Below are 53148 nucleotides of genomic sequence, written 5' to 3'. Positions count from 1 at the left end.
CGACCGGGTCTTCGGCGGCGGACTCGTCAAGGGCTCGGTGATCCTGATCGGCGGCGATCCCGGCATCGGCAAGTCGACACTGCTGATCCAGGCCTCGGCCCGGCTCGCCCGCATGGGCCACCGGGTCGTCTACATCTCGGGCGAGGAGGCCGTCGGCCAGGTGCGGCTGAGGGCGGAGCGGCTCGGACTCACCGCCTCCCCCGTGGAGCTCGCGGCGGAGACCAATGTCGAGGACATCGTCGCCACCCTGTCGGAAGGCGTGACGCCGCGGCTGGTGGTGATCGATTCGATCCAGACCATGTGGACGGATTCGGTGGAGAGCGCGCCGGGAACGGTGAGCCAGGTGCGCTCGGCCGCCCAGGTGCTGATCCGCTTCGCGAAGAAGTCCGGGGCCGCGGTGATCCTCGTCGGTCACGTCACCAAGGACGGCCAGATCGCCGGCCCGCGGGTGGTCGAGCACATGGTCGACGCGGTCATGAGCTTCGAGGGCGAAGGCGGCCACCATTTCCGCATCCTGCGGGCGGTGAAGAACCGCTTCGGCCCGACCGACGAGATCGGCGTCTTCGAGATGACCGGCAAGGGTCTGCGCGAGGTGCCGAACCCCTCCGAACTGTTCCTCGCGGGGCGCGACCTCGGCGCACCGGGCACCGCCGTCTTCGCCGGCATGGAGGGCACGCGGCCGGTTCTCGTGGAGATCCAGGCCCTCGTCGCCCCCTCCACCCTCGGCACGCCGCGGCGGGCGGTGGTGGGCTGGGACCCGGCGCGGCTCTCCATGGTGCTCGCCGTGCTCGACGCCCATTGCGGCGTGCGGCTCGGCGGCCACGACGTCTATCTCAACGTCGCGGGGGGCCTGAGGATCGCCGAGCCGGCGGCGGACCTGGCGGTGGCGGCGGCCCTCGTCTCCTCGCTCTCCGGCGCCGTGCTGCCGGCGGATGCGGTCTATTTCGGCGAGGTGAGCCTCTCCGGGGCGGTCCGGCCCGTGGCCCAGGCGGCGGCCCGCCTCAAGGAAGCCAAGAAGCTCGGCTTCACCAGGGCCGTGGTGCCGGAGATCGCACGCGGCGAGACCGGCGAGACCGGGCTTGCGGTGCAGGCCGTCACCGGCCTGTCGACCCTGGTCGCGGATATCGCGGCCTCGGGCGTGGCGCGGGAGCGGCCGAAGGCGGCAGCGGGGGAGTGATCCCCGTGCGGGGGCAGCCGGGGCGCAAGCCCCGTGAGGGGGAGCAAGGATGGGCAATCTGAGGCGCGTCTTCCTGGCGGGCGTCCTGCTGCTGCTGCCGCTGGCGGTCACCGCCTTCGTCGTCGGCTGGTCGGTGAGCTTCATCTACGGCTTCGTCGGCCCCGGCACGGTGGTGGGGCGGTTCCTGACGTCCCTCGGCCTCGGCTTCTCGTCGTCGTCGCTCGCCGCCTATCTCATCGGCATCCTGATCGTCGTCGGCGTCATCTACCTCCTCGGCCTCGTCGCCATCGTGCTGCAGGAGCGTCTGCAGGATGCGCTCGACCGCATCATGCGGCGCATTCCGCTGATCGGAACGGTCTACGACCTGTCGCGGCGCTTCGTCTCCATGGTGGACCGCAAGGACGCCGACGGGCTGAAGAGCATGAGCCCGGTCTGGTGTTTCTTCGGCGGCGAGCCGGGCGGCGCGGCGGTGCTCGCCCTGCTGCCGTCGCACGAGGCGGTGATGGTTGGAGAGCAGCGCTATCTCGGCATTCTCGTGCCCACCGCGCCGGTGCCCATCGGCGGCGGCCTGATCTACGTGCCGGAGACCTGGGTGAGCCCGGCCGACATCGGCATCGACCAGTTGATGAGCATCTATGTCTCCATGGGCGTGACGCCGCCGAAGGCGGTCTCCGCCCTCCCCGCGACGCCCCAGCCGTGAGCGGCCGAGCGCGTCCCGCCGCCACAATTCGGACCGGTCCGCGTGGTGAGGATCGCTCGCGCCCGTGACGGGGTGACGCGGGCCACCCGCCTCGCTATAAGCGCGGGGTCGCGCGCGGGTTTTCCGACTCGCAGCGCCCGAACCTCGCATTCCGGAGCCGAAATCGATGCCGGTGACCTATCTCGATATCGGCCTCGCCGCGATCATGCTGATCTCCGCGCTGCTGGCGATGGTTCGCGGCTTCGTCCGCGAGGTCCTGTCCATCGCATCCTGGGCGCTGGCGGCGATCGCGACGTGGTACGCCTATCCGCGGCTGCTGCCGATCGCGCAGACGCAGATCACCAACGAGCTCCTCGCCAAGGCGATCGTCATCGCCGGCGTCTTCCTGACAGTGCTCGTCATCGTCTCGCTCATCACCATCAAGATTTCCGACGCCATCCTCGATTCCAAGATCGGCGTGCTCGACCGCACCCTCGGCTTCGTCTTCGGCCTCGGCCGCGGCCTCGTCATCGTGGTCGTCGCCTTCGCCTTCTTCACCTGGCTCGTCCCCGGCCCGAACCGCCCCGACTGGGTGACGCGGGCCAAGTCCTACGCCCTGCTCGAGCAGACCAAGGACTGGCTGATCGCGCAGTTGCCGCAGGACATCGAAGGGTCCGACATCCTGCGCCGCCTGAACCGGTCGACCCCGGGCGGGACGCCGCCCGCGACGACGCCTCCGGCGACCACGGCCCCCGCCGCTCCCGGCACGCCGCCGGCGACGCCGGCGCCGGGCGCGACGCCGCCGCGCCAGCCCTGATCTGGCGCCCGCTGTTCTTCCGGCGCATGGTCGCCGTGCATGGGGTGGACCTATCGTTCCGGCGCATCAGCCCGCATATGACGCGACGGGCCGACGACCGATGTCATTCAACGACGAGGATGCGATGACGCAATCCCTTGAAGTCCGCCATCACGAGGCTGACGCGCCGTGCCGTGACGACCTCGTCCTCGACGTCGACTCCGACCGGCTGCACGAGGAGTGCGGCGTCTTCGGCGTCTACGACCATCCGGACGCCGCGGCGCTCACCGCGCTCGGACTGCACGCGCTCCAGCACCGCGGCCAGGAAGCGGCCGGCATCGTCTCCTTCGACGGCGCGCGCTTCCATTCCGAGCGGCGCATGGGCCTCGTCGGCGACAATTTTTCCCGCCTCGACGTGATCGAGCGGCTGCCCGGCCCCTCCGCCATCGGCCACACGCGCTATTCCACCACCGGCGGCAACATCCTGCGCAACGTCCAGCCGCTCTTCGCCGAGCTGGAGACCGGCGGCTTCGCCGCCTGCCACAACGGCAACCTCACCAACGGCCTGACGCTTCGCCGCCGCCTGATCGCCGACGGCGCCATCTACCAGGCGACCTCGGACACCGAGGTGATCCTGCACCTCGTGGCGCGCTCGCGCCGCAACCGCTTCGTCGACCGCTTCATCGACGCGCTCGGCCAGATCGAAGGCGGCTATGCCTTCGTCGGCATGACCAACAAGAAACTGATCGGCGCGCGCGATCCCCTCGGCATTCGGCCGCTGGTGATCGGCGAACTCGACGGCAAGTTCATCCTGACCTCCGAGACGGTGGCGCTCGACATCATCGGCGCGCGCTTCGTGCGCGAGGTGGAGAACGGCGAGGTGGTGGTGATCGACGAGCGCGGCCTCGAGTCGATCAAGCCCTTCCCGGCGCGCCGCAAGCGCCCCTGCATCTTCGAATACGTCTACTTCGCCCGGCCGGATTCCATCGTCGACGGCAAGAACGTATACGGCATGCGCAAGCGAATCGGCGCGATCCTCGCCGAGGAGTCGAACGTGCCGGCGGACGTCATCGTCCCCGTGCCGGATTCGGGCGTGCCGGCGGCCATCGGCTACGCCCAGGCCTCGGGCCTTCCCTACGAACTCGGCATCATCCGCAACCACTATGTCGGCCGCACCTTCATCCAGCCGACCCAGTCGGTGCGCGACCAGGGCGTCAGGATGAAGCATTCGGCCAATCGCGCGGTGATCGAGGGCCAGCGGCTGGTGCTCGTCGACGATTCCATCGTGCGCGGCACCACCTCGCGCAAGATCGTGCGGATGATGCGCGACGCCGGCGCGAAGGAGGTGCATTTCCGCATTGCCTCGCCGCCGATCAAGTACCCGGACTATTACGGCATCGACATGCCGGACCAGGAGAAGCTGCTGGCCGCCCACATGTCGATCGACGAGATGCGCGACTATCTCGGCGTCGATTCCCTCGCCTTCATCTCCATCGACGGGCTCTACCGGGCGCTCGGCGAGCCGTCGCGCAACGCGGCGCAGCCGCAGTTCACCGACCATTACTTCACCGGCGACTATCCCACGACCATCACCGACCTCGTCGGCGAGGGCGCCAAGCAGCTCTCGCTGCTGGCCGAGGCGAGCTGAGGACGGCTACGACAATCCCATGACCGACAAGCCCTTTTCCGGACGCATCGCCTGCGTCACCGGCGCCTCGCGCGGCATCGGCCGCGCCACCGCCCTGGCGCTGGCCGCCGGCGGCGCGCAGGTGGTCGCCGTGGCCCGCACGCAGGGGGGCCTGGAATCCCTCGACGACGCCATCCGCCAGGCGGGCGGCCTCGCGCCCACCCTGGTGCCGCTCGACATCCGCGACGGCGACGGTCTCGACAGGCTCGGCCTCGCCATCCACGAGCGTTGGGGAAAGCTCGATGTGCTCGTCGCCAACGGCGCCATCCTCGGCCCGATCTCGCCGCTCGGCCATGTGGTGCCGAAGGACTGGGACCAGATCGTCGCGGTGAACCTGACGGCGCAGTGGCGGCTGATCCGCTCCTTCGACCCGCTGCTGCAGGCATCCGTTGCGGGCCGCGCCGTCTTCGTGACCTCCGGCGCCGCCACCAAGTGCCGGCCTTTCTGGGGTCCCTATTCCTCGACCAAGGCCGCCGTCGACGCCCTCGCCCGCACCTATGCGGCCGAGACCGAGAGGACGGCGATCCGGGTGAACCTGTTCAATCCCGGGCCGATCCGCACCACCATGCGGGCGCAGGCCATGCCGGGTGAGGATCCGCAGACGCTGGAGCCGCCCGAGGCCGCCGCCGAGGCCATCGTCGCCATGTGCCTCACCTCGGTGACCGAGAGCGGTCGCCTCTACGACTACCCCACCCGGAGCTGGAAGAGCTTCCGCGACCCGGCCTGAGGCGGCTCCGGACGTCTCACGAGAGTGCCGTCGCTCAGGCGCTGGCCTGCCCGCCCCCGTCGTAGCGCTTCTGCGCCGCCTCCACGGCGGCGATATGGGTCTCGGCCCAGATGCGCAGCGGATCGACCGCATCGTGCAGCGTCCGCCCCAGCGGCGTGATCGCATATTCCACCGCCACCGGCACGGTGGGGATGACGCGGCGGGAGACGAGGCCGTCGCGCTCCAGGCTCTTCAGAGTCTGCGACAGCATCTTCTGCGAGATGCCGTCGATGAGACGCCGCAGCTCGTTGAAGCGCGTGGTGCCGCGGGCCAGCAGGATCAGGATCAGCACCGCCCATTTGTCGCCGATCCGGTCGAGGACGCGGCGGGTGGGGCAATCGGCCGCGAAGACGTCGGGCGAAAGATGGGCGCTCGCGCCCATCGCCTTTGCGGGTTCCTCGATCCTGATCGTCGCGGCCATGGCGGTTCCTTCCCGGTGACCTCGTGAGCGGAAAGTGCCTTCTTACGCAGGCGCTCTCCAGCAGCTATCTGGTCTCCATTGGTAACTACCATAGGGACATCCTCGATGAAAGTCGCTCTCCTCGGCGCCTCCGGCATGGTCGGATCGCGCATCCTCGCCGAACTCTCGGCCCGCGGCCACCAGGTGACGGCGCTTGCCCGCGACACCGCGAAGATCGCCGCCCTGCCCGGCGTAACCGCCAGGGCCGTAGACGCCTTCGACGGAAAGGCGCTCGCCGCCGCCTATGCCGGCCACGACGCGGTCATCTCGTCGGTGCATTATCTCGCCTCCGACGCCGACACGTTGATCGGTGCCGCCAAGGCTTCGGGCGTGGCGCGCTATCTGGTCGTGGGCGGCGCCGGCAGCCTCGAGGTCGCTCCCGGCGTGAAGCTCTTCGACACGCCGCAGTTCCCGGCGCTCTACCTCGGCGAGGCCAAGGCCGGCGGCGCCTTCCTGGACAAGCTGAAGGCCGAGCCGGCGCTCAACTGGACCTTCCTCTCGCCCGCCGCGGTGATCCAGCCGGGCGAGCGCACCGGGCGCTTCCGGCTCGGGACCGACCAGTTGATCGTGGACGCCGCCGGCAACAGCGCCATCTCGGCCGAGGACTTCGCGGTGGCGATGGTGGACGAACTGGAGACGGGCAAGCACGCGCGCATGCGGTTCACCCTGGGGTATTGAAATCGGACGGCAGCGCGCCGGCGACGCCCTCTACCGGATCTTCCGGCCCTTTTCCTCGTAGGGATTGTCCGTCTTCTTCAGGTGGAAGCGGATCGGGGTGCCCTGGAGGTCGAAGCTCTCCCGCAGGCCGTTGACCAGATAGCGCAGATAGCTCTCGGGCAGCGCCTCGGGGCGCGAGCAGAAGGCGACGAAGGTCGGCGGCCGCGTCTTGGCCTGCGTCATGTAGCGCAGCTTGATGCGGCGGCCGGTGACCGCCGGCGGCGGATGGTGGTCGATAGTCTCCTGCAGCCAGCGCACCAGCGTGCTGGTGGAGATGCGCTTCTGCCACGGCACCCGGGCATCGAGGATCGCCTGCATCAGCCGGTCGAGGCCCTGTCCGGTCTCGGCCGAGTTGGCGACGACGGGGCAGCCCTTGATCTGCGGCAGCCAGTGATCGGTCTCCTCGCGCAGCTTCGCCGCCTTGCCGCCCTTGTGCGGCACAAGGTCCCATTTGGTGAAGGCGAGGACCACCGCCCTGCCCTCCTTGGAGGCGAGGTCGGCGATCCTGAGGTCCTGGTCCTCGAAGGGCTTGGTGGCGTCCATGCAGACGACCACCACTTCGGCGAAGCGGATGGAGCGCAGCGCGTCGGCGACGGAGAGCTTCTCCAGCTTGTCCTCGATGCGCGCCCGCTTCCTCAGGCCCGCCGTGTCGACGAGGCGGAACTTGCGGCCGCCCCACTCCCAGTCGACGGAGATGGAATCGCGGGTGATGCCGGCCTCCGGGCCGGTGAGCAGGCGGTCCTCGCCGATGAGGGCGTTGACGAGGGTGGACTTGCCGGCATTCGGTCGGCCGACGATGGCCACCGGAATCGGCTTCGACAGGTCCTCGGGCGGCGCCTCCTGGTCGCCGGCGGGCAGGTCGTCCTCCGCCTGCTCGTCCTCGTCCTCGTCGGCGAAGACCGGCGGCGGCATGAGGGCGGCGAGGGCCTCGTAGAGCTCGTTGATGCCTTCGCCGTGCTCGGCCGAAAGCGGCACGGGATCGCCGAGGCCGAGGCCGAAGGCCTCGTAGGCGCCGGCCATGCCGACCTTCCCCTCGCTCTTGTTGGCGGCGAGGATCACCGGCTTGCCCGACTTGCGCACGAGCTCGGCGAAGGAGCGGTCGTCGGGGGTGAGGCCGATGCGGGCGTCGATCATGAAGAGCACGGCGTCGGCGAGGCGGATGGCTTCCTCGGTCTGCGCCCGCATGCGGCTCTCGAGGCTGCCCTCGCGGGTGTCCTCGAGGCCGGCCGTGTCGATGATGGTGAACTCGAGGTCGCCCAGGCTCGCCTCGCCCTCGCGGCGGTCGCGGGTCACGCCCGGCCGGTCGTCGACCAGCGCGATGCGCTTGCCGACGAGACGGTTGAACAGCGTCGACTTGCCGACATTGGGCCGGCCGACGATGGCGAGCGTGAAGGTCATGAGGGGTGCGATGCGGGTCAGCGGCCGCGCGCCGGCGCCGACGGCGCAGGCTCGGGCGGCGGTGCGGCGCCGACGGGCGAGTTGGCGGGCTGCTGGATCGACCGATCGATGCCGGGGACGCCTTCGGGGAAGACGGCGCGGCGGTCGCCGGCGAGCGGCGGCTGGCGGCGCTCGAACATGGAGGGAAGGTCCTGCAGCGTCTCGCACCCGGCGAGGCCGAGGCCGAGGGCGGCGAGCATGCCGGTGCGCAGGATCAGTCGGCGGTCGGGTCGATCGATGGTCATAGCGTTGTTCCCGAAAGCGCTCAGCTGCCGCTGGCGGAGAAGACGGTGGACATGAGGTCGGCGCGGCCGCGCACCCCCTGGGGCGTCTCGCGGTCGTCCTGGATGGCCTTGATCCAGCGCTCGGCCGCCGGGCGATCACCCGCCTTGAGCGCGGCGAGGGCGAGAATCTCCCGCGCCGAGTGGCGGAAGGGGCCGTCGGCGGAGGCGAGCGGCTCGGCGCGGCGGACGAGTTCGGCCGGCGGCGCACTGTCGACCAGGGCATAGGCGGCGCGCAGGCGGGCGAGGTCCTGCAGAACAGGGCCGATGCCGCCGTCGGCGGCGAGGGCGTCGAAGGCGGCGGCCCCGGCCGCCTTGTCGCGCGCGGCGAGCTCGGTCGCCTGACGGAAGCGGGCGAGGATCCGGTAACCCGACGGCGCGTCGGAGGCGAGGGCGGCGAACTGCTGCTCCGCCTCGCTGCCGCTGGTGCGGGACAGGCGCAGCGCCGCCTCGAACTTCGCGCCGGCGGCGGCGGATCGCTGAGCCTGGAGATAGTCGTAGAAGCGCCAGCCGCCGACGACCACCACGACCACCACGGCGAAGCCGAGCATGACGGGCCAGTATTTCGACCACAGCCTTTCGAACCGCGCCCGGCGCAGGTCTTCTTCTACTTCGTCGAAAATATCGGCCATGGTCTCATCCAGCTGCGGTGCCCCGATGCGGGTCGCGCAAGCCCCTGTCGGAAGCGGCGGAACCTATCAACTCCCCCTGTCCGACGCAAACGCGGCACGAGCGCGGCGGCGGGAGGCGCGAGGCCTGCTGATCGGGGGCTCCGGCGGCGGATTCGTGGCGGCCGCCGACAAATTCCGCCGGCTCCCCATCCCCGCCACATTTGGAGATCATTCAGGGGGAGCTTTCATCGCCATCGTCCTGAAGCTTTCTCGCCGCGGCGGGACGTGGTAGCGGTCCATTGCATCACCTGCCCTTGGTCGAATGAAACACGTTCCAGTGACATTGCCCGACGCAGCGCAGACCCTCCCGAACGACGCGGATGATTTCGCGACGGCCTATGACCCGGCGCGCGAACGCGCGATGGCCCGCCGCCTGCGCGGTGCGCGCTGGCGACGTCTCGCCTTCACGGTCTTCGCCATCGCCCTCGCCGGCGGATCGGCCGCGGTGTTCACCCTCGCCAACCGCGAGATGATCCAGGCCGAACTCGCGCCGGTCCTGCTTCCGGCTGCACCGCCGCCGGCGCCCGAGGCTCCGGCGCTCGCCTCCAGCCAGTCGAGGCCGGTCACGCTGCCGGGCACGGAGGCCGACCCGAACAAGGTCCAGGCGCGGGTCATCGTGCCGGCCGATCCGGCCCCGCCGCCGGTCGCCGCTGCCCCGGCGGGCCCGCCGCCGATCCAGATGCAGGCGCCTCCCGCCACCGCGCCGCGCACGATCTCGCTGTCGGCGGCGCCCCCGGCCACAGTTCCGGCGGCGACCGAGGAGGCCCCCCTGCCCTCTGCCGCCATCGGCTTTGCGCCGCTGCCGGCACCGCGGCCCGCCCGCGCGCCCTGAGCGCCCGCCCTTTCCTTCCATTCCGAAACACGGGGCCGGGCGCGAGCCACGGCCCGGCAACGCACGCGTCCTAATCAGGCCTGCGCCGGAGACGACGGCGGAGGACTGTCGATGCGCATATTCGGTTGGGCCCTGCTCTGGGCGGTGATCGGCCTCGTCGGCGGATTCCTCGCGGCGGTGGCGATCGGGCTCGTCCTGTTCGAGGTCTTCGATGTGTCGCAGCGCGAGGGCGCCGCGGCCATGGGGCTGGTCTTCGTCATCGGCCCCTTCGTCGCCTGCCTCACCGCGCTCGCCACCGGCGCGACGGCGGCCGTGGTGACGCGGCGGCGGGAACTCCGCCGCGAGGGCGGCGACGTCGCGCCGCGCCAACCTGCCCCGCGGGGCGTCCGCGCGGCCATCGGCGGCGGGCTCGGCCTCGTCGGCGGCTATGGAGCGGCGGTGCTCGGGCTCTTCGCCTTCTACCAGCTCAGAGGCACGCCGTACTTTACAAGCTATGGATGGGCGCTCGCAGCGTCCTGGGCGCCCTTTGTCACGGCTGCGGCCGGCTGCGGGCTCGGCCTGTGGGTGGCGCTGCGGGACCGGGGGCCAGCGGCCGGCGTCAGCGGCTGAAGAGAGCCGCGTAGGTGTCCGGCTTGAAGCCGACGGTGACCCTGCCGTCCGCATCCAGAACCGGGCGCTTCACCAGCGTGGGGTTGGCGAGGATCAGCGCCGCCGCCTTGTCGCGGTCGAGGCCCGTGCGCTCCGCCTCGGGAAGCGCGCGGAAGGAGGTGCCGGCGCGGTTCAGCACCGTCTCCCAGCCGAGCCCGTCGAGCCAGCCGCCCAGACGTGCGGCATCCAGCCCGTCCTTGCGGAAGTCGTGGAAGTGGTAGGTGATGCCCTTCTGGTCGAGCCAGGTCCTCGCCTTGCGGACGGTGTCGCAGGTGGTGATCCCGTAGATCGTCACAGTCATCGGGCTCGCCTCATTCCAGGGCGTCGAGATAGGCCTCGACGTCGTCGAGGTCGGCGGAGAAGAGATAGCCCTTGTCGCCCAGCACGATGGCCATGGTCTCGGCATCGCGCAGCATATAGCCGCCATGGGCCAGGACCTGCTTGTCGGGCTTCTGCGCCGTCATCAGATGCAGGCCCTGGCGCACGCAGATGCGCTTGATGCGGCGCTCGCGGGACGGGGTCGACGACTTCTGGCTCATCGCAGCGCGGGCGCCTTCAGGATGGACCGCCTCACTCCCACTCGATGGTCCCCGGCGGCTTCGAGGTCACGTCATAGACGACCCGGTTGATGCCGCGCACCTCGTTGATGATGCGGGTGGCGGCGCGGCCGAGGAAGTTCATGTCGAAGGGGTAGAAGTCGGCGGTCATGCCGTCGACGGAGGTCACGGCGCGAAGCGCACAGACGTGGTCGTAGGTGCGTCCGTCGCCCATGACGCCGACGGTGCGCACGGGGAGCAGCACGGCGAAGGCCTGCCAGATGATGTCGTAGAGGCCGGCCTTGCGGATCTCGTCGAGATAGATGGCGTCCGCCTGGCGCAGGATGTCGAGCTTCTCGCGCGTGATGTCGCCGGGGATGCGGATGGCGAGGCCCGGTCCCGGGAAGGGATGACGGCCGACGAAGCTGTCGGGAAGGCCGAGCTCGCGGCCGAGCGCCCGCACTTCGTCCTTGAAGAGCTCGCGCAGCGGCTCCACGAGCTTCATGTTCATGCGCTCGGGCAGGCCGCCGACATTGTGGTGGCTCTTGATGGTGACCGAGGGGCCGCCGGTGAAGGAGACGCTCTCGATCACGTCGGGATAGAGCGTGCCCTGGGCGAGGAACTCCGCGCCGCCGATGGCCTTGGCCTCCTTCTCGAAGACCTCGATGAAGAGGCGGCCGATGGTTTTGCGCTTGGTCTCCGGATCGGTGACCCCGGCGAGTTCGCCGAGGAAGAGGTCGGCCGCGTCCACGTGGACTAGCGGGATATTGTAGTGGCCGCGGAAGAGGTCGACGACCTCCCTTGCCTCGTTCTGGCGCATCAGGCCGTGGTCGACGAAGACGCAGGTGAGCTGGTCGCCGATGGCCTCGTGGATGAGCACGGCCGCGACGGAGGAATCGACGCCGCCGGACAGGCCGCAGATCACCTTGCCCTTGCCGACCTGGGCGCGGATCTTGGCGATCATCTCCTGACGATAGGCCGACATGGTCCAGTCGGATTTCGCGCCGGCAATGTTGTGGACGAAATTGCCGATGAGCTTGGCGCCGTCCGGCGTGTGGACGACCTCCGGGTGGAACTGGACGGCGTAGTAGTTGCGCTTCTCGTCGGCGATGGCGGCATAGGGGGCGTTGTCGGAGGTCGCCACCACCTCAAAGCCCTCGGGCAGGCGGGTCACGCGGTCGCCGTGGCTCATCCATACCTGGTGACGGCTGCCCGGCTCCCAGACGCCCTCGAACAGCTTGCTCGGCTTCTGCACCTCGAGGAAGGCGCGGCCGAACTCCCGGTGATGGCCGGCCTCGACCTTGCCGCCGAGCTGCTCGGCCATGGTCTGCTCGCCGTAGCAGATGCCGAAGACGGGGAGCTTCTCGTCGAAGATCAACTGCGGGGCGCGGGGCGAGAAGTCCTCCGTGACCGAGGCGGGGCCACCGGACAGGATGACCCCCTTCGGCTTCAGCCTGCGATAGGCGGCTTCCGCCGACTGGAAGGGATGGATCTCGCAATAGACGCCCGCCTCGCGGACGCGCCGTGCGATGAGCTGGGTCACCTGCGAGCCGAAGTCGATGATGAGAATGGAGTCGTGCTGGGTCATGGCCCTGCGTTACGACCATGCCGGGAATGGCGCAAGTCCGGGCTTCGCGCCGTCAACACGGGAATGGCAGCAGGACGTCAGGGGGCGAGGACCAGCACCCAGTAGGGGCGCATGCCCGGCGCCACGGCGCGGGCGAGACCCATGCGGACGTGCGCCTTCACCAGGTTGGCGTGGTGCGGCGGCGAGGCGCGCCAGGCAGTGACCGCCTCGGCGACCGTCTCGTAGCCCCAGCCGAGATTTTCCGAAGCCGTGGGAAGTCCGTGCCGGCGCATCCGGACCGCATAGGCCTCGCCGATGTCGTGGGACAGGAGATCGACCCCCGCCATGGCGCGGGCATGTTCGGCGGCGACCGCGTTGAGGCGGGCATCGACCCGCAACGCGCCGAGCCGCCGGCTGGCCCGATAGGCATTGATGAGGCGGGCCGCCGCCGCGGCCTCGCGCGTGGAGACGCGGGCGACCGGCTGGGCCTGCGCGACGACCGGCGCGACGCCGAGCGCAGCAGCCAGGACGAGGCGGCGGGAGAGATGTCGGCCGCTCATCGGGATCGTTCCAGGACCGCGCAATAGAAGCCGTCCGTCCTCGTCCTGAGCGGCGACAGCTGCAGGCCGAGGCCGGCGGGCGTGACGAGGTCGTCGCGCTCGGAGAGCGTGTCGGGTGCAAGCGCCAGAACCTCGCGGGGGTCGACGGCCGTGAAGTCGCGATTCCCCTTCAGGAAGGCGGCAACGCGCTGGTCGTTCTCGCGCGGGATGACCGAGCAGGTGATGTAGGCGATGCGGCCGCCCTTCTTCACCAGCTTCGCCGCGCGGTCGAGGACGAGGTCCTGGTCCTTCATCCGTTCGTCGAGGGCGCCGGGGCGCACCCGCCACTTGGTGTCGGGGTTGCGCCGCCAGGTGCCGATGCCGGTGCAGGGGGCATCCACCACAACGAGATCGATCTTGCCGGCGAGGTCGGCCAGCGGCTCGTCTCCCCTGCCCTTGGGGGTGCGTACCTGCACGTTGCGGACGCCGGCGCGGGCGAGACGATCGTGGATGGGAGCGAGGCGGCGCGCATCGGCGTCGGTCGCGTAGATCTGGCCGGAATTGTCCATGAGCGCCGCCAGCTCCAGCGTCTTGCCGCCGCCACCGGCGCAGAGGTCGACGACCTGCATGTCGGGGCCGGCGCCGGTCAGGGCGGCGACGAGCTGCGAGCCCTCGTCCTGGATCTCGAACAGGCCCTTGAGGAATTCCGGCGTCACCTGAAGAGTCGGGCCGCGGCCGTCCTCGCCATGGCCGAAGCGCAGGCCGGTGGGCGCATGGGGCGTCAGTTCGGGGCCGAGATGGGCGAGCTCCGGCAGGAGCCGCATGCGCTCGGTCTTCAGCGTGTTGACACGGATGTCGATGGGGGCGCGCTCCGCCAGGGCGGCCATCTCCGGCACGAGCCGGTCGCCGAAGGCGGCAGCGAGGTCATCCGCCAGCCAGTCCGGGAAGTCGCCCGCCACGGCCGGCGGGGCGCCGGAGAGGTCGAGGGCGGCGAGGCGCCGCCGCTCCTCCGCCGTCAGCGGCTCCGGCGCGAAGCGCTCGCCCGTGCACAGGCCTGCGATGGCCTCGACGTCCATGCCGCGGCCGAGGGCGAGGGCGCCGAGAAGCACCGCCCGCGGGCCCGCCTCCCCCATGACGTGCGCCGCCGAGGCGCGGCGGCGCAGCGCGTCATAGACCAGACTGGCGATGGCGGCGCGGTCCTTCGACCCGGCGAAACGGTGGGCGAGGCCCCAGTCCTTCAGGGCGTCCGGGGCGGGACGCCGGCGCGCCTCGATATCGGCGAGGACCTCGATGGCAGCGGACAGGCGGGCTGAAGGGGTCACGGCGGCTCCGGGGCGGTCTCGGCCGCCAGAGACGGGGTGTTAGCCGCTGACGGGCACCGCCGGCAAGGACCCTTCGGGGTTCAGGCGGCGTCCGGCACGATGCCGCCGGGCGGCCGGCGCCGGGACACGGCGCCGGGAATCCAGGCGCGGACCCGGTTGCGGCCGGCCTGTTTGGCCTCGTAGAGGGCCGCATCCGCCTCGCCGACGGTCGGGCAGAGGTCTCCAGCGCCGGGCTCGGCCATGGCGAGGCCGACGCTGACCGTCACCCGCCCCGCCTCCGAGGCCTCGTGTGGAATGGCGAGTGACTCCACGGTCGAGCGGATCCGCTCGGCGGTTCGCAGGGCCTCTTCCAGGCCGGCGGCGTGCAGCAGGACCAGGAACTCCTCGCCGCCGTAGCGGCCGGCGATGTCCAATCCGCCCCGCACCGACTCGCGGATGGCGCCCGCCACCGCCACGAGGCAGCGGTCACCCGCGGGGTGGCCGTAGCGGTCGTTGAAGGGTTTGAACCGATCGACGTCGATCATCAACACGGCACAACCCGCATCGGGACTCGCGGCAAGACCGGCCGAGCGGACATCGATGCCCCGGCGGTTGGCGAGGCCCGTGAGCGGATCGACCAACGACATGCGGTGCAGGTCGGCGGCCGTGCGGCCAAGATCGCTGGCGACGAGGCTCTCCGACAGGCTCATGAGATAGAGCCGGCGCAGGTCGCGCTCCATGGCGGCATTGGTCGAGAGCGACACATAGGCCGCCACGACCAGACAGGAGACCGCGGAGAGAGCGACGACGGGCTCCATGCCCGGGTGGGTGGCCAGCGCCAGCGCATGGGCGGCGACGGTGACGGCCGAAATGGCGAGGGTCAGGGTCAGGCGCGGCCTCAGCACGGCATTGCCGTAGAGCAGCGCGATGACGACGAAATACTGGTAGTGGGCCGCGAGCGGCGAGCGGGAGACGGAATAGACCGCGAGAATGCCGGCGATGATCGACAGCGGCAGGCTCGCCACCAGGAGATCGCGACAGGGCCGCGACCGGATTTTCGGCATCAGGACGATGGCGACGATGATCCAGGGGGTCACCAAGGCCACATGGACGATCCAGGACAGCCAGACGGCATCCGGTGTCAGCAGGTGATCGCCGAGCAGGAAGGCGTTGTAGATGACGAGGGTGCGCGGCAGCACGCGCCGGATGGCCTGGCCGCGCCGGAGGTCCATCTCGGCGGCGAATCGCCGTTCGATCGGTTCGGGAAACGTCAGGTCCCAACGCCGTGCAGCCTTCGCCTCGGCAATGTCCTGCGCCGTGATGCCGGTGACCTCGGTCATGTCCTCTGCCAGACGGGAGACGACTGGAGCATGCGCCCGCGACGCTGAACACCGGCTTAATTTCACCGGGACGGATTGCGTAAAATATGCCGTGCCCTCGCCGGCATTTTTCGGGTGAACCTTTTCCGGCCCCGCGAGCACTCAAGGAGGAAGGGTGGCTTCCTCCCTCGAACCCAAGCTCAAGGAACGACGACCATGTTCAATCTCAAGACGATGGCCCTCGCGGGCGCCGCCGTTGCCGGCCTCAGCCTCTACGCCACGACCGACGCCGAGGCGCGCGGCTTCCGTGGCGGTGGTGGCGGCGGCTTCCACCGCGGCGGCGGCATGCATTTCGGCGGCGGTCGCCACTTCGGCGGGCGTCACCTCGGCTTCCACCGCCACGGCCACGGCCACCGGCACCGCGTCTGGCGCCACGGCGTCTGGGTGGGCGGGCTCGGCGTCGCCACCGTCGGGGCGAGCTGCTACCGCTACCGCCTGGTGGACACCCCCTACGGGCTGCAGCGCCGCCTCGTGAACGTCTGCGCCTGGTGAGCCGAGCCCGACCCGGCTTCCCTGCCCGACTTCGACCCCGGTCGCGAGACCGGGGTCCTTGTCGTCAAAGCGCGGCGATGAGGACGCCGACGAGCATGGCGACCAGCGCGAGGCAGCCGATCAGGAAGACGAGCGGGCGCAGGCGCAGGTCGTTCGAGCCGATATGGACATAGGCGTGCACGATGCGGGTCGCGACGAAGAGCCAGGCGAAGGTGGCCATGACCCAGCCCGTGGCGCCGACATGGATCGCCATGATGGCCAGCACGTAGAAGAGCACCGGCGTCTCGAACTGGTTGGAGAAGTTGTTGGCCGCCTGCCGGGCCTTCGGCGGCCAGGTTTCCGACGACAGGGCGATGTCCTTCAGGCGCACCTCTCGGGCATAGAGGGCCTGGCGCCGGTAGAAGCCCATGATGAAGAGGACCACGAAGGTCAGGGCCACCTGGGCGAGCACGGGCCAGACGAGCGAAGCGCCGCCGGGATTCATCAAACCCATCGAATTTTCTCCATCACGACCCCGCAAAAGCGGGAGCCGATCTTGTCAACGCGGCGGAACCGAGCATGCTGCCGGCGGGTTGGTCAAGGAAATACCGGAATTGGCCGGTCCTATGGCCGAGACGGCGCGCCCACTGCGTCGCGGCCCGGCGGGCAGGACGCCCGTCGTGTACTCGGGGAGACTTCGTCATGCGTCAGAATTCCTTCAGGAGCCTCGCGCTCTCCGCCGCCTTCGGTGCGCTCGCCCTCGGCGGTGCCACCCTCGCGCCGTCGTCCGCCCTCGCCGCGGAGCGTGCGGCGACCGGCGCCGCCGTCGACCACAGCCAGCCGGTCGAGATGCAGCGCCGCGGCGGCGGCTTCCGTGGCGGACCCGGCTTCGGCGGCCGTTCGGGCTTCCGTCCGGGTCCCGGTTTTGCCGGCCGTCCCGGCTTCCGCCCCGGTCCCGGCTACTATCGTGGTCGCGGCTGGCGCGGTCCCGGCCCGTGGGTCGGCGCCGGTGCCGCGGCCCTGATCATCGGCGGCGCGGCCGCCGCGGCCGCCTCGCCCTACCGCGAGTGCTGGATCGAGCGCCGCTGGGTCGACACCCCCTGGGGCCCGGAAGTGCGGCGCGTGCGCGTCTGCGACTGATCCTCCTCTCCACGACGACGAAAGGCGGCCCGCGGGCCGCCTTTTTTATGGGAGAACGGCTGAGGGCCGGCTCAGACCCGGCCGCCGTTCGGATAGTTCGGGCTCTCGCGCGTGATCGTCACGTCGTGCACGTGGCTCTCACGCAGACCGGCGCCGGAGATGCGTACGAACTCGGTCTTGGTGCGGAAATCCGCGAGATCGCGGGCGCCGGTATAGCCCATGGCCGCCCGCAGGCCGCCGACGAGCTGGTGGACGACGGTGGAGACCGGCCCCTTGTAGGCGACCTGCCCCTCGATGCCCTCGGGAACGAGCTTCAGCGTATCCTTCACCTCGGCCTGGAAGTAGCGATCGGCGGAACCGCGGGCCATGGCGCCCACCGAGCCCATGCCCCGGTAGCTCTTGTAGGAGCGTCCCTGCCACAGATAGACCTCGCCGGGCGCCTCGTCGGTGCCCGCCAGCAGGCCGCCGATCATGGCGACCTCGGCGCCGGCCGCCAGCGCCTTGGCGAGATCGCCGGAGAACTTGATGCCGCCGTCGGCGATGACCGGCGTGCCGCTCGCCTGCGCCGCCTCGACGCTCTCCATGATGGCGGTGAGCTGCGGTACCCCGACGCCGGCGACGATGCGGGTGGTGCAGATGGAGCCCGGGCCGATGCCGACCTTGATGGCGTCGGCGCCGGCGTCGATGAGGGCGCGCGTCGCCGCGCCGGTGGCGACGTTGCCGGCGACGACCTGGACCTTGTTGGACAGGCGCTTGATGCGCGTCACCTGGTCCAGCACCTTCTGGGAATGGCCGTGGGCGGTGTCGACGACGACGAGGTCGACGCCCGCGTCGATCAGCATCTCCGTGCGCTCATAGCCCTGCTCGCCCACCGTGGTGGCCGCGGCGACCCTGAGGCGCCCCTGCTCGTCCTTGCAGGCGTTGGGGTTGGCGACCTGCTTCTCGATGTCCTTGACCGTGACGAGGCCGGTGCAGCGGTAGTGCTCGTCGACCACCAGCAGCTTCTCGATGCGGAACTGATGCAGGAGGCGCTTGGCCTCCTCCTGAGTCACGCCCTCACCCACGGTGATGAGCCGGTCCTTGGTCATCAGTTCGGAAACCGGCTGGCCGGGATGGGTGGCGAAGCGCACGTCGCGGTTCGTGAGAATGCCGACGAGCTTCCCGCCCTTGCCGTTCGGGCCGCGCTCGACCACGGGAAAGCCCGAGAAGCCGTGCTTCTTCATCAGCGCGAGAGCGTCGGCCAGGGTTTCGTCGGGGTGGATGGTGATGGGGTTGAGGACCATGCCGCTCTCGAAGCGCTTCACCTGGCGGACGTGGTCGGCCTGCACCTCCGGTTCGAGGTTGCGGTGGATGACGCCGATGCCGCCGGCCTGGGCCATGGCGATGGCCATGCGATATTCCGTGACCGTGTCCATGGCGGAGGACATGAGCGGAATGTTGAGAGAGATGGTGCGGGTGATGCGCGACCTGACGTCGACGTCGCCCGGCATGACGTCCGACAGCCCCGGCCGCAGCAGGACGTCGTCGAAGGTGAGGGCTTCCTCGATGGACTTGATGACGGCCATGGCCAACTCCGCTGCGGGTAAAGCCCTGTCCGCCCTCTCGACTCGGCGGGAGGAGGGATGTCGGCTCGGTTATGGGTTGGCGCAGCCTGCTACCACGACTCGATGACAGGTCCAACATGGATTTGCAGGTCGGCGCTCCTATTGCCGCCGGACCTGCCATGCCCGTGGCGCGGCTCGCGGAGTCGTGACCGCCGAACGACGTGGCGGCTCGGCAACCGCCTCGCCACATGGGCATTGAACCATTCACGGCGTCATCGCGACACACGGGTGCAATATCCGGAGCCGCATATGACGCTGAACAGCCCGACGATCGCGAACGTGACCATGATCGCTGCCCCCACGCTGATGTTCCTCGCCGCCAGCACCGTGCTCCTGCTCGTCACCGGGCCGAGCAAGGCCCAGGCGCCGCAGCCGCAGCGCGTGGAAATCCGCGGCGGCGAAACCGTCGAGGTCACGGGGCCGAACGGCCGCGCCATGAAGCTGCGGTTCAGCAAGGTGGTCGCCGACGGACAGTGCGCCTCGCCCCGCGGTTGCACCCGCACCGGCGCGCCGGTCGTCGAGATCGAGGCCGTCGGGTCCCAGGCGCCGACCTTCCGGCTCTCGCCGGCCGCCCATCTCGGCGCGCCCTTCGTGCCGGTACAGGGCCGCTTCGTCGCCTTCGGCGAGCTCGTCTCGCCGCCGCGCGAGCTGACGACCGCGAACCGGGCCATGCCGCTCGATTCCTACGTGCTGCGCCTCACCGTCACGCCCTGACGGCCCCCGCCCTTCCGCAACCCGTGTCGATGCCCTATGTGACCCCTCGTCTCACGGGGTCATCATGGTCACACGCGAAGAAGTTGCGCGGGCGCTCGAACAGGTGAAGCTGCCGGCCAGCGGCCAGTCGCTGACGGCCTCCGGTCGGCTCTCGGACATTCTCGTCAGCGGCGACAAGGTCATGGTCGCCATCGCCATCGACCCGACGGAGGCCGCCGCCATGGAGCCGGTGCGGGCCGCCGCCCAGTCGGCCATCGGCGGCGTGCCGGGGGTCGGACAGGCCCTCGTGTCGCTGACGGCCGACCGGCCCGCCGGCCCCGTTGCGGGGGCGACGCGCCCCCCGCCCTCCACCCAGCCGCATGTGGCGCCGGGTCGCCCCTCCCAGCCGCCGTCCCCGAAGGCGGCGACCATTCCCGGCGTCCGGCACGTCATTGCCGTCGCCTCCGGCAAGGGCGGCGTCGGAAAGTCGACCACGGCCTGCAACCTCGCCCTGGCGCTGGCGGCGAACGGCCAGCGCGTCGGCATCCTCGACGCCGACATCTACGGCCCCTCGCTCCCCAAGCTCTTCGGCCTGCACGGCAAGCCCCGCGTCGTGAGCGGGCGCACCCTCGCCCCGCTGGAGGGCTTCGGCGTCAAGGTCATGTCCATCGGCTTCCTGGTCGAGGAAGAGACGCCGATGATCTGGCGCGGCCCCATGGTGATGAGCGCCATCACCCAGATGCTGCGCGAGGTCGCCTGGGGCGAGCTCGACGTGCTCGTGGTCGACATGCCGCCCGGCACCGGCGATGCACAGCTCACCATGGCGCAGGCGACGCCGCTGGCGGGCGCCGTCATCGTCTCGACGCCGCAGGACCTCGCCCTGATCGACGCCCGGCGCGGCGTCGCCATGTTCCGCAAGACCGAGGTGCCGATCCTCGGGATCGTCGAGAACATGAGCTATTTCATCGCCCCCGACACCGGCAACCGCTACGACATCTTCGGCCATGGCGGCGCCCGCAAGGAGGCCGCGCGGCTGGGCGTGCCGTTCCTCGGCGAGGTGCCGCTCGACATGGCGCTGCGCGAGCGGTCCGATACCGGCCGGCCGATCGTCGCCACGGACCCGTCGAGCCCGCATTCCCTGGTCTATCGCGACGTGGCGCGGCAGGTCTGGGCGAGCCTGTCGGGCACCGGCGACGTGACGATCAAGCCGCCGCCGGCGATCGTCATCGAATAGGCGGGGCTGCGACGCCGCGGCCCTTGAACGGTTCCAGACGCATGATAAATTGCGCGCGGAAACAAGAACTTCCGAGAGGGGACCACCATGAAGGCCATCGTGCTCGCATTCGCTGCCGCCATCGTCATCGCGGTGGGCGCCGGCTACCTTCTCAACACGACCTACCAGACGACGGCAGACGCGCGCTTCAGCACGACCGGCGCGCAGCTGCGCGGCTCCGAGGCCGGCTACAACCTCGTCGGCAAGTCCTGGGACGGCATGAACGCCCCGACGGCGACGCGCTGAACCTGATGACCACGACCTCGCCCGGCGCGGGCGCGCCCCCGCCGGCGGATGTCGCTATCCTCGACCTCAAGGGGCTGAAATGCCCCCTGCCCGCCCTCAAGACCCGCAAGGCGCTGAGCCGGATGGCTGCGGGACAGCGGGTCTCCGTGGTCTGCACAGACCCCATGGCCGGCATCGACATCCCCCACCTCCTCAGGGAGACGGGGGACGTGCTGGAGGATCAGCAGAAGGGCGAGGGAACCCTGACCTTCCTGGTCCGCAAAGCGTGAACGGTTCAGACGGCGCCCTGCAGGACGCCGTGGGCGTTGAACTGGCAGGTGAAGGCGCGGGAGCCGTAGCGGCCGTGGGAGGCGAGGCCGCGGATTTCGTAGCGGCCGCCGCCGGTGCGCACGACGTGACGGTCGAGCAGGACGGCGCGGCGGCTGACGCCCATCATCCGGGCCGCATCCGCCCTGCACCAGCCGTGCATCCCGAGTCGCCGGTGGCTCGCCTCGGCGCTGCCGGGAGCGGCCGCGGCGAAACCCGCCGCAACCACCAGGGTGACCATCGAAAGCTTGAGCATGTCCATTCATCCCTGCCGTGGCGGCCGACCTGCGGGCTCGCCGTGATCGGCGGCATCAAACCATGAGTCCCGCCTTCTGCCGAGCCCCACGGCAGCCGAGGCGCTTTACGCGGGAGCGATCCCGACCCATCCTATCGCCCAAAACGGGATCGCCCGCATGAGCCTGATTGCCGCCGTCACCTACGGCCCCGACGACGACTGCGACGCCCTGCTCGCAGCTTTCGCCCACGACCTGCTGGGCGCGGGCGTCGCGGTGGCCGGGCTCATCCAGATCAATGCCGGCGCGGGCTGCGCCGAGCTCGACATGGAGCTGGAAGCCCTCGGCTCCGGCCGGCGGATCAACATCTGCCAGGACCTCGGACCCGGCAGCGCCAATGCCTGCCGGCTCGACCCGGCCGGGCTGGCGGAGGCCGCCGCTGCGCTCAGGCAGGCCCTGGACCAGCCTGCCGAGCTCGTCGTCATCAACAAGTTCGGGCGGATGGAGGCGGAGGGCGGCGGGCTCGTGAGCGAGATCGGGGCCGCGGTGGCGGCGGACATGCCGCTGCTGATCGGGGTGCCGCAGCGCTTCGCCGCCGCCTGGGACGCCTTTGCCGGCGGCATGGACGTGAAGCTCGCCTGCACGCGCTCCGCACTCGAGGACTGGTGGAGCCGCCGGGCCCTGTCCGAAGCGGCGGAATAGGCCGCGCCGCAGCCCTTCAGCCGGCGACGACCCCCGGGGTCAGGGTCTCGAACAGGCGCACGTAGAGCCTGGTGCGGGGAACGAGGCACGAGATCAGCAGGTGCTCGTGGTGGGTGTGGGGGCCGTCGCCGATCACCCCCAGTCCGTCGAGCGTCGGGATGCCGAGTGCGCCGGTGAAATTGCCGTCCGAACCGCCGCCCGCGACGCGCTCGCCGGCCACCTCGAAGCCGAGTTCGCGCGCGAGCCCCGCGGCGTGGTCGTAGAGCGCCTGGATGGCCGGCGTCTTCCCGTAGGACGGCCGGTAGAGGCCGAGCGTCACCTCCAGCTCGACGTCGGGATCGTGCGGCGTCAGCGCGAGGAGCTTCGCCCGCACCTCGGCCTCCGCCTCGGCCGAGGGCACCAGCACGTAGACGCAGGCCTCGGCGTGGATCGGCACCATGTTCTCGTGGGTGCCGCCGGACATGGTTCCGACGTTCAGGGTGATGGTGCGATCGTAGTCGGTCATCGCCTCGACGGCGAGAATCTGGCGGGCCATCTCGCGGATCGCGCTGCGGCCCTTGGCGTGATAGGCGCCGGCATGGGCCGGGATGCCCGTGGTCTTCAGGTAATAGCGGGCGATGCCGTGGCGGGCGACGGTGAGCCTGCCGCCATCCCCCGAGGGCTCGGCCACCAGCACGATGGTGTGGCGGCGGGCTTCCGCCTCGATGCGCGCGCGCGAGGACGGACTGCCGGCCTCCTCGTCGGGAATGAACATCACGGTGACGGGCATGTGCGGGCGCCGGCCGGTGGCACGGAGATGGGCGAGTGCCGCCACGGCGATGGCGTTGCCGCCCTTCATGTCGTAGATGCCGGGGCCGTAGGCGCGATCGCCCTCGATCCGCCAGGGCAGGGCCGATGTCAGCGTACCGACGGGATGGACCGTGTCGATATGGCCCAGCAGCAGGATGCCTGGGCCCTCGGTCTCACCGGGGATGCGGCCGATCAGGATGTCGCCGTAGCCCATCGTGCCGGGGATGCGCTCGATGCCGGCGCCGGCGCCGCGCAGCAGCGCCTCCGCATGGTCCGCCATGCGGTTGACCGCCGCGACGTCCTGGGTCGGGCTCTCGATGGCGACCCAGCGGCGGACGGCATCGAGAAGTCCTTCGGATGTCAGGGTCTGCATGGCCGGCTCGTTCGCTCACGTGACGTCAAGGGGGCGACAGTGAGCGGCGGAAGGGGCGGGCCGGCAAGGCCGGCGCGCCATGGGAGCCATGCAGCGGCCGATCAGGCCGCCTTGATCTCGTATTCGCGCACCGCGCGCTCGTAGGATTCCGAGCGGCTCTTGATGCGGTAGGCGGGATCGGCGGAATCCGACGGCAGAAGACGGATCACCTCGAAGGGGCCTTCCGGCATCTTGAGGAAGGAGCGGCCGAGGGTGACGACGTCGCCGACCTTGAACCTGTGCTGAGCCATGATGTCACCTGTCGTTTCGATGGATGCGCCGACCCCGCGGGCGGCGCCGGGAGAGGCCGGACGGAGCGGTCAGCGGTCGCGATCGGCGGCGGCGATGCGCTCGGCGATGACCTTCGTCGTCTCGGAGGAATGGACGGTCGTGCCCCCCTCCATGACGATCAGGGACGTGCCGGTGGGCGACGTCTGGATGGCGATGACCCGGTCGGGGCGGACGAAATTGACGCCGCCCAGACTGCGCACCTCGACGAGAGCCGCGACGCCCGTGGGGGCGGCGGCGATGAGGGGATGGGTCATGATGCCTGCCGAAGCGCCTTTCGCTCGAGGGGGTAATCGGCGTCGTCGTAGAGCGTGCGGATGGCCGCTCCGGAGACGTCGTCGTTCTCGGTGCGGATGTTGATGCCGTTGAGGTCGTCGCCGAGTTCCTCGACGGCGAAGCGAACGGCCTCGGCCAGGCTGTCGAAGCGCTTGTACTTGAGGGGCACGCGGGAGCGGAACGACTTTCGCTTGTTGGCGAAGAGCTCCGCTGCGGCGGTGAAATCCGTCTGAGACATGCGCCATGGTAGCACTTTGCCACGGCGGAGTCCGATTTATTCCGGCCTGCTCCCGATGATCAGGCCGGCAGCACCTTGCCGGGATTGAAGATGCCCTTGGGATCGAGGGCATTCTTGATCAGATGCATCACGTCGAGCGCCTCGCCGTGCTCCTCGCGCATGAACTTCATCTTGCCGATGCCGACGCCGTGCTCGCCGGTGCAGGTGCCGCCGAGGCGGATGGCGTGTTTGACCATGCGGTCGTTGATTTCGTTGGCCTTGGCCCATTCGGCCGGATCGTCCGGGTCGATCTGCATGCCAAGGTGGAAATTGCCGTCGCCGACATGGCCGACGAGGGTGGTGCCGAAGCTCTGCTGCGAGGTTTCCTTGCGCACCTCGCGGATGACCTCGGCCAGCGCCGAGATCGGCACACAGACGTCGGTGCCCCAGCCCTTGGCGCCGGGACGCAGGGCGCGGATGGCCCAGTGGATGTCGTGGCGGGCCTGCCAGAGCTTCGAGCGCTCGTCGGCATCGGTGGACCAGCGCCAGTTGCTGGCGCCCTCCCCCTTGGCGAGTTCCTCGACGATGGCGGCCTGTTCCTCGACGCCGGACTGGCTGCCGGCGAATTCGAAGAAGAGGGTCGGCGTCACCGGCAGGGTAAGCTTGGAATAGGCGTTGACCGCCTCAATGGCGCGGTCGTCGAGGAGTTCGACGCGCGAGATGGGAATGCCCATCTGGATCGTCTGGATGACGGTGTCGACCGCCGCCTCCACCGTGGGGAAGGAGCAGGTCGCCGCGGCCATGACCTCGGGAATGCCGTAGAGCCTGACCGTCACCTCGGTGATGATGCCGAGGGTGCCCTCCTGGCCGACGAAGAGGCCGGTGAGGTCGTAGCCGGCGGAGGACTTCTTGGCGCGCGAGCGGGTGCGGATGACGCGGCCGTCGGAGAGCACGACGGTGAGGTTGACGACGTTCTCCCGCATGGTGCCGTAGCGCACCGCGTTGGTGCCGGAGGCGCGGGTCGCGGCCATGCCGCCGATGGTGGCGTCGGCACCGGGATCGACGGGGAAGAACAGGCCGGTGTCGCGCAGATGGGCGTTGAGCTGCTTGCGCGTCACGCCGGCTTGCACCGTCGCATCAAGGTCTTCGGCCCGGACGCTGAGGATCTGATTCATGCTGGTGAGGTCGAGGGAGACGCCGCCCTTCAACGGGATCAGGGCCCCCTCCAGCGACGACCCCGCGCCATAGGCGACGATGGGCGTGTCGTGGGCGGCGCAGAGCTTGACGATGGCCGCGACCTCTTCGGTCGACATGGCGCGGCAGACCGCATCCGGCAGGCGGGCGGCGTGGCGCGACTCGTCGCGGCCGTGCTGGGCGCGATCCGATTCGGAGGTCGAGACGCGGGCGCCGAGGAGGGCGCGCAGGCCCTCCAGCAGGGCGGGATCGATCTGCGAGGCCGCGAGGGGAGCGTTCATGGGTCTCAACCGTGTTGGGCGGGCGGCGGGGGGCCGACATCAAGAGCACCAAGCGGGGCGGATTCCAACCGGCTTGTTGCAGGGGGCCGTTGCGAAATCAGGGGAGTGTCCGGCGCTCCAGCCGGAAGCCGAGATCGGCGTCGACATGGACGAGGGTGAAGCCGGCGGGGTCGTCGCCGTGACGTCCGGCCGCGGAGGCGGAGGGCGCGCCAGCGAGGCTGATGGTCCGGGCGCCGCCCGTCCAGACGGTGTCGCAGGCGCGATGAAGGTGACCATGGAGGACGAGCGGGCAGCCGTGGCGGGCGAGAAGCGCCATCAGCGCCTCGCCGTCGCGCAGCCGCTTCAGCCGCGACAGTCCCGGCGCGTGGGGCGGGTGGTGGACGGCGATGACGGGAAGATGGGCGGTGCGGTCGAGGCCGTCGAGCAGCGCGTCGAGGCGGGCGAGCTGGTCGCGCCCGAGTTCGCCTTCCGCCGAGAAGAGCCAGGTCGGGGTGCCCGAGCAGAGGGTGACGACGGCAGCCCGGCCGGCGAGGGCGACACTGGGAAAACGGGCACGCAGGTCCCCTGCCCCGACGGGTAGCGACAGCCAGTCCCCGAGGACCGCCTGCAGCCGCTGTTCCGCCCGCCGGGTATAGACGTCGTGGTTGCCGGGGGCCCAGGAGACCCGGTCGGGATCCCCGAGCTCCGCGAGGGCGGCACCGGCGGCGGCATATTCCGAGGCCAGGCCGAGCTCGATCAGGTCGCCGGTCAGGGCGACGTGATCGGGCCGCGCGGCGGCGATTGCCGCCAGCGTTCGTTCGCCGATGGCATTGTCATGGGCACCGGGCTTGCGCGCCCAGTTGATCCAGCCGAGCGCCGGCTTCAGCCCCTCGCCGATGGGAAAGGGCACGGGCGTCAGGTGCAGGTCGGAGACATGGGCGATGACGGTCACGCCCGCTGGCCTCGCATGGATAGGCCGCGATTCCAAGGGCGGGAGGTGGCGGTCGGTTGCTGCGCCGCCCCTTACGTCAGCATCTGCATGTCGCCGCAGATGGACAGCGCCTGCCCGGAGATGGTCTGGCCCTTCGGCGAGGCGAGGAACAGCATCTGGTCGGCGAGCTGGCGTGCGGTGACGAAGGTCTTCAGCGAGGTATAGGCGACGGCCTGCTCCTCCATCTCGCGGAACGAGACGCCGCGCGACTGCGCCTTGGCCTCCAGCACGCGGCGGATTCGGTCTCCCTCGACCAGACCGGGCAGGATGGCGTTGACGCGGATGCCGAACTCGCCGAGCTCGATGGCGAGCGATTTGGTGAAGCCGACGACGCCCCACTTGGCCGCCGCATAGGGCGTGCGCAGGGCAAAGCCGAAGCGCCCGGCGACGGAGGCGAGGTTGATGATCGAGGCGTTGGTGCTCGCCTTCAGATGCGGCACGGCGAGGCGGGCACAGTTGAACTGGCTGGTGAGGCAAACCTCGATGCAACGGTCCCAGTCCTCCGGATTGATCTCCTCGACGCGTCCCGTGGGGCCGGCGATTCCGGCATTGTTGACGAGGACGTCGAGGCCGCCGAGACGGTCGATGGTGGTGGCGAAGAGGTCGGCCACCTGCTTGCGGTCGGCGACGTCGCAGAATGACGAGGTGATGGCGGGGTCGGTGCGGGCGAGGTCGGCGATGGCCTCGCGGTCGACGTCGCAGATATGGACGCGGGCGCCCTCCTCCACGAAGGCGCGCGCCACCTCGCGGCCGATGCCGTTCGCCCCCGCCGTGACGAGGACGCGCAGGCCCTTGATGCCGAGATCCATGGTTCGCTCTCCCTGCTGCTGTGGCTCTAGGCTGCGGCGAGACCGCCCCGAGCGATGATGAAGTCGGCGGCGCTGCGGATGTCGGCGGCGATGGCGGCGCGGGCCCCCTGCCCGTCCCCGGCGCGGATGGCGGCGAGCGCATCGGCATGGAAGCGGACGGCCCCGCCGGTGGCGAGGCGGTCGGGATTGGCGCCGAGGTCGAGGTTGAGCACCGGACCCGCCTTCAGCCAGAGGGCGCCGATGATTTCGGCGAGGGTCGGCAGGCCGGTCGCCTCGTAGATGGAGAAATGCAGGTCCTTGTTCAGCCTGACGGCCTCGGCGAGATCGGGCCGGGCGAGGAGGCTGAGGGCGCGGAAGGCCGCTTCCAGCGACGCGATACGGGCGATGTCCTCCGGGCCGGCCGCCGAGGCGGCGCGCTCTGCCGCGAAGCCCTCGATCTCGATCCGCACCGTGGTGAGTTCGCGGAACTGCTCCACCGTCATGATCGGCACCCGCACCGCCCGGTTCGGGGCGACCTCGAGCGCGCGGTCGGCGACGAGCCGGCTCACGGCCTCGCGCACCGGCATCATGCTGACACCCATGGCCTCCGCCGTGCCGCGCAGCGACAGCTTGTCGCCGGGCGCCAGGCGGCCGGACATCAGGAGCTCGCGCAGGTGACCATAGACACGGTCGCCGAGCGTCTCGCGCTCCAGCGGACCGATGGTGGTCAGGGCCTCTGCGACGGTCATGCGGCGTCACTCATCCCGGTGATCCATGGGGCGCGGCCCGCAGCCTGACAAGAGGGCTGGACAAACTCCGCCGTTTGAGAAACCATAACTGTGATCACAGATCACGGCAAGCCACCGCCTGCCGTCCGCGAGGGGCGATCAACGCCTCCGCTGGGGTGATTTGGGCCTGGAAACACTGCCAAGGAGACGTCCGATGCCGCTCGACACGAGCCTGTCACGCCGCACCCTCATCAAGGCCACGGCCGGCGCCACGGCGCTGGGCACGCTGGGCGCACCCGCCATCAGCTACGCCCAGGCGGAAGCCATCAAGATCGGCCACATCACGCCGCGCACCGGCTTTCTCGGCCCCTTGGGCGAATATGCCGCCCAGGCCGCCCAGCTCGCTGCTGAGGAGATCAATGCGAGCGGCGGCATCATGGGTCGCAAGCTCGAACTCATCCTCGACGACAGCCCCAACCCGCAGCAGGCCTCGGCCAAGGCGGAGCGCCTCGTCCAGCGCGACAAGATCGTCGCGCTGCTGGGCGAGATCTCCTCGGCCTCGGCGCTGGCCATCGCCCAGGTCGTGCAGCGCGAGAAGGTGCTGTTCATCAACACCGGCGCCAATTCGGACGCGCTGCGCGGCTCGGACTGCCAGAAGTTCATGTTCCACATCGAGGCGCAGAACTCGATGTACGTGAAGGCGGTGGGCCGCTCGCTGATCCGCGACGGCCTGGTCACCGGCAAGAAATGGTACTCGCTGACGGCGGACTATGCCTTCGGCCACGACCTCCTCAACGTCGCCAAGCGCTACATGGCAGCGAACGGCGGCAATCATGCCGGCGACGACCTGATCCCGACCGATCTCGCCGACTTCTCGCCCTTCCTCCTGAAGATCCGGCAGGCGCGGCCGGACGTGGTCTGCCTCAACCTGGCGGGTACGCAGATCACCAACTTCCTCAAGCAGTATGTCGAGTTCGGCCTGACCTTCCCGGTCGCCGGCTTCGGCTTCGACACGGCGCTCGCCTGGGGCGCCGGCAAGGGCAATTTCGGCGGCACCTGGCCTGTCGTCTGGCATCACCTCATCGACACTCCCGGTTCCAAGGCTTTCGTCACCGGCTTCCAGAAGAAGTGGAACCGCATGCCGGAGAACCAGGCCTGGGGCGACTATTGCTCGATGAAGGTCGTGGCGCAGGCGATCACCGAAACGAAGTCGACCGATCCGATGAAGATCGTCGAGCATTTCGAGAAGGGCGCCAAGTTCGACCTCCTGAAGACCCGCGAGGGCTATTTCCGCGCCAAGGACCATCAGATGATGATGGAGATGTACGCGATCACCGCGCTGCCGGCGGCGCAGATCAAGAACCAGTACGACATCTTCTCGTCCTCGCCGCCCGTTCCGGCCGCCAACGAGAGCCTCGAGGTGATCGCGGCGACCGACGACGAGAACAAGTGCACGTTCCGCTCGGCCTGAGCCGAGCCGGGTACCGGGGCGCCGCGGCGCCCCGGTCGCCCTCCATGGCTGCAGTGCGTCCTTTCAGGCCCGCCATGCCGATCGCCGATGCCATCCCGCAATCTGGACGGATTCCGTGCCTGACCTGATCCCGCTCCTGTCGCAGATCCTCAACGGCCTGCTCGCCGGGTCCTACTACCTGATGATCGCCCTCGGGCTGTCGATGATCTTCTCGCTCGGCGGCATCGTGAACCTCGCCCATGGCGCCTTCTATGCCATCGGCGCCTATCTCGCGGTGACGCTCGCCGACCGCATCGGCTTCGGCGGGGCCCTCGTCGTCTCGCCGCTGATCGTGGCGGTGATCGGCATGATCGTGGAGCGGTTCCTGCTCCGGCGCTTCTACACCGCCGATCCGATCCTCGGGCTGCTGCTCACCTTCGGCCTCGCCATGGTGGCGGAGCAGACCCTTCGCATCCTCTACGGGGCGGCGCCGATCCCCTTTTCCATCCCGCAGGCGCTGCGCGGCCAGGTCTTCCTCGGCGACTTCGTCTATTCGCGCTACCGGCTGGTCACCCTCGGCATCACGGCGCTGGCCGTGCTCGGCCTGTGGATCCTCCTGACGAAAACGGCCTTCGGCAAGGTGGTGCGGGCCGGCGTGCAGAACCCGGACATGGTCGGCGCGCTCGGCATCTCGCTGAAGCCCTACATGACCGCGGTGGTGATGATCGGCGTCGGCCTCGCGGCGCTCGCCGGCGTGCTCATCGCCCCCATCGCCGGCGTGCATCCGGCCATGGGCCAGGAGATCATCACCTTCGCCTTCGTCGTGGTGGTGATCGGCGGCCTCGGCTCCTTCTGGGGCGTCGTGGCGGCCGCCGCCATCGTCGGCATGACCCGCGGCGTCGCCGCCCATTTCTACCCCGCGGCGACGGAAGCCTCGGTCTACCTGCTGATGGTGCTGGTGCTGCTGACGCGGCCGCGCGGCCTCTTCGGCGAGCGCATCCAGAAGTTCGAGTGAGGCGATGACCCCGACCCTCCGCAACCTCCTCGCGGCCATCGCGGCGCTCGTCGTCCTGCCGGTCTTCATGCTGTCGATCGGCCTGACGCTGACCTCGGCCACCGACGTCGTGATCTTCGCCATCGCCGCCATGGCGCTGAACATCCTGGTCGGCCATACCGGCCTCGTCTCCTTCGGCCACGGCGCCTTCTTCGGCATCGGCGCCTATGCGGCGGTGCTGGCGCAACGCCATTTCTTCCCCGGCCAGATGCTGCTGCCGGCGGGGTTCTCGATCCTCTTCGTCGGTGTGGTCTCCACCCTGCTCGGCCTGCTGATCCTCAGGCGGCGCGGCGTCTATTTCTCGCTCCTCACCCTCGCCATGACGGCCGTCGCCTACACGGTTTCCTTCCGCTGGACCGAGCTCACCGGCGGTGAGAACGGTCTCGGCGGCGTCGTCAGGCCGCACTGGGGCATCGCCGATCTCAACAACCCCTGGGCCTTCTACGTCCTCGTCGCCGCCATCGGCTTCGCCGTGGTCTTCCTCCTCCAGCGCTTCCACCGTTCACCCGTCGGCAGCGTGCTGGTGGCGGTGCGCGAGAACGAGGTGCGTGCCCGCTTCGTCGGCTACGACACCGACCGCTACAAGCTGATCGCCTTCACCATCTCGGCCACCCTGACGGGCTTTGCCGGCGTGCTCTCCGCCTTCCACCACCGCTTCACCTCGGCCGACCCGATCGCCATCCAGTTCTCCGGCGAGCTCCTTGCCATGGTGGTGATCGGCGGCATGCGCTCCTTCATGGGCCCGGCGCTCGGCGCGCTGTTCTTCATGCTGTTCCGCGAGTACCTCTCGCTCTTCACCTCGAGCTGGCTGCTGGTCTTCGGCCTGCTCTTCGTCGGCTTCATCGTCTTTTCGCCCACCGGCCTCATCGGCGTCGCCGAGCGCGTCCTCGCGCCCTTCCGCAAGCGCATCGAGACCGATGCCGCCATGGCGGCGCGACGCGTCGAGGCGGTGGGTCCCGTGCCGCCGCAGTTCGTCCGCGAGACGCGGACGCCGACCGAGACCGGCAACGACGCGGTCCTGGTGGTCGACGACATCGCCAAGAGCTTCGGCGGCATCAGAGCGGTGCGCGGCATCGGCTTCACCGTCCGGGACCGCACCCTGCATGCCCTGATCGGCCCCAACGGCGCCGGCAAGACCACGGCCTTCAACCTCCTGTCCGGCATGTTCCCGCCCGACCGCGGCACGGTAACGCTCGACGGCGGCGAGGTCGGCGGCCTCAGCCCCCAGGCGATCACGCAGGCCGGCGTCGGCCGCTCCTTCCAGATCACCAATCTCTTCCCCGGCCTCACCATCGAGGAGAACGTGCGTCTCGCCGTGCAGGCGCGCCATCCCGGCCGGTTCGGGGTCTGGGCCGAGGCGAGCACCCTGCCCAGCATCGGCGAGGATACCGCCACGCTCATCCGCTATCTCGGCCTCGGTGGCATCGAGCAGGCGGAGGCGGGATCGCTCTCCTATGGCGGCCAGCGCCTCGTCGACATGGCGCTGGCGCTGGCGACACGGCCGCGCATCCTGCTCCTCGACGAGCCGCTGGCGGGTCTCGCGGCGGCCGAGAGGAAGCGCGTCGGCGACATCGTCAAGACGATCTCCGGCGACATCCCCGTGCTGCTGGTCGAGCACGACATCGACCGGGTGTTCCAGCTCGCCGACCACGTCACCGTCATGAACGACGGCGAGGTTCTGGTGGACGGCACGGTCGAGGAGGCCCGGTCCTCGGAGCGGGTCCAGGCCGTCTATCTCGGCTCGGGCGCTCATGCTGTGGCGGCGAAGGAGCGGGCCTCGGCGGCGACGGCCGAGACGCTGCTGACCCTCGACGGGGTCAACACCTTCTACGGCAAGAGCCACATCCTCAACGACGTGACCTTCGACGTGAAGGGCGGCGAGATCGTCGCCCTGCTTGGCCGGAACGGCGCGGGCAAGTCGACGGTTCTGAAGACCATCACGGGCATCGCACCGCCCGCCTCGGGCACGGTGACGCTGGCCGGCGACCGGCTCTCGGGCCTGCCTGCCGACCAGGTGGCGCGGCGTGGCGTCGGCTACGTACCGCAGGGCCGCGGTCTCTTCGCCGGGCTCTCCGTCAAGGACAACCTGATGCTCGGCCGCCTGAAGCGCCTGACCGGCGCCGGCCGCCACTGGGACGAGGACCGGGTGCTGGCGTTCTTCCCGCGGCTGAAGGAGCGCTGGACGACGTCCGCCGACTTCCTGTCGGGCGGCGAGCAGCAGATGGTGGCGGTGGCCCGCGCCCTCGTCGGCGACACCCGCCTGCTGCTGCTGGACGAGCCCTTCGAGGGCCTGTCGCCGGCCATCACCGAGGAGCTCTTCGAGGCCTTCGACAAGCTGCGCCACGAGGTGTCGATCATCATCGTCGACCACCATCTCGACCTCGCCCTGGCGCTGTCGGACCGCACCGTGGCGCTGGAGCGCGGCGCGGTGACCTGGCACGGCGCGTCGAAGGACCTGCGCGAGGACCAGGAGCTGCGGCGCAAGGTGTTGTGGCTGTGAGGGGGCGCATAAATCGGTCGGGGACAGTAGAACATCTTCCCCCCACCCCTGCCCCCTCCCCGCTCGCCAAGCGGGCGGGAGGGGAAAAGCGCTCGAACGTCTCGGTCGCCGCGACCTTGCGCTCGCGCTCCGGGAATGGCTCCATTCCCCTCCCCCCGCTTGCGGCGGGGAGGGGTCAGGGGTGGGGGCCCGCGATGGACAGACGCCGCGATCGCCGGATCCCCCTCGCCCGCCGGCTGAGGCGGGAAGCGACCTTTCAAGAGCGGCTGATCTGGAACGCCATCCGGCAGTTCGACATTGCCGGCTTCCATCCGCGGCGGCAGGCGCCGGTCGGGCCGTACATCGTCGATTTCACCTGCCACGGACTGAAGTTGGTCATCGAGATCGACGGTGATCACCATGGATACGGCGCGCAGGCGCGGAATGATCAGAGGCGTGACGCCGACTTGAGATCGCGCGGTTACGAAATCGTCCGGTTGAGCAACCAGCACATTGCCGAAAGCATCGACGGCGCGGTCGAGACGATCCTTGCGGCATGCCACACACGGGCTGGCGCAATCATGCCCCCCACCCCTGACCCCTCCCCGCCGCAAGCGGGGGGAGGGGAAAGCGCCACATCCGCCGACGCTCACGCGAATCCACGCGCGAAGCACAAGACGACCCATACGACACGAGGTTCCTGACATGCCCACCATCGCCATCGTCGGATCGGGCCTGATCGGCCGGGCCTGGGCCACGGTCTTCTGCAGCCACGGCTGGAGAACCGCCCTCTACGACCCGGTCCCCGGCGTCGCCGAGGCGGCGAAAGCCCATATCGCGAAGAACCTGAAGGAACTCGCCGACCTCGATCTCGTGAAGGACGCGAAGGGATCGGCGAAAAACCTCGTCGCCTGCACCACCCTCGCCGAAGCCCTCAAGGGCTGCGCCTTCGTGCAGGAGAACGGGCCGGAGACGGTGGAGGCGAAGATCGCCATCCACGGCGAGATCGACGCCCTCGCCCCGCCCTCGGCCATCGTCGTCTCCTCCACCTCGTTCCTGTTCTCCTCGCTCTGGGCGAAGGACCTCAAGCACCGCTCGCGCGTGCTCGTCGCCCATCCGGTGAACCCCCCTCACCTCGTGCCCATCGTCGAGCTCTGCCCGGCGCCCTGGACCGACCCCAAGCTCGTGGAGAAGGCCCGCGCCATCTACGAGAAGGTCGGCCAGGTGGCGGTGACCGTGAAGAAGGAGATCGACGGCTTCGTGCTCAACCGCCTGCAGGCAGTGCTGATGGCGGAGGCCTTCGACCTCGTGGGCTCGGGCGTCGTCTCGCCGGAGGACCTCGACAAGACCATCCGCGACGGGCTCGGTCTGCGCTGGTCCTTCATGGGCCCCTTCGAAACCATCGAGCTCAACGCCCCCGGCGGCATCCCCGACTACAACCGGCGCTACGGCCCGAGCCTGACGCGCCTGACCGGCCGCAAGGTCTTCACACCCCAGAACGAGGCGGCGATCATGGCGGAGTGGCCGGGCGAGCAGTCCCCCGAACGCATAGCGCGCCTGTCGAAATGGCGCGACGGCCGATTGGCGGCCTTGAAGGCGCACAAGCGCGGCGCGAAGAAGAAGCCGGCCTGATCCTCATCCCATCCGCAGTCCGACGAAGGAGCCTCTCATGGCGAAGTCGAAGAAAGTCATCATCACCTGCGCCATCACCGGCTCCATCCATACGCCGACCATGTCGGAGCACCTGCCGATCACGGCGCAGGAGATCGCCGACAACGCCATCGCGGCGGCGGAAGCGGGGGCGGCCATCGTCCACCTGCACGCGCGCGACCCCAAGGACGGTCGCCCCGACCAGTCGATCGAGGCCTATGCGCCCTTCCTGAAGGTGATCAAGCAGCGCTCGAACGTCGCCATCAACATCACCACCGGCGGGTCGCAGACGATGACGGTGGACGAGCGGGTCAAGCCCGCCGCGCATTACGCGCCGGAGGTGGCGAGCCTCAACATGGGCACGATGAACTTTGGCCTCTATCCGATGCTCGACCGCTACAAGGAGTTCAAATACGACTGGGAGAAGCCCTATCTGGAGGGCTCGCGCGCCGGCATGTTCAAGAACACGCTGGCCGACATCGAATACATCCTCACCACCTGCGCCAACAACGGCACCCGCTTCGAGGTGGAGTGCTACGACATCGGCCACCTCTACACGCTGCGCCACTTCGCCGACCGCGGCATCATCAAGCCGCCCTTCTTCATCCAGTCGGTGTTCGGCATCCTCGGCGGCATCGGCGGCCATTACGAGGACGTGGTGATGATGAAGCGCACCGCCGACCGGCTGTTCGGCGACCAGTATCAGTGGTCCGTGCTCGGTGCCGGGCGCAACCAGATGCCGATCGCCGCGATGTCGCTGGCCATGGGCGGCAACGTGCGCGTCGGCCTCGAGGATTCGCTGTGGATCGGCCCGGGCAAGCTCGCGAAGAACAACGCCGAGCAGGTCACCAAGGTGCGCCAGATCATCGAGGGCATGGGCCTGGAGATCGCGACGCCCGACGACGCCCGCGAGATCCTCGGCCTGAAGGGCGGCGACAAGGTCAATTTCTGACGGGGCGCCGTTGCAGGGCGCCTTGGGTGGGGATCGATCCTTTTGGTCACCCCACCCCGTCGCCCTTCGGGCGCCGACCCTCCCCCTCCAGGGGAGGGTGAAGGAGCGCCACCCGACGCGCCTGTGTCAATGACGGCTGCCCCATCGGCGGCATTCACCCTCCCCTGGAGGGGGAGGGTCGATCGAGCATCAGCGAGATCGGGGTGGGGTGACCGTTTCGTAGCCACTCCGCAAAACAACAAAGGGCGCAGCCGAGGCCGCGCCCTTCTTCTCTTCGAGGCCGCGCGTCGCTCAGGCGTATTTCGCCCTCAGCGCCTCGAACTTCACGATCTGGTCGGGCAGCAGCGCCCGCTCCTTGTCGCGGCGGACGAAGATCTTGAACATGGCCTCGCCGGCCGCGTTGTAGAACTGGATCGACAGCGAGCGGCGGCCGTGGAACACGCGGTCAACGAAGCAGATCTCGCTGCAGTTCGACGCCTTGATGTGACCGCCGATGGGGCTGTCGCCGTGGACGTTGAACCAGCCGTGGCCGGCGGTGCCGGGGACGAGCCTGCCGTGGCATTCGAGCACGATGTCCGGCGTGTTGACGATGAAGAGGATTTCCCCCCACTCCGTCACGTCGGTCCAGATCGCCTCGAAGGCCTCGGCGGGGGCGCCGACGCTCTCGCCCGGCGGCAGCATGGCCAGCACGTCGCGGGGCGGCACGCCGTGCTCGCGCGCGACGGCCTCGATCACCCCGTCCGGCTTGGCGGCGAGGGCGGCGCGGGCCGCCGCCAGCCGGTCGGCCGCGGCGGGGAGTTCCGCAGACATCTGAGCCGTCATGGCGCTCACTCGGCCGCCAGAGACGGCTTACCGCGGTTGTCGTCGACGAGCACCGCCTCGAAGCCCTCGAACTCGGGGTGGCCCATGGAGGTCGGCTTCGCATCGGCCATGCCGGCGCGGGCATGCGACTTGCGGAACTGCTCGGACTGGGTCCAGGCTGTGAAGTCCTCCTTGGTCTCCCACACGGTGTGCGAGGCGTAGAGGGTGTGGTCCTCACGCTCCGGACCCTTGAGCAGGGCGAACTCGACGAAGCCCTTGAGTTCGTTGAGGTAGGACTGGCGGGTGCGCCAGATCGTCTCGAAATCGGCCTCGGCGCCCTTGATGACCTTGAAACGGTTCATGGCGATATACATGGCAAGTCTTCCTCCTGGCTCGTCCTGCGGACTGGCTGGCATCAATAGAGACTGTAGTTAATTCCCGCCGTGAAACTGGCGGAACCTCCGGCCGGATTCGGCGGGAAGGGCTGGGCGCGACGCACCATGGCGAGCGTCGCCTGATCGAGAATGGCCGCCCCCGAGGACGAGGCGATGGAGACCGAGGCCACGGACCCGTTGGCGGTCAGGGTGAAGGCGATGCCGGTGCGCCCGCGGATGCCGCGTTCGCGCGCCTGCTCCGGATAGACCTTGTGACGGGCCAGATGGGCGAGGACGCGCTGGCGCCACGCCGCCACTGCGGCGACCGTGCTGGCGCCCGACGCGCCGGTGGCGTCGGACTGCTGGCGGTTGCGCTGGCCGGCCCCCTCGCCGCGCTCGGCGACGCTGGCGCGCGCCTCGGCCTGGCGGGCTGCCCGGGACGGGCGTTCGCGCTGCGGCGTCGCCGCCACCTGCCGCGTCGGGCGACGGGACTCGCGGGTGGTGGGGGCCTCGCGGCGGGTCGGCGGCGGACGCGTCGCCTCGCGGCGGACGGGCGGGGGCGGCTGCTGGACCCTCGGCACCGGCGGAGGCGTCACCTGGGGCGGCGGCTCGACGACCGGAGCGGGCGGCGGCTCGACCGGCGGAGCGAGGGCTGCCTGGACCTCGGCGGGCTCGAGGGTCTCGACCTTGGCGGCTGTCTCGGCCGGCGGGGGCGGCGGCGGCGCCGCCACCACGACCGGCTCGGCCGGCTTGTCGAGGATCGGCAGCGTGTCCGGCATGGGCGGCGGCGGCAACTGATCCAGAATGCGCTCGGCCGTGGTCACGGGATCGGGCTGGGCGACGGGCGGCTCCTCGGACGCCGTCTCGACCGGCTCGCTGACGGTGGGCTCGGGCGGCGTCTCGGCGGGCGGCGCTTCGACCTTCTGCAAAGCCTGGCTGTCGGCGGAGGGGGTCTGGCTCTCGTGGCGGCCGCTCGCCGCCTCCTGCTGCGAGGCCGAGCCCGTGTCGGCGGCGACGACCAGCTCGACCGGAATGCCCTCCTCGCCGGCGGAGATCGGCGGCGCCGCCGTCCAGCTCAGCCAGACGAAGGCGGCGGCAGCCCCGGCATGAAGCATGAACGAGGCGATCACCGACAGGGAGATGCGGGCCGCGACGGGATGGGGGCATCCCCTCGCCGAAAGGTCGGTCTCGACGACCGGAAGGGGGGCCGCCGCCCCTTCCGGAGCGGGTGCGGGCACGACGACGACGGCGGGGGCCGGGGCCGCGTCCGCAGGTCCCGGCACCACGACGACGGCGGGAGCCGCACTGGAGACGGGCTCCGCGCGCGAGGCGGGAAGCGAGAGGGTCACGATGGCGGTTGGCAGGCCCGCATCGGGCGACCCTGCGCGCAGGCTCGAAAAGACCGGTTCCGACTTTCCGCGACCTGCCGGACGGGCCGGATGGCTCCGGCCCGTTTCCGTCCTGCGCGCTGTCGAGCGGCCTGCCATTCCGCGCCTCAGAACTTCGCCGACAGGCTGGCCGAGACGGAGCGGCCGGGCGCGCGGAACAGTTCGAGATTGGCGTTGTTGGAGGTCAGCCCCGCCACGTCGATGGCGTTGAAGTAGCTCGCGTTGAAGATGTTGAAGATGCCGGCCCTGAGCGTCAGGTTCTTGTTGATCTCGTAGGAGCCGAGGAGGTCGAAGGTGGCGTAGCCGCCCGGCTGGTAGATGTTGGCGGCGCTGACGCGGGTCTTGGCGAGGGCGGCCTTCATGCGGGCCTCGATCTGCCAGTTGTGGGGGCTGGTGTAGCGGACGGAGGCGACGCCGGTGAGCGGATCGACGGAGTCGATCGGCGCGCCGGTGGTCTGGTTGGTGCCGTTGGCATAGGCGAGCGCACCGTGGAACGACCATTCGGGCGTCATGCGATATTCGCCGCGGGCCTCGAAGCCCCAGATCCGGACCGAGGAGACGTTCTGGTACTGGAAGGTGGTCAGCGTGCAAGTCGGCGGCGCGCAGACCGTCACCGTGTCGATGAAGTCCTTGTAGAGATTGTAGAAGCCGGACACCTGGAACGACGAGCCATCGGCGAAGCGGCCGCGCAGGCCGGCCTCGAAGCTGTCCACCGTTTCCGGACGCAGGCCGAAGTTCGGCAGGATCTCGTAGAACTGCGCGGTGTTGCGGTAGGCGAAGTTGGCATTGTCGTAGGGCGGCGCGCGGAAGCCGCGGGCGTACTGGCCGAAGACGCGGAAGTTCTCGGTCAGGTCATAGGTGGCGCCGAGCTTGGGCGAGACGGCGAAGGCCGAGACGTTGCCGATCGCGAAGCCGGGGTTGGAGTTGTAGAAGGCCTGATCGGGCTTCGGCGTCAGGTGGTAGTAGTCGAAGCGCACGGCCGGGATGATGCGCAGGGCGCCCCACTGCATGATGTCCTGGATGTAGAACGCCGCCTGGGTCGTGTGGGTGTCGGGGAAGTTCTTGTTCGGGAAGGTCTCGCCGCCGATCGTCCCCGGAATCGGAAGGCCCGTGGTCAGGTCCGTCTCTGTGCGGTTGCGCGGGCGCGAGGTCATGGTGAAGTCGACGGTGGCGCCGTAGATGAACCGGTGCTCCCAGCCGCCCCACTGGCGCTGGGCCGTGAACTGCGCATTGGCGCCGAAGATCTGCTGGCGGAAGTCGAAATCGGAGGCGCGCAGGCGGTTCGCCGGGGCCGGCGCCACGACGCCGGAGCGGCGGTACTCGTCGAGATGCTCTTGCCGGTCGAAATCGGTGGCATAGGCCGCCAGCTTGATCTCGTCGGCGATGGCCCAGGAGAGCTGCTGCGTCCAGTCGAGGCTGAGCCGGAAGCGCTTGTTGGTGTCGTGGGCGATCTGCTGGGTGATGGTCGAGGTGCGCGCCGAGACGATGTCGGTGGAGTAGCCGCGCCAGGTCGCCTCGCCGGTCAGGCGCCAGCGACCCGAATCCGGGGTCTCGTAGATCAGCTTGGTCAGGATGTTGTTGGACTGGAAGGTCTGCGGATTGGCCCGGCGGGTGTCCGAGTTGATCAGCGTCTCGGTGCCGTCGCGGCGGGTGTACTGCAGAAGGAACTCGAACGGGCCGCGGCGGGCGGCGCCCGTATAGGTGTGGGCGAAGGAGCGGTTGACGCTGTCGAAGGAGAGCTTCGTGCCGGCATACCAGTCGCGGCCGACCTCGCGCAGGTAGTCGCCCGGATCCTTGGTCACGAAGGTGACGACGCCGCCGATCGCGTCCGAGCCGTAGAGGGCGGAGGCGGGGCCACGGATGATCTCGACCGCCTTCAGGCTGTCGTAGTCGATGATGTCGCGGGTGTAGAGGCCGGCGCCGGCATTGGAGCCGGGATAGTCGGGAACGCGCAGGCCGTCGACCTCGAGGCGGACGCGGTTGTCGCCGATGCCGCGGATGAAGAAGGAGCCGGCGCCGACGCGGGTGGGCGTGTTGCTCACCGCCAGGCCGGGCTCGGTGCGGACGACGTCACGCGGGCCCTGGACCATGTTCTGGTCGATCTGCCGCTCGGTGATCACCGTCACGGTGCCGGGCGAATTGTAGACCGTCGACGGCGTGCGCTCGGCCGAGACCGTGATCTCGTCCTGCGCAGACGGCGTGCGGGCGTCGGCCGGACGGCTTTCGCTCTGGGCGAGAACCGGGCCTGTCCCGAGAACCATGATGGATACTGACGCCATGAGCGCCTGACGTGCGTGACGGAGATACATGTTCGAGACCGCGAGCCTGACTGAAGTTTTTTCTGTGGCTGGCTGGCTCGACGCGGCATCGGCGTCCGGCTGGCTGGCATCCGGCCGGCCGGGTTGACCCGGTCTCGGCGCTGTTGACGATGCCTAATTAACCTGACTATCAATGTCAACAATCAGCGACAGAGAAGCAGATTTGAATGTTTCCAGAGAGTTCGGACTGATTGTTCCCATTCTAAACTAGGCCGGTGCCATGATCTCCTCTCCCCCAACCTATCCCTCAGGCGACCGGCCAAACATGGTCGCCGACGGCGCCACCACGGTTCCGGTCGTGGAGGTCGGTTCGATTCTCGGGGCAGGTCGCGAGGCCGTCATCCTCCACAAGGGGGAGCGCTACCGCCTACGCGTCACCGCCAACGACAAGCTGATCCTGACCAAATGATCCGCCCTGCCCTCCTCCCGCAGCCGCGTCCGTCGCGGCGCGCGATCCTCGCTGCGCCGGCGCTCCTGGCGCTGGGCGCCTCGCATGCTGCGGCCGCCGAACGCCGCCTCGTCGCCGCCGGCGGGGTGATCACCGAAATCCTCTACGCGCTCGGACGGCAGGACCTGCTGGTCGGCGTCGATTCGACGAGCCTGCACCCGGCCGAGGCCATGCGGGAGAAGGCCAATGTCGGCTATGTCCGGGCGCTCTCCGCCGAGGGCGTGCTGTCGCTACGCCCGACCGACCTGCTGGCCGTTGAGGGTGCCGGCCCCCCCGACACCGTCAAGCTGATCGCCGAGGCGGGCGTGAAGGTCGTCAGGATCTCCGAGGACACGTCCGAGGCGGGTGTGGCGGCCCGCATCCGCACCATCGGAGCCATCGCCGATGCCGCGGACCGGGCGGAAGCCCTCGCCGCCAAGGTCGAGGCCGGATTTGCGGCGCTGAAACAGCAACGCGACGCGCTAGCCGCCCGCAAGCGCGTGCTCTTCGTGCTGTCGCTGCAGAACGGTCGCGTCATGGTGGGCGGTGCCCGCAGCAGCGCCGACGCCATCATCCGTCTCGCCGGCGCGATCAATGCCGCCGATTCGGTGGAGGGCTTCAAGCCGCTCACCGACGAGGGGCTGATCGCCGCCGCGCCCGACGTGGTGCTGATGATGAAGCACAACGAACACGCCGCCTCCGCCGACCAGGTCTTCAGCCAGCCGGCGCTGTCGGCGACGCCCGCCGCGCGCACGCGCGCGCTCGTGGCCATGGACGGGCTCTACCTCCTCGGCTTCGGACCGCGGACCCCCGATGCGGCGCGCGACCTGATGGCCGCGGTCTATGCGGGTCCCAGGCCGTGACCATCACGGCCGAAGCGCCCTCCATCGCCGGGCTCTTCGCCTCGCGGCGGCGGCGGCTCACCATCGGGGCGGCCCTGCTGGCGGTGGTGCTGGTGCTTCTCGCCGTCGCCTCGCTCGGCAGCGGCGCGGTGAAGATCGCCCCGGCGGACGTGGTGCGCGTGGTGACCGCCTGGGCGACCGGCGACCGCGAGGCGCTGGCCGGCCGCGACGCGCTCATCATCCTGTCGATCCGGGTGCCGCGCCTCCTCCTCGGCTGCCTGATCGGCGCGGCGCTGGCGGTGTCCGGCGCGCTGATGCAGGGGCTCTTCCGCAATCCGCTCGCCGATCCCGGCCTCGTCGGCGTCTCCTCCGGCGCGGCGCTGGCGGCGGGCTTCACCATCGTCCTTGGCGACCGCATCTTCGGCACGGTGGCGGCGCAACTGCCCTTCGTGCTGCTGCCCTTGGGCGCCTTCCTCGGCGGCCTCGCCTCGACCCTCATCCTCTACGCCATCGCCACCCGCCACGGTCGCACCTCGGTCGCCATCATGCTGCTGGCGGGCGTGGCGCTCGGCGCCTTCGCCGGCGCGCTGACGGGCCTGCTCGCCTTCGTCAGCGACGACCGGCAGCTGCGCGACCTCACCTTCTGGTCGCTCGGCTCGCTGTCCGGGGCGAGTTGGACGAAGGTCGCCACCGTCACGCCGCTGATCTTGCCGGTGCTCCTCGCCGTGCCCTTCCTCGCCCGCGGCCTCAACGCCCTGCTGCTCGGCGAGGCCGAGGCCTTCCATCTCGGCATCCCCGTCCAGGCGCTGAAGCGCGCCGCCATCATGATGGTGGCGGTCGCGGTGGGGGCGAGCGTCGCCTCCGCCGGGGTTATCGGCTTCGTCGGCATCGTGGTGCCGCACCTGCTGCGGCTGCTGTTCGGGCCGGATCACCGGGTGCTGCTGCCGCTCGCCGCCCTGCTCGGCGCCATCCTGCTGACCGGCGCCGACCTCCTCGCCCGCACGCTGGTGGCGCCGGCCGAACTGCCCATCGGCATCCTCACCGCCGCCATCGGCGCGCCCTTCTTCCTGTGGCTGCTGCTGCGCCGCGACCGGACCCTCGACGCATGACGATCCTCCTGGAAGCCGACGACGTCGGCGTCGCCTACGGGCGCCACAAGCCGGTGGACGGCGTGTCGCTGGCGCTGGCGCGCGGCGAGCTGATGGTGGTGGTCGGCCCCAACGGCGCCGGCAAGACGACGCTGATGAAGCTGCTGACCGGCGAGGTGGCACCCACCGGCGGCGCGGTGCGGCTCGACGGCGAGGCGCTCGGCGCCATTCCCGCCTGGAGGCTCGCCTCGCAGCGCGCGGTAATGGCGCAGGCGAGCCGCCTCGCCTTCCCCTTCACGGTGGCCGAGGTGGTGCGGATCGGTATCGACAGCGTCGGCCGGGCGCTCACCCGAGGCGCCCGCGAGCGCATCATCGGCGAGGCGCTGGCCGCCGCCGACATCGGCCATCTCGCCGCCCGCTCCTACCAGACCCTGTCGGGCGGCGAGCAGCAGCGCGTGCAGTTCGCCCGCACCTTCGCGCAGCTCAGGGCCGGCCGCACCAGCACCGACCGGCAGGTGCTGTTCCTCGACGAGCCGGTGGCCAATCTCGACCTGTCGCACCAGATCGCGCTGATGGAGAGTGCGGCGCGGCTCGCCCGCGAGGGCGTGGCAGTGATCGCCGTGCTGCACGACCTCAATCTCGCGGCGACCTTCGCCGACCGGATCCTGGTGATGAGCGGCGGGCGTCTGCATGCGCTGGGCGCACCGGCCGAGGTCATTACGCGGGCGCGGGTCAGGGACGTCTTCGGCGTGGATCTGTGCCGGGAAGCCGAGAGCGGCCTGCCGGTCGTCCTGCCGCAGCACTATGCGGGGATGCGGCCGGAGCGTGGCGCCGCCTGATCGCCCTTGCGGGCGATGGCGCGCGGCTCGATGTCGGCGAGGGTCGTCTCCTCCAGCGGCTGGAAGAAGCCGCGGTGGGCGCGGAACATCAGCGTCGACACGGGGTCACGCGACTGGTCGGCGGCGAGGAAGTTCACCGGGCAGTCCGCCGGCTCGAAGGCGCGGACGATCTCGGCCACCTTCATCTCGTCGGCCGCCCGCACCAGCCTCAGCCCGCCATAGCGGCCGCGCTCGGCCTCGAGCAGGCCGGCCCGCGACAGGGCGTGGGCGGTCTTCTGCACGTTGAGAAAGGTGATGCCGGTGATGGCGGCGAGGTCGGCCGCCTTGACAGCCCGCGGCCATCGCGCGGAGAGTTCCGCCATCAGTCGGATCGCATCGACGGTTCGCTGGTTCAGCCACATGCAGCGTGTGTAGCGGAAGATCCCGCGCGATCAAGACCTATCCAGCCTGCACCACCACGGCAGAGCTGCCGCGGCAGGTGAACTTTTCTTGCCCTTCTCGCGACTGACGAAGGAGCGCGCCGACGGCGCCTGCCAGGAGAGCTGCGATGACCCCGAAACCCCGTTTCCGCATTCCATCCCTCGTATCCTCGCTGGCGCTCGTCGTCAGCCTGTCGATCGGCCAGGCGCTCGCAGCCGGGGCCGGCACGCCTCCCCCGCCGCCGCCCGACGAGGCCATGCCCGGCGCCGCGATCCAGCAACAGGCGCCGAGCCCGATGGACGGGTTCCGCGAGACGCTGCAGCAGTTCGGCAGCTTCGAGATCCACCCGCTCTATGGCGAGGTATGGAAGCCGTCTGAGCAGATCGCGGCACCGGGCTGGTCGCCCTATCCGCGTTGTCACTGGCAGTACGACCGCGCGCAGAGCACGTGGGTCTTCGCCGATCCGACCCCCTGGGGCGCCATCGTCCACCGTCACGGCCGCTGGGCCAACGATCCCCAGCACGGCTGGGTCTGGGCGGCGGACACCAATTTCGGCCCGGGCTGGGTCGTCTGGCGCGCCGAGCCGCATCAGGTCAGCTGGGCGCCCATGCTGCCCGAGCAGCACGGCAACCAGCCGCCCCGCGAGGGCTGGCAGACGCAGGACCAGGCCTCGTTCAACAGCGGCTGCCGGCAGGCGGCGCCGCCCCCGCCCGTCGCCAGCCACGCGCCGCCCCCGGCGATGCGCTATGACGGGCCGGCCTACCAGCCCGGCCCGGCCGTTGTCGGCGGCGGTCCCGCCTTCATCCCCGGCGGCGTCGTTGTGATCGACCGGTGCCGTCACCGGCCCTGGGCTCCTGGATGCCGGCCCCGCCATGTCGGCCTGCCGCCCGCCTGCGCAACCGGCATCCGGCCGTCGTGGTGCCGCCCGGTCTGCGCGACGAACCCCTTCGCTCCCGGCTGCCGGCGCCCTGGCCCGGTGGTGGGCGGCGTCAGGCCGCCGCCCGGCGCGACGGGCAACTTCTGCTCCCGCTTCCCGGCGCACCCGCGCTGCCGCCTGGTTCGCCCGATGGGCCCCGGCCCCTTCGTCGGACGCCCGGGTCCGCGTCCCGGCCCGATCGTCGGCCGCCCCGGCCCCCGTCCCGGCCCGATCGTCGGCCGCCCCGGCCCCCGTCCCGGCCCCGTCATGGGCCGGCCCGGCCCCCGGCCCGGCGTTGGGATGGGCGGCCGCGGTCATGGCGGTGGACGTTCCGTGCGCCGCTGACGCACCTCACGCTCCCTGGAAGACCCCGGATCCGTCCGGGGTCTTCGCCTTTCGGGGCGCTCAGTTGGTGAGCCTGAGGCGCGTGAGCTGGCCGCCGATGTCGCTCAGGGTGGTCACGAGCTGGGTCGGATTGGTCATCAGCGTGAACTTGTCGCTGGTGCTGGCGCAGTTCTGCATGACCGAGGAGGTGGCGTCGCCACCGGTGTTCACCTGGATCGTATAGAGCGTGATCCCGGCCGCCTTGATAGCGGTGCAGAGCAGGGTCTGCCGGGAGTCGATCTCACTCTGGCGGTCGGCGTGACGGCTCTCGGTATTGAGGCCGTCGGAGATCAGGATGATGACCTTCTTGTAGGTGTATTTCGGATCCTCGGCCGGCGCGTTCATCGGAAGCCCCTGGGTCAGGGTCTGCCAGGCCCAGGCGAGGCCGATGACCTGGTTGGTGTTCCCCGCCGGGCTCATCTGCGCCACGGTGGAGCGGAGCTGCCCCCAGTTCGAGGTCAGCGGCTGGATGGCGGTGGGAGTGCCGCCGGTGTAGTTCTCGTTCATCGCCGGGAAATAGGTGGAGGACCCGGAGGGAGCGGCGTTCGAGATGTCGTTGTTCTTGTCGCGGTCCTGAATGGCCCCGCTCCAGCTCGAGGAGCAGAAAATCCAGCTGCAGACCGTGGCGTCCGACATGCGGATCCAGCTCGCATTGCGGTAGGTCGTGCCGACATTGACGACCTTGGCGAAGGGGACCAGGGAGACCAGCACGTCGCCGTCGTTCTTGGCGTTGTCTTGCAACTGCGTCAGAAGACTGAGCGTCGCGGTCTTCAAGGCCGACATCTTGCCGGAGCTCGACATCGAGCCGGTATTGTCGAGGGCGAGGGCCACCCTCAGCCGGGTGATGCCCCAGGCGGTCTTCGATGCCGCCGCCACGTCCACGGAATTGATGCCGATGACGGGGAGGAAGTTGGCGGGCAGCGCGAGCGTCGCCTTCAGCTCCAGGGTCGAATCCGTCACGGTAGCGACGATGGTAGGCGTCGGCACACCTGCTTCCTTGAACTGGGCGGCGAAGAAGGTGAGCGCGTCCGACTTGATCTGGTCGCCGGTCTTGCCGGAGGCGCGGGAGGAAGCGGCGACGGCGGCCGCGTCGAGGGCCGACTGGAGCTTGGCCTGGACGCGGGCGCCGCGGGAATAGTCGACCGCGAGGCCGACGAAGCCGAAGATGGCGACGAGGCAGATGGCGAAGGTGATGGCGATGCTGCCCCCCGCGTCGCGGCGCAGCCGGCTCAGCACGTCGGGAATGGGCGGGCGGGCGAGCATCAACAAACCAATGGCAAGAAAATCTGCCGTCACTCTGGCAGGGGCTTCTTGCCGAACCGCTAACGAGCAGTTCCCGAACGGGTTACGATTGTCGCAATCTCCGATTCCGATCCGCTCGCGCGGGGCGCCGCGCCTCCCGCGCCGTTCAGCGCAGGAAGCCGTCGAGGATGTCGTCGAGGCGCTTGGTCGGCGCGCGCTGGCAGTCCGCCGTGACGCGCGACAGGACCTGATCGTAGGTCATGTTGCGCAGGATGTCCTTGTTCTTGTGGAAGGCGGAGGCGGAGAGATAGCCGAGCATCCACTCCCGGTATTCGGCGGCCTGCGGCGTGGTGCGCACCCGCAGCCAGACCGAGCACTGGTCGGTGCCGTGGCCAAGGATGCGGATGGCATGGGCCTCCCCCGCGGCGAGGGCGGTGAGCGCGACGGCGGCGGCGAGGGCGATGCGGCGCATGGACGGATCCTCCGGTGCCCGGGCCGGTCTCGGCCCGGTGCGAGCGGGCGGAGCCTAGCCATGGCCGGAATTTTCGCAAGCGCGATCCCGCAGGGCGTCACCCTGGCGGCGGCGGCGGGCATGCGAACCGATTGAAATTGCCGCATTGCAGCAACGATTTCCGGGGGAATACGGCCAAACCGGAAGGCGAAATCGTCGCTTTCCTCGGTACTTAGTCTTGCCATCCGGCGGCTGGCGGCCTTGGATGGGCGCCCGGCCGCCAAGAGCCGGCCGAAGACGACCGAAACGCCCGATCACGAGATGCCCATGACCCGCCGCAAGACCCCTGCGGACCTGCGCAGTGCCCGCTGGTTCGCCCCCGACGACCTCCGGTCCTTCGGCCACCGCTCGCGCTGGATGCAGATGGGCTACGCCCCGGAGGACTGGGTCGGCAAGCCGATGATCGCCATCCTCAACACCTGGTCGGACGCCCAGCCCTGCCACGCCCATTTCAAGGACCGCGTGGAGGACGTGAAGCGAGGCATCTTTCAGGCCGGCGGCTTCCCCATCGAGCTGCCGGCGCTGTCGCTGTCGGAGAGCAACGTCAAGCCGACCACCATGCTCTACCGCAACCTGCTCGCCATGGAGGCGGAGGAACTGATCCGCTCGCATTCCGTCGACGGCGCCGTGCTGATGGGTGGCTGCGACAAGACGACGCCGGCCCTGCTGATGGGCGCGACCTCGGCCGGGCTGCCGATGATCTACGTGCCGGCGGGGCCGATGCTGCGCGGCAACTGGAAGGGCCACACGCTGGGCTCCGGCTCGGACGCGTGGAAATACTGGGACGAGCGGCGCGCCGGCAACATCTCCGACCGCGACTGGACCGACGTGGAGGGCGGCATCGCCCGCTCCTACGGCGTCTGCATGACCATGGGCACCGCCTCGACCATGACGGCGATCGCCGAGGCCATCGGCATCACCCTGCCCGGCGCCTCGGCCATTCCGGCGCCCGACGCCAACCACAAGCGCATGTGCGCCGCCGCCGGCCGGCGCATCGTCGACATGGTCTGGGAGGACCTGAAGCCGACGGACATTCTCACGCGCGCGGCCTTCGAGAACGGCATCACCGTCGCCATGGCCATGGGCTGCTCGACCAACGCCATCATCCACGTTATCGCCATGGCGCGGCGGGCGGGCGTCGACATCAGCCTCGCCGATTTCGACAAGGCCAGCCGCAAGGTGCCGGTCCTCGCCAATGTCCGCCCTAGCGGCGACACCTATCTGATGGAGGACTTCTACTACGCCGGCGGCCTGCCCGCACTGATGACGCGGCTCACCGACCACCTGCACCTCGGAGCCGTCACCGTGACGGGCAGGCCGCTGGCCGAGAGCCTCGCCGGCGCCGAGGTCCACAACGACGACGTCATCCGCACCGTGGAGAACCCGATCTATGCCGAGGGGGCGCTCGCCGTGCTGAAGGGCAATCTCTCGCCCGACGGCTGCGTCATCAAGCCGAGCGCCTGCGAGCCGCGCTTCCTCAAGCACAGCGGCCCTGCCCTCGTCTTCGACGACTATCCCGCGATGAAGGCGGCGATCGACCGCGACGACCTCGACGTCACCGCCGACACGGTGCTGGTCCTGCGCAATGCCGGGCCGCACGGCGGGCCGGGCATGCCGGAATGGGGCATGCTGCCGATCCCGAAGAAGCTGGTGAAACAGGGCATCCGCGACATGGTGCGGATCTCGGACGCGCGCATGTCCGGCACGAGCTACGGCGCCTGCATCCTGCACGTCTCGCCCGAGGCCCATATCGGCGGGCCGCTGGCGCTGCTGCAGACCGGCGACATCATTGACCTCGACGTCGACGGTCGCACCCTCAACATGCGCGTCAGCGAGGAGGAACTCGCCAGCCGCCGCGCCGCCTGGCAGCCGCCCAAGGCCCATTACGAGCGCGGCTACGGCTGGATCTTCACCAAGCACATCAAACAGGCCCACGAGGGCTGCGATTTCGACTTCCTCGAGGAGAGCTTCGGCGGCCCGGTGGCCGAGCCGGCGATCTTCTGAGCTGCGGAGCCTTTGCATGAGCCTCAAGACCGAGACCCGCGAGAAGCTGAAGGGCGTCTCGACCGCCACCCTGTGCACGGCGCTGTTCAAGCGCGGGCTGCGCAACCAGTTCATCCAGGACGTGAAGCCCCTGAACCCGGCGCTGCCCACCATGGTGGGCGAGGCCTTCACGCTGCGCTACATCCCGGCGCGGGAGGACCTCAACCCGATCACGGTGTTCCAGGATCGCGGTCATCCCCAGCGCAAGGCCGTGGAGGAATGCCCGCCGGGCGCGGTCATGGTGATCGACAGCCGCAAGGACGCGCGGGCGGCCTCGGCCGGCGGCATCCTCGTCTCGCGCCTGATGATGCGCGGGGTGGCGGGCGTCGTCACCGACGGCGGCTTCCGCGACAGCGCGGAGATCGCCGGCCTCGCCATACCCGCCTATCACCACCGCCCCTCGGCGCCGACCAACCTGACCCTGCACCAGGCGCTGGACATCAACGTGCCGATCGGCTGCGGCGACGTGGCCGTCTGGCCCGGCGACGTGGTGGTCGGCGACGGCGACGGCGTGGTGATCATTCCCGCCGCCATCGCCGACGAGATCGCGGCGGAGGCGGTGGAGATGACCGTGTTCGAGGATTTCGTGACGGAGATGGTGCTCGCCGGCCGCTCGATCCTCGGCCTCTATCCGCCGACGGACGACCAGACCAAGGTCGACTTCGCCGCCTGGCGCGGCAAGACGGGGCGCTAGTCGCCCCCTCCCCCGGGCCTACCACCAGGGATCGGGCAGCCAGCCGACGAGATAGAGGCCGGTCAGGATGATCATCAGCAGGACCAGCGAGCCACCGGCGCCGCGGGTGCCGCCGAGATAGCCGCCGAAGACCAGAACCAGGATCAGCAGGACAACCAGAAAACCGGTCCACATGGGCCCCTCCTCATGCGCCGGAGCCACGGGGGCTCCGGCCTTTCCGGGAGGGACAACGCGCGAACCGGTATCGGGTTCAGGCGATCACTGCGGCTCGATGCGGGCCTCGCGCACGATGACGCGATAGCGCTCGCGCTCGGAGCGGGAGAAGGCGGTGAAGGCGTCAGGCGTGTTGGGCGCGGCCACTGCGCCGATCTCCTTGAGCTTCGCCACCACGTCGGGCCGCGAGAAGATCTCCTTCACGTCGGCGGCGACCTGGTCGACAACGGCGCGCGGCGCGCCGGCGGGGGCAAAGAGGCCGTGCCATGTGCCGATGTCGAAGCCGGGGAAGGTCTCGGCGATGGCCGGGATCTCGGGGGCCGTCGGGCTGCGCTCCTTCGAGGTCACCGCGATGGCGCGCACCGTGCCGCCCTGAGACTGCGGCAGCGCGAAGGTGATGTTGTCGAAGGCAAGGTGGATGTGGCCGCCGACCAGCGCATTCATGATCTCGTTGGAGGAGCGGAAGGGGATGTGGGTCATCGGCGTGCCGATAAGGTTGGAGATGATCTCGGCGGGGATGTGGTTGGAGGCGCCGATGCCGGAGGAGCCGTAGTTCAGCTTGCCGGGATTGGCCTTCGCATAGGCGACGAACTCGCTCATCGTCCGCGCCGGGATCTGGTTCGAGACGACCAGCATGTTCGGCAGGGTGGCGAAGAGGCTGACCGGCTGGAAGTCGCGATCGGCGTCGTAGTTCAGCGACTTGTAGACATAGGGCGCGATGGCGTGGGTGCTCGCCGTGCCGACGAACAGCGTGTATCCGTCCTTCGGGGCGCGCGCCGCGGCGGTCGCGCCCACCGTGCCGCCGGCGCCGGCCCGGTTCTCCACCACGAAGGCGGTGCCGTATTTCTGCTGCATCGCCTGGGTGAAGATGCGGGCGAAGAGATCGGTCGTGCCGCCGGCGGTGAAGGGCACGATGACCGTGACCTGGCGCTGCGGCCAGGCGGGGGCGGCGGTCTGGGCTTCGGCCCGGACAGCCGTCAGGGCGAGGGCGCCAAGCAGCGCCAGCATCAGTCTCTTCATCATTTCCTCCCGGCAATGTCATGGGTCCCGCAGGAGCGGGCCTTGCCTTGGCCGCGAGTTTGAACCGTTTGAATCCGATCGTGAAGCGGAAAGTGCGGCATGGCAGCCGGCGGTCGGACGCGGCCCCGGAACGATACGGAGGCCGCGGGGTTGGTTGGACAAGTCACTTCGGAGGCCACCATGATGATGCAGAGCGCGCCGATTCTTCTCGGCACCCCCTATTTCGGCACCCCGCAGCCGCCCGTTCCCGAGCCCTTCCCGCAGCCCGGTCCCGTGCCGATCCCGCCGCAGCCCGACCAGCCGGACCCCATGCCGATCCCGCCGCAGCCGGAAGATCCGATCCAGACTCCCGATACGATGTGATGGACGAAAAAAGGCCCGCCGGAAGCGGCGGGCCTCATCGTTGGACGGCTTACCAGTAGCCGCGGCGCCACATGCGACGGCGCCACATCCGGCGGCGCCAGCGGCGGCGGCGACGCCAGCCCCACCCCCAGCCGCGACGACGCCAGCGCCGGCGGCGCCAGCCCCATTGCATCTCCTGGGGCTCACCGGCGGCACCGGGGGCCACGGAGGGCGCGGCGACACCCGCGGGCTGAGCGGCGGCAGCGGGGCTCACCCCGGCGAGCACCAGGACGGCCGTGCCGCCCGCGAGGGTGGCGAGCAGCGCCCGGCGGTCCGTGATGCGGGACGCGGAAGGCGAATCGGTCATGTGTTTCTCTCCCTGTGTCTGCGATGCCTTCAAGTCTGGTTCGTCCGGCTTGAACCTCGGATGAACCTTCGGGACGGCGGACGTTCAGACGCGCCCCGGCTGCGGCCGGCGCGGTTGCGACTAACGCCGGCTGCGGCCGGCGGGTTTCTTCTCCGAAGCGAGACTCTTGCGCAGGGCGGCGAAGAGATCGACGACGTTGTCGCCGCTCGCGGCCGGCTTGCCCTTGGCGGCCTTCGTGCGGGTCTTCTTCTTCGACTGGATGATGCGGGCGAGCTCGGTCTGCACCGGGTCGGAGGCCATTTTCGGGTTCCACCGCCGGGTGCGCTCCGCGATCAGGTCGCGGGCGAGCTGGGTGGCCTTGGCGGGCGGGTGGGCGTCGGCGGGAACGTCGCCGAAATAGGCGGCCTCGTCGCGCACCTCGTCGCCGTAGCGCAGCGTCCAGACGACGATGCCCTTGTCGCGGGGCTGCAGCATCACGGCGCGCTCGCGGCGATAGAGGACGAGGCGGGCGATCCCCGCCACCTTCGAGGCCTTCATCGCCTCGCGAATGACGGCGAAGGCCTCCTCCCCCACCGCGTCGTTGGGCACGAGATAGTGCGGCTTGTCGAGGTAGAGCCAGGGAATGGAGCCGCGCGGCACGAAGGTGTCGATGTCGATGGTGCGGGTGGTGTCGAGGGCGACGGACTCCAGGTCCTCGTCGTCGAGGATGACGAAATCGTCCTCGCCCTGGGCGTAGCCGCGCGCCTGGTCGTCGTCCGCCACGACCTTGCCCGTCTCCGCGTCGACATAGCGGCTCTCGACGCGGTGTCCGGTCTCGCGGTTGACGGTGTGGAAGCGGAGCTTCTCGGCCTCCGAGGTGGCCGGCATCATCGCCACCGGACAGGTGACGAGTGACAGCTTCAGATAGCCCTTCCAGTAGGTTTGGCCTGCCATGGTGGATCCCCCGGCAGGATCAATGCGCGAGCGGCGCATGCGGTTCCGCGGGGGGAACGAAGCGCCCGACCGGGGCGTTGCACGTGACCCGCGCGCCCGTCGCGCCGCTCACCGGGAATCATCGGCCATGGCCTCACCGCGAGCCAACTGGAAGGGATCGCTCACTATCGCGGACCTCAACTGCCCCGTGGCGCTCTACACCGCCGCCTCGACGGCGGAGCGCATCGCCTTCCATACGATCAACGCCAAGACCGGCAACCGGGTGCGGCGTGAGTTCGTCGATCCCTCGACGGGCAAGCCCGTCGCGCGTGAGCAGC

62 protein-coding genes (2 of these 62 running past the window's edge) are annotated in these 53148 nt (G+C 69.9%); 30 read left to right on the top strand and 32 right to left on the bottom strand.

All coding sequences use genetic code 11. From position 1 onward, the window contains the following. The 5 genes from radA to C6569_RS05225 form a co-directional block, all read left to right on the top strand. Positions 1–1177, top strand: partial view of a DNA repair protein RadA gene (radA, locus tag C6569_RS05245; RefSeq protein WP_106747844.1) — the 3' portion only. Its footprint begins 239 nt before the window's first position; the window shows 1177 of its 1416 coding nt (coding positions 240–1416); its start codon lies off the left edge, out of view; the stop codon is at positions 1175–1177. A 49-nt stretch (positions 1178–1226) separates the two neighbouring features. Further along, positions 1227–1877 carry a DUF502 domain-containing protein gene (locus C6569_RS05240; protein ID WP_106747843.1) on the top strand — a complete coding sequence of 217 codons (651 nt, stop codon included), beginning with the start codon at positions 1227–1229 and terminating at the stop codon, positions 1875–1877. A 166-nt stretch (positions 1878–2043) separates the two neighbouring features. Beyond that, positions 2044–2673, top strand: coding sequence for a CvpA family protein (locus C6569_RS05235; protein WP_106747842.1), 630 nt, complete (start codon positions 2044–2046; stop codon positions 2671–2673). A 124-nt stretch (positions 2674–2797) separates the two neighbouring features. Next, on the top strand, positions 2798–4300 hold the full coding sequence (gene purF, locus C6569_RS05230) for an amidophosphoribosyltransferase (RefSeq protein ID WP_106750906.1): 1503 nt from the start codon (positions 2798–2800) through the stop codon (positions 4298–4300). Between the two features lie 19 nt (positions 4301–4319). After that, entirely contained in the window at positions 4320–5066 is a 747-nt protein-coding gene (locus C6569_RS05225) for an SDR family NAD(P)-dependent oxidoreductase (RefSeq protein ID WP_106747841.1), read from the top strand. 34 nt (positions 5067–5100) lie between these two features. Here the strand turns inward: C6569_RS05225 and C6569_RS05220 are convergent, their stop codons facing one another. Continuing rightward, on the bottom strand, positions 5101–5526 hold the full coding sequence (locus C6569_RS05220; RefSeq protein ID WP_425440700.1) for a winged helix-turn-helix transcriptional regulator: 426 nt from the start codon (positions 5524–5526) through the stop codon (positions 5101–5103). 105 nt (positions 5527–5631) lie between these two features. Between C6569_RS05220 and C6569_RS05215 the strand changes: the two genes are divergently transcribed. Then, positions 5632–6243: an NAD(P)-dependent oxidoreductase gene (locus C6569_RS05215; protein ID WP_106747840.1), complete on the top strand. Its 612-nt coding sequence runs from the start codon at positions 5632–5634 to the stop codon at positions 6241–6243. Between the two features lie 30 nt (positions 6244–6273). Here C6569_RS05215 and der read toward each other — a convergent pair whose 3' ends face one another. The 3 genes from der to C6569_RS05205 are packed head-to-tail and all read right to left on the bottom strand — an operon-like array spanning position 6274 to position 8632. Continuing rightward, positions 6274–7680, bottom strand: coding sequence for a ribosome biogenesis GTPase Der (gene der, locus C6569_RS05210; RefSeq protein WP_106747839.1), 1407 nt, complete (start codon positions 7678–7680; stop codon positions 6274–6276). A 17-nt stretch (positions 7681–7697) separates the two neighbouring features. Continuing rightward, complete coding sequence (locus C6569_RS22155) at positions 7698–7964, bottom strand: hypothetical protein (RefSeq protein WP_245898244.1); 267 nt, start codon at positions 7962–7964, stop codon at positions 7698–7700. A gap of 20 nt (positions 7965–7984) precedes the next feature. Next, entirely contained in the window at positions 7985–8632 is a 648-nt protein-coding gene (locus C6569_RS05205; RefSeq protein ID WP_245898243.1) for a tetratricopeptide repeat protein, read from the bottom strand. Positions 8633–9032: 400 nt separating this feature from the next. Here C6569_RS05205 and C6569_RS05200 point away from each other — a divergent pair, with 400 nt between their 5' ends. Further along, positions 9033–9503 carry a hypothetical protein gene (locus C6569_RS05200; protein WP_146144733.1) on the top strand — a complete coding sequence of 157 codons (471 nt, stop codon included), beginning with the start codon at positions 9033–9035 and terminating at the stop codon, positions 9501–9503. A gap of 111 nt (positions 9504–9614) precedes the next feature. Next, a complete protein-coding gene (locus tag C6569_RS05195; RefSeq protein WP_106747837.1) occupies positions 9615–10112 on the top strand; it encodes a hypothetical protein in 498 nt (165 codons plus the stop codon). Here the strand turns inward: C6569_RS05195 and C6569_RS05190 are convergent. The 6 genes from C6569_RS05190 to C6569_RS05165 form a co-directional block, all read right to left on the bottom strand. Beyond that, a complete protein-coding gene (locus tag C6569_RS05190) occupies positions 10102–10452 on the bottom strand; it encodes an arsenate reductase (protein WP_106747836.1) in 351 nt (116 codons plus the stop codon). The two genes, C6569_RS05195 and C6569_RS05190, sit on opposite strands and share 11 nt — an antisense overlap. 10 nt (positions 10453–10462) lie before the next feature. Further along, on the bottom strand, positions 10463–10690 hold the full coding sequence (locus C6569_RS05185) for a hypothetical protein (RefSeq protein ID WP_106747835.1): 228 nt from the start codon (positions 10688–10690) through the stop codon (positions 10463–10465). Positions 10691–10721: 31 nt separating this feature from the next. After that, entirely contained in the window at positions 10722–12275 is a 1554-nt protein-coding gene (guaA, locus tag C6569_RS05180; RefSeq protein ID WP_106747834.1) for a glutamine-hydrolyzing GMP synthase, read from the bottom strand. A gap of 77 nt (positions 12276–12352) precedes the next feature. Next, the gene (locus tag C6569_RS05175) at positions 12353–12814 is read right to left on the bottom strand and encodes a CAP domain-containing protein (RefSeq protein ID WP_106747833.1); all 462 of its coding nucleotides are present in this window, start codon (positions 12812–12814) and stop codon (positions 12353–12355) included. Then, the gene (locus C6569_RS05170) at positions 12811–14115 is read right to left on the bottom strand and encodes an RsmB/NOP family class I SAM-dependent RNA methyltransferase (RefSeq protein WP_106747832.1); all 1305 of its coding nucleotides are present in this window, start codon (positions 14113–14115) and stop codon (positions 12811–12813) included. The genes C6569_RS05175 and C6569_RS05170 overlap by 4 nt, the downstream gene beginning before the upstream one ends. An 80-nt stretch (positions 14116–14195) precedes the next feature. Next, complete coding sequence (locus C6569_RS05165; RefSeq protein ID WP_106747831.1) at positions 14196–15434, bottom strand: GGDEF domain-containing protein; 1239 nt, start codon at positions 15432–15434, stop codon at positions 14196–14198. Between the two features lie 195 nt (positions 15435–15629). Here C6569_RS05165 and C6569_RS05160 point away from each other — a divergent pair, with 195 nt between their 5' ends. Further along, complete coding sequence (locus C6569_RS05160) at positions 15630–15965, top strand: sulfur globule protein precursor (RefSeq protein WP_106747830.1); 336 nt, start codon at positions 15630–15632, stop codon at positions 15963–15965. A gap of 64 nt (positions 15966–16029) precedes the next feature. On the opposite strand, the gene C6569_RS05155 is transcribed toward C6569_RS05160, so the two are convergent. Next, entirely contained in the window at positions 16030–16458 is a 429-nt protein-coding gene (locus C6569_RS05155; protein WP_106747829.1) for an MAPEG family protein, read from the bottom strand. A 188-nt stretch (positions 16459–16646) separates the two neighbouring features. Between C6569_RS05155 and C6569_RS21880 the strand changes: the two genes are divergently transcribed. Next, on the top strand, positions 16647–17084 hold the full coding sequence (locus C6569_RS21880; RefSeq protein ID WP_181313916.1) for a hypothetical protein: 438 nt from the start codon (positions 16647–16649) through the stop codon (positions 17082–17084). A gap of 71 nt (positions 17085–17155) precedes the next feature. Here C6569_RS21880 and guaB read toward each other — a convergent pair whose 3' ends face one another. Continuing rightward, positions 17156–18649, bottom strand: coding sequence for an IMP dehydrogenase (guaB, locus tag C6569_RS05145; RefSeq protein ID WP_106747828.1), 1494 nt, complete (start codon positions 18647–18649; stop codon positions 17156–17158). Positions 18650–18937: 288 nt separating this feature from the next. Between guaB and C6569_RS05140 the strand changes: the two genes are divergently transcribed. From C6569_RS05140 to C6569_RS05125, 4 genes are all read left to right on the top strand, one after another. After that, positions 18938–19402: a hypothetical protein gene (locus C6569_RS05140; protein ID WP_106747827.1), complete on the top strand. Its 465-nt coding sequence runs from the start codon at positions 18938–18940 to the stop codon at positions 19400–19402. A gap of 61 nt (positions 19403–19463) precedes the next feature. Next, positions 19464–20615 (top strand): Mrp/NBP35 family ATP-binding protein, encoded by a 1152-nt coding sequence (locus C6569_RS05135; RefSeq protein WP_106747826.1) that lies wholly within the window; start codon positions 19464–19466, stop codon positions 20613–20615. A gap of 87 nt (positions 20616–20702) precedes the next feature. Then, positions 20703–20900, top strand: coding sequence for a hypothetical protein (locus C6569_RS05130; RefSeq protein ID WP_106747825.1), 198 nt, complete (start codon positions 20703–20705; stop codon positions 20898–20900). A 5-nt stretch (positions 20901–20905) separates the two neighbouring features. After that, positions 20906–21169 carry a sulfurtransferase TusA family protein gene (locus tag C6569_RS05125; RefSeq protein ID WP_106747824.1) on the top strand — a complete coding sequence of 88 codons (264 nt, stop codon included), beginning with the start codon at positions 20906–20908 and terminating at the stop codon, positions 21167–21169. A 5-nt stretch (positions 21170–21174) separates the two neighbouring features. Here C6569_RS05125 and C6569_RS05120 read toward each other — a convergent pair whose 3' ends face one another. Beyond that, entirely contained in the window at positions 21175–21462 is a 288-nt protein-coding gene (locus C6569_RS05120; RefSeq protein ID WP_106747823.1) for a hypothetical protein, read from the bottom strand. 157 nt (positions 21463–21619) lie between these two features. Here C6569_RS05120 and C6569_RS05115 point away from each other — a divergent pair, with 157 nt between their 5' ends. Further along, positions 21620–22141: a DUF2478 domain-containing protein gene (locus C6569_RS05115; protein ID WP_106747822.1), complete on the top strand. Its 522-nt coding sequence runs from the start codon at positions 21620–21622 to the stop codon at positions 22139–22141. A gap of 16 nt (positions 22142–22157) precedes the next feature. Here the strand turns inward: C6569_RS05115 and C6569_RS05110 are convergent, their stop codons facing one another. The 8 genes from C6569_RS05110 to C6569_RS05075 form a co-directional block, all read right to left on the bottom strand. Next, positions 22158–23303 (bottom strand): M20 family metallopeptidase, encoded by a 1146-nt coding sequence (locus tag C6569_RS05110; protein WP_106747821.1) that lies wholly within the window; start codon positions 23301–23303, stop codon positions 22158–22160. A 101-nt stretch (positions 23304–23404) separates the two neighbouring features. Further along, complete coding sequence (locus C6569_RS05105; protein ID WP_106747820.1) at positions 23405–23593, bottom strand: hypothetical protein; 189 nt, start codon at positions 23591–23593, stop codon at positions 23405–23407. Positions 23594–23662: 69 nt separating this feature from the next. Beyond that, positions 23663–23887: a hypothetical protein gene (locus C6569_RS05100; protein WP_106747819.1), complete on the bottom strand. Its 225-nt coding sequence runs from the start codon at positions 23885–23887 to the stop codon at positions 23663–23665. Next, on the bottom strand, positions 23884–24144 hold the full coding sequence (locus C6569_RS05095) for a hypothetical protein (RefSeq protein ID WP_106747818.1): 261 nt from the start codon (positions 24142–24144) through the stop codon (positions 23884–23886). Before C6569_RS05095 ends, C6569_RS05100 begins: the two co-directional genes overlap by 4 nt. A 59-nt stretch (positions 24145–24203) precedes the next feature. Further along, positions 24204–25598 (bottom strand): FAD-binding oxidoreductase, encoded by a 1395-nt coding sequence (locus C6569_RS05090; protein WP_106747817.1) that lies wholly within the window; start codon positions 25596–25598, stop codon positions 24204–24206. A 97-nt stretch (positions 25599–25695) separates the two neighbouring features. Beyond that, the gene (locus tag C6569_RS21665) at positions 25696–26529 is read right to left on the bottom strand and encodes a metallophosphoesterase family protein (RefSeq protein WP_181313914.1); all 834 of its coding nucleotides are present in this window, start codon (positions 26527–26529) and stop codon (positions 25696–25698) included. 71 nt (positions 26530–26600) lie between these two features. After that, positions 26601–27377, bottom strand: a complete 777-nt coding sequence (locus tag C6569_RS05080) for an SDR family oxidoreductase (protein ID WP_106747816.1) — start codon at positions 27375–27377, stop codon at positions 26601–26603. A 26-nt stretch (positions 27378–27403) separates the two neighbouring features. Continuing rightward, the gene (locus tag C6569_RS05075; RefSeq protein ID WP_106747815.1) at positions 27404–28105 is read right to left on the bottom strand and encodes a GntR family transcriptional regulator; all 702 of its coding nucleotides are present in this window, start codon (positions 28103–28105) and stop codon (positions 27404–27406) included. 193 nt (positions 28106–28298) lie between these two features. On the opposite strand from C6569_RS05075, the gene C6569_RS05070 reads away from it, so the two are divergent. The 6 genes from C6569_RS05070 (at position 28299) to kce (ending at position 35669) form a co-directional block, all read left to right on the top strand. Continuing rightward, positions 28299–29555: an ABC transporter substrate-binding protein gene (locus C6569_RS05070; protein ID WP_106747814.1), complete on the top strand. Its 1257-nt coding sequence runs from the start codon at positions 28299–28301 to the stop codon at positions 29553–29555. Positions 29556–29670: 115 nt separating this feature from the next. Beyond that, the gene (locus C6569_RS05065) at positions 29671–30549 is read left to right on the top strand and encodes a branched-chain amino acid ABC transporter permease (protein WP_106747813.1); all 879 of its coding nucleotides are present in this window, start codon (positions 29671–29673) and stop codon (positions 30547–30549) included. Positions 30550–30553: 4 nt separating this feature from the next. Continuing rightward, positions 30554–33088 carry a branched-chain amino acid ABC transporter ATP-binding protein/permease gene (locus C6569_RS05060; protein ID WP_106747812.1) on the top strand — a complete coding sequence of 845 codons (2535 nt, stop codon included), beginning with the start codon at positions 30554–30556 and terminating at the stop codon, positions 33086–33088. A 194-nt stretch (positions 33089–33282) separates the two neighbouring features. Further along, on the top strand, positions 33283–33771 hold the full coding sequence (locus tag C6569_RS05055) for an endonuclease domain-containing protein (RefSeq protein ID WP_106747811.1): 489 nt from the start codon (positions 33283–33285) through the stop codon (positions 33769–33771). 1 nt (position 33772) lies between these two features. Then, on the top strand, positions 33773–34699 hold the full coding sequence (locus C6569_RS05050) for a 3-hydroxyacyl-CoA dehydrogenase (protein WP_106747810.1): 927 nt from the start codon (positions 33773–33775) through the stop codon (positions 34697–34699). Positions 34700–34736: 37 nt separating this feature from the next. Beyond that, entirely contained in the window at positions 34737–35669 is a 933-nt protein-coding gene (kce, locus tag C6569_RS05045; protein ID WP_106747809.1) for a 3,5-dioxohexanoate:acetyl-CoA acetone transferase, read from the top strand. Between the two features lie 291 nt (positions 35670–35960). Here kce and hutX read toward each other — a convergent pair whose 3' ends face one another. From hutX to C6569_RS05025, 4 genes are all read right to left on the bottom strand, one after another. After that, entirely contained in the window at positions 35961–36479 is a 519-nt protein-coding gene (gene hutX / locus C6569_RS05040; protein ID WP_106747808.1) for a heme utilization cystosolic carrier protein HutX, read from the bottom strand. 17 nt (positions 36480–36496) lie between these two features. After that, the gene (hmuQ, locus tag C6569_RS05035) at positions 36497–36844 is read right to left on the bottom strand and encodes a heme-degrading protein HmuQ (protein ID WP_106747807.1); all 348 of its coding nucleotides are present in this window, start codon (positions 36842–36844) and stop codon (positions 36497–36499) included. Between the two features lie 41 nt (positions 36845–36885). Continuing rightward, on the bottom strand, positions 36886–38193 hold the full coding sequence (locus tag C6569_RS05030) for a TonB family protein (protein WP_106747806.1): 1308 nt from the start codon (positions 38191–38193) through the stop codon (positions 36886–36888). Positions 38194–38339: 146 nt separating this feature from the next. Further along, the gene (locus C6569_RS05025; RefSeq protein WP_106747805.1) at positions 38340–40541 is read right to left on the bottom strand and encodes a TonB-dependent hemoglobin/transferrin/lactoferrin family receptor; all 2202 of its coding nucleotides are present in this window, start codon (positions 40539–40541) and stop codon (positions 38340–38342) included. Between the two features lie 229 nt (positions 40542–40770). On the opposite strand from C6569_RS05025, the gene hemP reads away from it, so the two are divergent. Genes hemP through C6569_RS05005 form a run of 4 tightly spaced genes read left to right on the top strand, consistent with a single transcriptional unit; the run spans position 40771 to position 43746 of the window. Then, complete coding sequence (gene hemP, locus C6569_RS05020; RefSeq protein WP_245898242.1) at positions 40771–40959, top strand: hemin uptake protein HemP; 189 nt, start codon at positions 40771–40773, stop codon at positions 40957–40959. Then, positions 40956–41840, top strand: coding sequence for a heme/hemin ABC transporter substrate-binding protein (locus C6569_RS05015; protein ID WP_106747803.1), 885 nt, complete (start codon positions 40956–40958; stop codon positions 41838–41840). Before hemP ends, C6569_RS05015 begins: the two co-directional genes overlap by 4 nt. A gap of 23 nt (positions 41841–41863) precedes the next feature. Further along, the gene (locus C6569_RS05010) at positions 41864–42928 is read left to right on the top strand and encodes a FecCD family ABC transporter permease (RefSeq protein ID WP_245898315.1); all 1065 of its coding nucleotides are present in this window, start codon (positions 41864–41866) and stop codon (positions 42926–42928) included. Next, positions 42925–43746, top strand: a complete 822-nt coding sequence (locus C6569_RS05005; RefSeq protein WP_106747801.1) for a heme ABC transporter ATP-binding protein — start codon at positions 42925–42927, stop codon at positions 43744–43746. The genes C6569_RS05010 and C6569_RS05005 overlap by 4 nt, the downstream gene beginning before the upstream one ends. On the opposite strand, the gene C6569_RS05000 is transcribed toward C6569_RS05005, so the two are convergent. After that, a complete protein-coding gene (locus tag C6569_RS05000; RefSeq protein ID WP_181313913.1) occupies positions 43710–44108 on the bottom strand; it encodes an RrF2 family transcriptional regulator in 399 nt (132 codons plus the stop codon). The two genes, C6569_RS05005 and C6569_RS05000, sit on opposite strands and share 37 nt — an antisense overlap. A gap of 185 nt (positions 44109–44293) precedes the next feature. Between C6569_RS05000 and C6569_RS21660 the strand changes: the two genes are divergently transcribed. Continuing rightward, positions 44294–45427 carry a DUF6600 domain-containing protein gene (locus tag C6569_RS21660; RefSeq protein ID WP_146144731.1) on the top strand — a complete coding sequence of 378 codons (1134 nt, stop codon included), beginning with the start codon at positions 44294–44296 and terminating at the stop codon, positions 45425–45427. A 60-nt stretch (positions 45428–45487) separates the two neighbouring features. Here the strand turns inward: C6569_RS21660 and C6569_RS04990 are convergent, their stop codons facing one another. Further along, positions 45488–46729, bottom strand: a complete 1242-nt coding sequence (locus C6569_RS04990) for a TadE/TadG family type IV pilus assembly protein (protein ID WP_106747798.1) — start codon at positions 46727–46729, stop codon at positions 45488–45490. A 145-nt stretch (positions 46730–46874) separates the two neighbouring features. Next, on the bottom strand, positions 46875–47180 hold the full coding sequence (locus C6569_RS04985; RefSeq protein WP_106747797.1) for a hypothetical protein: 306 nt from the start codon (positions 47178–47180) through the stop codon (positions 46875–46877). 306 nt (positions 47181–47486) lie between these two features. On the opposite strand from C6569_RS04985, the gene araD reads away from it, so the two are divergent. Further along, positions 47487–49223 carry an L-arabinonate dehydratase gene (gene araD, locus C6569_RS04980; protein ID WP_106747796.1) on the top strand — a complete coding sequence of 579 codons (1737 nt, stop codon included), beginning with the start codon at positions 47487–47489 and terminating at the stop codon, positions 49221–49223. Positions 49224–49239: 16 nt separating this feature from the next. Continuing rightward, complete coding sequence (locus tag C6569_RS04975) at positions 49240–49956, top strand: ribonuclease activity regulator RraA (RefSeq protein WP_106747795.1); 717 nt, start codon at positions 49240–49242, stop codon at positions 49954–49956. Positions 49957–49974: 18 nt separating this feature from the next. On the opposite strand, the gene C6569_RS04970 is transcribed toward C6569_RS04975, so the two are convergent. Together C6569_RS04970 and C6569_RS04965 are read right to left on the bottom strand one after the other, a co-directional pair. Next, positions 49975–50130, bottom strand: a complete 156-nt coding sequence (locus C6569_RS04970) for a hypothetical protein (protein WP_181313912.1) — start codon at positions 50128–50130, stop codon at positions 49975–49977. 84 nt (positions 50131–50214) lie between these two features. Continuing rightward, positions 50215–51189 carry a Bug family tripartite tricarboxylate transporter substrate binding protein gene (locus C6569_RS04965; RefSeq protein ID WP_245898241.1) on the bottom strand — a complete coding sequence of 325 codons (975 nt, stop codon included), beginning with the start codon at positions 51187–51189 and terminating at the stop codon, positions 50215–50217. Between the two features lie 180 nt (positions 51190–51369). Between C6569_RS04965 and C6569_RS04960 the strand changes: the two genes are divergently transcribed. After that, positions 51370–51552 carry a hypothetical protein gene (locus tag C6569_RS04960; protein ID WP_106747793.1) on the top strand — a complete coding sequence of 61 codons (183 nt, stop codon included), beginning with the start codon at positions 51370–51372 and terminating at the stop codon, positions 51550–51552. Positions 51553–51601: 49 nt separating this feature from the next. Here C6569_RS04960 and C6569_RS21875 read toward each other — a convergent pair whose 3' ends face one another. After that, positions 51602–51898 (bottom strand): hypothetical protein, encoded by a 297-nt coding sequence (locus tag C6569_RS21875; RefSeq protein ID WP_181313911.1) that lies wholly within the window; start codon positions 51896–51898, stop codon positions 51602–51604. Positions 51899–52018: 120 nt separating this feature from the next. Continuing rightward, entirely contained in the window at positions 52019–52831 is an 813-nt protein-coding gene (ku, locus tag C6569_RS04950; RefSeq protein ID WP_106747792.1) for a non-homologous end joining protein Ku, read from the bottom strand. Positions 52832–52958: 127 nt separating this feature from the next. Between ku (C6569_RS04950) and ku (C6569_RS04945) the strand changes: the two genes are divergently transcribed. Then, on the top strand, positions 52959–53148 hold the 5' end (the start) of the coding sequence (gene ku / locus C6569_RS04945; protein ID WP_106747791.1) for a non-homologous end joining protein Ku. Its footprint extends 695 nt past the window's final position; only the first 190 of its 885 coding nucleotides appear in the window; the start codon lies at positions 52959–52961; its stop codon lies off the right edge, out of view.

Origin of the sequence: Phreatobacter cathodiphilus (assembly GCF_003008515.1) — a bacterium.
In the GTDB taxonomy this organism is placed as follows: domain Bacteria; phylum Pseudomonadota; class Alphaproteobacteria; order Rhizobiales; family Phreatobacteraceae; genus Phreatobacter; species Phreatobacter cathodiphilus.
Note: the sequence above shows the minus strand (reverse complement) of the source record. Positions and strands in the feature narration are given on the sequence as shown.

Excerpts from the sequence above, each read along its gene's own strand:
- C6569_RS05240 (WP_106747843.1), top strand. The coding sequence starts at position 1,227 with ATGGGCAATCTGAGGCGCGTCTTCCTGGCGGGCGTCCTGCTGCTGCTG.
- C6569_RS05235 (WP_106747842.1), top strand. The coding sequence starts at position 2,044 with ATGCCGGTGACCTATCTCGATATCGGCCTCGCCGCGATCATGCTGATC.
- purF (WP_106750906.1), top strand. The coding sequence starts at position 2,798 with ATGACGCAATCCCTTGAAGTCCGCCATCACGAGGCTGACGCGCCGTGC.
- C6569_RS05225 (WP_106747841.1), top strand. The coding sequence starts at position 4,320 with ATGACCGACAAGCCCTTTTCCGGACGCATCGCCTGCGTCACCGGCGCC.
- C6569_RS05220 (WP_425440700.1), bottom strand. The coding sequence starts at position 5,526 with ATGGCCGCGACGATCAGGATCGAGGAACCCGCAAAGGCGATGGGCGCG.
- C6569_RS05215 (WP_106747840.1), top strand. The coding sequence starts at position 5,632 with ATGAAAGTCGCTCTCCTCGGCGCCTCCGGCATGGTCGGATCGCGCATC.
- der (WP_106747839.1), bottom strand. The coding sequence starts at position 7,680 with ATGACCTTCACGCTCGCCATCGTCGGCCGGCCCAATGTCGGCAAGTCG.
- C6569_RS22155 (WP_245898244.1), bottom strand. The coding sequence starts at position 7,964 with ATGACCATCGATCGACCCGACCGCCGACTGATCCTGCGCACCGGCATG.
- C6569_RS05205 (WP_245898243.1), bottom strand. The coding sequence starts at position 8,632 with ATGGCCGATATTTTCGACGAAGTAGAAGAAGACCTGCGCCGGGCGCGG.
- C6569_RS05200 (WP_146144733.1), top strand. The coding sequence starts at position 9,033 with ATGGCCCGCCGCCTGCGCGGTGCGCGCTGGCGACGTCTCGCCTTCACG.
- C6569_RS05195 (WP_106747837.1), top strand. The coding sequence starts at position 9,615 with ATGCGCATATTCGGTTGGGCCCTGCTCTGGGCGGTGATCGGCCTCGTC.
- C6569_RS05190 (WP_106747836.1), bottom strand. The coding sequence starts at position 10,452 with ATGACTGTGACGATCTACGGGATCACCACCTGCGACACCGTCCGCAAG.
- C6569_RS05185 (WP_106747835.1), bottom strand. The coding sequence starts at position 10,690 with ATGAGCCAGAAGTCGTCGACCCCGTCCCGCGAGCGCCGCATCAAGCGC.
- guaA (WP_106747834.1), bottom strand. The coding sequence starts at position 12,275 with ATGACCCAGCACGACTCCATTCTCATCATCGACTTCGGCTCGCAGGTG.
- C6569_RS05175 (WP_106747833.1), bottom strand. The coding sequence starts at position 12,814 with ATGAGCGGCCGACATCTCTCCCGCCGCCTCGTCCTGGCTGCTGCGCTC.
- C6569_RS05165 (WP_106747831.1), bottom strand. The coding sequence starts at position 15,434 with ATGACCGAGGTCACCGGCATCACGGCGCAGGACATTGCCGAGGCGAAG.
- C6569_RS05160 (WP_106747830.1), top strand. The coding sequence starts at position 15,630 with ATGTTCAATCTCAAGACGATGGCCCTCGCGGGCGCCGCCGTTGCCGGC.
- C6569_RS05155 (WP_106747829.1), bottom strand. The coding sequence starts at position 16,458 with ATGGGTTTGATGAATCCCGGCGGCGCTTCGCTCGTCTGGCCCGTGCTC.
- C6569_RS21880 (WP_181313916.1), top strand. The coding sequence starts at position 16,647 with ATGCGTCAGAATTCCTTCAGGAGCCTCGCGCTCTCCGCCGCCTTCGGT.
- guaB (WP_106747828.1), bottom strand. The coding sequence starts at position 18,649 with ATGGCCGTCATCAAGTCCATCGAGGAAGCCCTCACCTTCGACGACGTC.
- C6569_RS05140 (WP_106747827.1), top strand. The coding sequence starts at position 18,938 with ATGACGCTGAACAGCCCGACGATCGCGAACGTGACCATGATCGCTGCC.
- C6569_RS05130 (WP_106747825.1), top strand. The coding sequence starts at position 20,703 with ATGAAGGCCATCGTGCTCGCATTCGCTGCCGCCATCGTCATCGCGGTG.
- C6569_RS05125 (WP_106747824.1), top strand. The coding sequence starts at position 20,906 with ATGACCACGACCTCGCCCGGCGCGGGCGCGCCCCCGCCGGCGGATGTC.
- C6569_RS05120 (WP_106747823.1), bottom strand. The coding sequence starts at position 21,462 with ATGCTCAAGCTTTCGATGGTCACCCTGGTGGTTGCGGCGGGTTTCGCC.
- C6569_RS05115 (WP_106747822.1), top strand. The coding sequence starts at position 21,620 with ATGAGCCTGATTGCCGCCGTCACCTACGGCCCCGACGACGACTGCGAC.
- C6569_RS05110 (WP_106747821.1), bottom strand. The coding sequence starts at position 23,303 with ATGCAGACCCTGACATCCGAAGGACTTCTCGATGCCGTCCGCCGCTGG.
- C6569_RS05105 (WP_106747820.1), bottom strand. The coding sequence starts at position 23,593 with ATGGCTCAGCACAGGTTCAAGGTCGGCGACGTCGTCACCCTCGGCCGC.
- C6569_RS05100 (WP_106747819.1), bottom strand. The coding sequence starts at position 23,887 with ATGACCCATCCCCTCATCGCCGCCGCCCCCACGGGCGTCGCGGCTCTC.
- C6569_RS05095 (WP_106747818.1), bottom strand. The coding sequence starts at position 24,144 with ATGTCTCAGACGGATTTCACCGCCGCAGCGGAGCTCTTCGCCAACAAG.
- C6569_RS05090 (WP_106747817.1), bottom strand. The coding sequence starts at position 25,598 with ATGAACGCTCCCCTCGCGGCCTCGCAGATCGATCCCGCCCTGCTGGAG.
- C6569_RS05080 (WP_106747816.1), bottom strand. The coding sequence starts at position 27,377 with ATGGATCTCGGCATCAAGGGCCTGCGCGTCCTCGTCACGGCGGGGGCG.
- C6569_RS05075 (WP_106747815.1), bottom strand. The coding sequence starts at position 28,105 with ATGACCGTCGCAGAGGCCCTGACCACCATCGGTCCGCTGGAGCGCGAG.
- C6569_RS05070 (WP_106747814.1), top strand. The coding sequence starts at position 28,299 with ATGCCGCTCGACACGAGCCTGTCACGCCGCACCCTCATCAAGGCCACG.
- C6569_RS05060 (WP_106747812.1), top strand. The coding sequence starts at position 30,554 with ATGACCCCGACCCTCCGCAACCTCCTCGCGGCCATCGCGGCGCTCGTC.
- C6569_RS05055 (WP_106747811.1), top strand. The coding sequence starts at position 33,283 with ATGGACAGACGCCGCGATCGCCGGATCCCCCTCGCCCGCCGGCTGAGG.
- C6569_RS05050 (WP_106747810.1), top strand. The coding sequence starts at position 33,773 with ATGCCCACCATCGCCATCGTCGGATCGGGCCTGATCGGCCGGGCCTGG.
- kce (WP_106747809.1), top strand. The coding sequence starts at position 34,737 with ATGGCGAAGTCGAAGAAAGTCATCATCACCTGCGCCATCACCGGCTCC.
- hutX (WP_106747808.1), bottom strand. The coding sequence starts at position 36,479 with ATGTCTGCGGAACTCCCCGCCGCGGCCGACCGGCTGGCGGCGGCCCGC.
- hmuQ (WP_106747807.1), bottom strand. The coding sequence starts at position 36,844 with ATGTATATCGCCATGAACCGTTTCAAGGTCATCAAGGGCGCCGAGGCC.
- C6569_RS05025 (WP_106747805.1), bottom strand. The coding sequence starts at position 40,541 with ATGTATCTCCGTCACGCACGTCAGGCGCTCATGGCGTCAGTATCCATC.
- hemP (WP_245898242.1), top strand. The coding sequence starts at position 40,771 with ATGATCTCCTCTCCCCCAACCTATCCCTCAGGCGACCGGCCAAACATG.
- C6569_RS05015 (WP_106747803.1), top strand. The coding sequence starts at position 40,956 with ATGATCCGCCCTGCCCTCCTCCCGCAGCCGCGTCCGTCGCGGCGCGCG.
- C6569_RS05005 (WP_106747801.1), top strand. The coding sequence starts at position 42,925 with ATGACGATCCTCCTGGAAGCCGACGACGTCGGCGTCGCCTACGGGCGC.
- C6569_RS05000 (WP_181313913.1), bottom strand. The coding sequence starts at position 44,108 with ATGGCGGAACTCTCCGCGCGATGGCCGCGGGCTGTCAAGGCGGCCGAC.
- C6569_RS21660 (WP_146144731.1), top strand. The coding sequence starts at position 44,294 with ATGACCCCGAAACCCCGTTTCCGCATTCCATCCCTCGTATCCTCGCTG.
- C6569_RS04990 (WP_106747798.1), bottom strand. The coding sequence starts at position 46,729 with ATGCTCGCCCGCCCGCCCATTCCCGACGTGCTGAGCCGGCTGCGCCGC.
- C6569_RS04985 (WP_106747797.1), bottom strand. The coding sequence starts at position 47,180 with ATGCGCCGCATCGCCCTCGCCGCCGCCGTCGCGCTCACCGCCCTCGCC.
- araD (WP_106747796.1), top strand. The coding sequence starts at position 47,487 with ATGACCCGCCGCAAGACCCCTGCGGACCTGCGCAGTGCCCGCTGGTTC.
- C6569_RS04975 (WP_106747795.1), top strand. The coding sequence starts at position 49,240 with ATGAGCCTCAAGACCGAGACCCGCGAGAAGCTGAAGGGCGTCTCGACC.
- C6569_RS04970 (WP_181313912.1), bottom strand. The coding sequence starts at position 50,130 with ATGTGGACCGGTTTTCTGGTTGTCCTGCTGATCCTGGTTCTGGTCTTC.
- C6569_RS04965 (WP_245898241.1), bottom strand. The coding sequence starts at position 51,189 with ATGAAGAGACTGATGCTGGCGCTGCTTGGCGCCCTCGCCCTGACGGCT.
- C6569_RS04960 (WP_106747793.1), top strand. The coding sequence starts at position 51,370 with ATGATGATGCAGAGCGCGCCGATTCTTCTCGGCACCCCCTATTTCGGC.
- C6569_RS21875 (WP_181313911.1), bottom strand. The coding sequence starts at position 51,898 with ATGACCGATTCGCCTTCCGCGTCCCGCATCACGGACCGCCGGGCGCTG.
- ku (WP_106747792.1), bottom strand. The coding sequence starts at position 52,831 with ATGGCAGGCCAAACCTACTGGAAGGGCTATCTGAAGCTGTCACTCGTC.